Source organism: Nocardioides conyzicola (assembly GCF_039543825.1).
GTDB lineage: Bacteria > Actinomycetota > Actinomycetes > Propionibacteriales > Nocardioidaceae > Nocardioides > Nocardioides conyzicola.
Genome location: NZ_BAABKM010000005.1, coordinates 55,813 through 112,652 on the forward strand (window position 1 = coordinate 55,813; position 56,840 = coordinate 112,652).

At 72.4% G+C, this 56,840-nt stretch carries 47 protein-coding genes (2 of these 47 only partly in view); 21 read left to right on the plus strand and 26 right to left on the minus strand.

Features of this window, described 5'->3' with window-relative positions; translation table 11 throughout:
- The 3 genes in view from ABEA34_RS21970 to ABEA34_RS21980 are tightly spaced (each overlapping or abutting the next) and all read left to right on the plus strand, a layout consistent with a single transcriptional unit that may run on beyond the window.
- Positions 1 to 760, plus strand: the 3' portion of a protein-coding gene (locus tag ABEA34_RS21970; protein WP_345523846.1) for a CoA transferase subunit A. Its footprint begins 122 nt before the window's first position; the window shows 760 of its 882 coding nt (coding positions 123–882); its start codon lies beyond the left edge, outside the window; the stop codon is at positions 758 to 760.
- A complete protein-coding gene (locus ABEA34_RS21975) occupies positions 757 to 1,515 on the plus strand; it encodes a CoA-transferase subunit beta (protein WP_345523847.1) in 759 nt (252 codons plus the stop codon). The genes ABEA34_RS21970 and ABEA34_RS21975 overlap by 4 nt, the downstream gene beginning before the upstream one ends.
- Positions 1,508 to 2,575, plus strand: a complete 1,068-nt coding sequence (locus ABEA34_RS21980; protein WP_345523848.1) for an NAD(P)H-dependent flavin oxidoreductase — start codon at positions 1,508 to 1,510, stop codon at positions 2,573 to 2,575. Before ABEA34_RS21975 ends, ABEA34_RS21980 begins: the two co-directional genes overlap by 8 nt.
- A 9-nt stretch (positions 2,576 to 2,584) precedes the next feature.
- Here the strand turns inward: ABEA34_RS21980 and ABEA34_RS21985 are convergent, their stop codons facing one another.
- Together ABEA34_RS21985 and ABEA34_RS21990 are read right to left on the minus strand one after the other, a co-directional pair.
- Positions 2,585 to 4,504: a phospholipase C gene (locus ABEA34_RS21985; RefSeq protein WP_345523849.1), complete on the minus strand. Its 1,920-nt coding sequence runs from the start codon at positions 4,502 to 4,504 to the stop codon at positions 2,585 to 2,587.
- A 41-nt stretch (positions 4,505 to 4,545) separates the two neighbouring features.
- On the minus strand, positions 4,546 to 11,010 hold the full coding sequence (locus ABEA34_RS21990; protein WP_345523850.1) for a putative Ig domain-containing protein: 6,465 nt from the start codon (positions 11,008 to 11,010) through the stop codon (positions 4,546 to 4,548).
- A gap of 114 nt (positions 11,011 to 11,124) precedes the next feature.
- On the opposite strand from ABEA34_RS21990, the gene ABEA34_RS21995 reads away from it, so the two are divergent.
- On the plus strand, positions 11,125 to 12,021 hold the full coding sequence (locus ABEA34_RS21995) for a phospholipase domain-containing protein (RefSeq protein ID WP_345523851.1): 897 nt from the start codon (positions 11,125 to 11,127) through the stop codon (positions 12,019 to 12,021).
- On the plus strand, positions 12,018 to 12,743 hold the full coding sequence (locus tag ABEA34_RS22000; protein WP_345523852.1) for a M20/M25/M40 family metallo-hydrolase: 726 nt from the start codon (positions 12,018 to 12,020) through the stop codon (positions 12,741 to 12,743). The genes ABEA34_RS21995 and ABEA34_RS22000 overlap by 4 nt, the downstream gene beginning before the upstream one ends.
- A gap of 1 nt (position 12,744) precedes the next feature.
- On the opposite strand, the gene ABEA34_RS22005 is transcribed toward ABEA34_RS22000, so the two are convergent.
- The gene (locus ABEA34_RS22005; RefSeq protein ID WP_345523853.1) at positions 12,745 to 13,707 is read right to left on the minus strand and encodes a GNAT family N-acetyltransferase; all 963 of its coding nucleotides are present in this window, start codon (positions 13,705 to 13,707) and stop codon (positions 12,745 to 12,747) included.
- A gap of 34 nt (positions 13,708 to 13,741) precedes the next feature.
- Between ABEA34_RS22005 and ABEA34_RS22010 the strand changes: the two genes are divergently transcribed.
- Genes ABEA34_RS22010 through ABEA34_RS22020 form a run of 3 tightly spaced genes read left to right on the plus strand, consistent with a single transcriptional unit; the run spans position 13,742 to position 15,417 of the window.
- The gene (locus ABEA34_RS22010; protein WP_345523854.1) at positions 13,742 to 14,206 is read left to right on the plus strand and encodes a hypothetical protein; all 465 of its coding nucleotides are present in this window, start codon (positions 13,742 to 13,744) and stop codon (positions 14,204 to 14,206) included.
- Positions 14,207 to 14,227: 21 nt separating this feature from the next.
- Positions 14,228 to 14,599, plus strand: coding sequence for a hypothetical protein (locus ABEA34_RS22015; RefSeq protein WP_345523855.1), 372 nt, complete (start codon positions 14,228 to 14,230; stop codon positions 14,597 to 14,599).
- A gap of 35 nt (positions 14,600 to 14,634) precedes the next feature.
- Complete coding sequence (locus tag ABEA34_RS22020) at positions 14,635 to 15,417, plus strand: isocitrate lyase/PEP mutase family protein (protein ID WP_345523856.1); 783 nt, start codon at positions 14,635 to 14,637, stop codon at positions 15,415 to 15,417.
- On the opposite strand, the gene ABEA34_RS22025 is transcribed toward ABEA34_RS22020, so the two are convergent.
- The 4 genes from ABEA34_RS22025 to ABEA34_RS22040 form a co-directional block, all read right to left on the minus strand.
- On the minus strand, positions 15,414 to 16,562 hold the full coding sequence (locus tag ABEA34_RS22025; protein ID WP_345523857.1) for an acetyl-CoA C-acetyltransferase: 1,149 nt from the start codon (positions 16,560 to 16,562) through the stop codon (positions 15,414 to 15,416). The two genes, ABEA34_RS22020 and ABEA34_RS22025, sit on opposite strands and share 4 nt — an antisense overlap.
- A gap of 76 nt (positions 16,563 to 16,638) precedes the next feature.
- Entirely contained in the window at positions 16,639 to 17,232 is a 594-nt protein-coding gene (locus tag ABEA34_RS22030) for a TetR/AcrR family transcriptional regulator (protein WP_345523858.1), read from the minus strand.
- Positions 17,225 to 18,028: an SDR family oxidoreductase gene (locus ABEA34_RS22035; RefSeq protein ID WP_345523859.1), complete on the minus strand. Its 804-nt coding sequence runs from the start codon at positions 18,026 to 18,028 to the stop codon at positions 17,225 to 17,227. Before ABEA34_RS22035 ends, ABEA34_RS22030 begins: the two co-directional genes overlap by 8 nt.
- Positions 18,025 to 19,197, minus strand: a complete 1,173-nt coding sequence (locus ABEA34_RS22040; RefSeq protein WP_345523860.1) for an acyl-CoA dehydrogenase family protein — start codon at positions 19,195 to 19,197, stop codon at positions 18,025 to 18,027. The genes ABEA34_RS22035 and ABEA34_RS22040 overlap by 4 nt, the downstream gene beginning before the upstream one ends.
- Before the next feature lie 69 nt (positions 19,198 to 19,266).
- On the opposite strand from ABEA34_RS22040, the gene ABEA34_RS22045 reads away from it, so the two are divergent.
- Genes ABEA34_RS22045 through ABEA34_RS22060 form a run of 4 tightly spaced genes read left to right on the plus strand, consistent with a single transcriptional unit; the run spans position 19,267 to position 23,703 of the window.
- A complete protein-coding gene (locus ABEA34_RS22045; RefSeq protein WP_345523861.1) occupies positions 19,267 to 20,745 on the plus strand; it encodes a FadD3 family acyl-CoA ligase in 1,479 nt (492 codons plus the stop codon).
- Positions 20,745 to 21,884, plus strand: coding sequence for an acyl-CoA dehydrogenase family protein (locus tag ABEA34_RS22050; RefSeq protein WP_345523862.1), 1,140 nt, complete (start codon positions 20,745 to 20,747; stop codon positions 21,882 to 21,884). The genes ABEA34_RS22045 and ABEA34_RS22050 overlap by 1 nt, the downstream gene beginning before the upstream one ends.
- Positions 21,881 to 22,750 carry an acyl-CoA dehydrogenase family protein gene (locus ABEA34_RS22055; protein WP_345523863.1) on the plus strand — a complete coding sequence of 290 codons (870 nt, stop codon included), beginning with the start codon at positions 21,881 to 21,883 and terminating at the stop codon, positions 22,748 to 22,750. The genes ABEA34_RS22050 and ABEA34_RS22055 overlap by 4 nt, the downstream gene beginning before the upstream one ends.
- Entirely contained in the window at positions 22,750 to 23,703 is a 954-nt protein-coding gene (locus tag ABEA34_RS22060; RefSeq protein WP_345523864.1) for an acyl-CoA dehydrogenase family protein, read from the plus strand. The genes ABEA34_RS22055 and ABEA34_RS22060 overlap by 1 nt, the downstream gene beginning before the upstream one ends.
- Positions 23,704 to 24,004: 301 nt before the next feature.
- On the opposite strand, the gene ABEA34_RS22065 is transcribed toward ABEA34_RS22060, so the two are convergent.
- From ABEA34_RS22065 to ABEA34_RS22110, 10 genes are all read right to left on the minus strand, one after another.
- On the minus strand, positions 24,005 to 24,649 hold the full coding sequence (locus ABEA34_RS22065) for a flavin reductase family protein (protein WP_345523865.1): 645 nt from the start codon (positions 24,647 to 24,649) through the stop codon (positions 24,005 to 24,007).
- 27 nt (positions 24,650 to 24,676) lie between these two features.
- Positions 24,677 to 25,576, minus strand: coding sequence for an iron-dependent extradiol dioxygenase HsaC (hsaC, locus tag ABEA34_RS22070; protein WP_345523866.1), 900 nt, complete (start codon positions 25,574 to 25,576; stop codon positions 24,677 to 24,679).
- Positions 25,573 to 26,451, minus strand: coding sequence for a 4,5:9,10-diseco-3-hydroxy-5,9,17-trioxoandrosta-1(10),2-diene-4-oate hydrolase (hsaD, locus tag ABEA34_RS22075; RefSeq protein ID WP_345523867.1), 879 nt, complete (start codon positions 26,449 to 26,451; stop codon positions 25,573 to 25,575). Before hsaD ends, hsaC begins: the two co-directional genes overlap by 4 nt.
- Positions 26,452 to 27,618 carry a 3-hydroxy-9,10-secoandrosta-1,3,5(10)-triene-9,17-dione monooxygenase oxygenase subunit gene (hsaA, locus tag ABEA34_RS22080; protein WP_345523868.1) on the minus strand — a complete coding sequence of 389 codons (1,167 nt, stop codon included), beginning with the start codon at positions 27,616 to 27,618 and terminating at the stop codon, positions 26,452 to 26,454.
- A gap of 104 nt (positions 27,619 to 27,722) precedes the next feature.
- Positions 27,723 to 29,219 (minus strand): FAD-binding oxidoreductase, encoded by a 1,497-nt coding sequence (locus ABEA34_RS22085; protein WP_345523869.1) that lies wholly within the window; start codon positions 29,217 to 29,219, stop codon positions 27,723 to 27,725.
- Positions 29,216 to 31,858, minus strand: coding sequence for an FtsX-like permease family protein (locus ABEA34_RS22090; protein ID WP_345523870.1), 2,643 nt, complete (start codon positions 31,856 to 31,858; stop codon positions 29,216 to 29,218). Before ABEA34_RS22090 ends, ABEA34_RS22085 begins: the two co-directional genes overlap by 4 nt.
- A gap of 47 nt (positions 31,859 to 31,905) precedes the next feature.
- Positions 31,906 to 35,088: an ABC transporter permease family protein gene (locus ABEA34_RS22095; RefSeq protein WP_345523871.1), complete on the minus strand. Its 3,183-nt coding sequence runs from the start codon at positions 35,086 to 35,088 to the stop codon at positions 31,906 to 31,908.
- 12 nt (positions 35,089 to 35,100) lie between these two features.
- Entirely contained in the window at positions 35,101 to 35,790 is a 690-nt protein-coding gene (locus ABEA34_RS22100; RefSeq protein ID WP_345523872.1) for an ABC transporter ATP-binding protein, read from the minus strand.
- On the minus strand, positions 35,787 to 36,689 hold the full coding sequence (locus ABEA34_RS22105) for an ABC transporter ATP-binding protein (RefSeq protein ID WP_345523873.1): 903 nt from the start codon (positions 36,687 to 36,689) through the stop codon (positions 35,787 to 35,789). Before ABEA34_RS22105 ends, ABEA34_RS22100 begins: the two co-directional genes overlap by 4 nt.
- A gap of 24 nt (positions 36,690 to 36,713) precedes the next feature.
- Positions 36,714 to 37,622, minus strand: a complete 909-nt coding sequence (locus ABEA34_RS22110) for a homocysteine S-methyltransferase family protein (RefSeq protein ID WP_345523874.1) — start codon at positions 37,620 to 37,622, stop codon at positions 36,714 to 36,716.
- A gap of 209 nt (positions 37,623 to 37,831) precedes the next feature.
- On the opposite strand from ABEA34_RS22110, the gene ABEA34_RS22115 reads away from it, so the two are divergent.
- A complete protein-coding gene (locus ABEA34_RS22115) occupies positions 37,832 to 39,046 on the plus strand; it encodes a hypothetical protein (protein WP_345523875.1) in 1,215 nt (404 codons plus the stop codon).
- On the opposite strand, the gene dmpG is transcribed toward ABEA34_RS22115, so the two are convergent.
- The 3 genes from dmpG to ABEA34_RS22130 are packed head-to-tail and all read right to left on the minus strand — an operon-like array spanning position 39,043 to position 41,844.
- On the minus strand, positions 39,043 to 40,125 hold the full coding sequence (dmpG, locus tag ABEA34_RS22120; RefSeq protein WP_345523876.1) for a 4-hydroxy-2-oxovalerate aldolase: 1,083 nt from the start codon (positions 40,123 to 40,125) through the stop codon (positions 39,043 to 39,045). The two genes, ABEA34_RS22115 and dmpG, sit on opposite strands and share 4 nt — an antisense overlap.
- Entirely contained in the window at positions 40,122 to 41,027 is a 906-nt protein-coding gene (locus tag ABEA34_RS22125; RefSeq protein ID WP_345523877.1) for an acetaldehyde dehydrogenase (acetylating), read from the minus strand. The genes dmpG and ABEA34_RS22125 overlap by 4 nt, the downstream gene beginning before the upstream one ends.
- Before the next feature lie 4 nt (positions 41,028 to 41,031).
- On the minus strand, positions 41,032 to 41,844 hold the full coding sequence (locus tag ABEA34_RS22130) for a 2-keto-4-pentenoate hydratase (protein ID WP_345523878.1): 813 nt from the start codon (positions 41,842 to 41,844) through the stop codon (positions 41,032 to 41,034).
- Positions 41,845 to 41,878: 34 nt separating this feature from the next.
- On the opposite strand from ABEA34_RS22130, the gene kstD reads away from it, so the two are divergent.
- The 3 genes from kstD to ABEA34_RS22145 all read left to right on the plus strand — a co-directional run bounded on the left by kstD (position 41,879) and on the right by ABEA34_RS22145 (position 45,201).
- Entirely contained in the window at positions 41,879 to 43,543 is a 1,665-nt protein-coding gene (gene kstD / locus ABEA34_RS22135) for a 3-oxosteroid 1-dehydrogenase (RefSeq protein ID WP_345523879.1), read from the plus strand.
- Positions 43,543 to 44,391, plus strand: a complete 849-nt coding sequence (locus ABEA34_RS22140) for a MaoC/PaaZ C-terminal domain-containing protein (protein ID WP_345523880.1) — start codon at positions 43,543 to 43,545, stop codon at positions 44,389 to 44,391. Before kstD ends, ABEA34_RS22140 begins: the two co-directional genes overlap by 1 nt.
- Positions 44,392 to 44,466: 75 nt before the next feature.
- Positions 44,467 to 45,201, plus strand: coding sequence for a hypothetical protein (locus ABEA34_RS22145; protein WP_345523881.1), 735 nt, complete (start codon positions 44,467 to 44,469; stop codon positions 45,199 to 45,201).
- Here the strand turns inward: ABEA34_RS22145 and ABEA34_RS22150 are convergent.
- Positions 45,198 to 46,403, minus strand: a complete 1,206-nt coding sequence (locus ABEA34_RS22150) for a DUF480 domain-containing protein (RefSeq protein WP_345523882.1) — start codon at positions 46,401 to 46,403, stop codon at positions 45,198 to 45,200. The two genes, ABEA34_RS22145 and ABEA34_RS22150, sit on opposite strands and share 4 nt — an antisense overlap.
- A 33-nt stretch (positions 46,404 to 46,436) precedes the next feature.
- Here ABEA34_RS22150 and hrpB point away from each other — a divergent pair, with 33 nt between their 5' ends.
- The gene (gene hrpB, locus ABEA34_RS22155) at positions 46,437 to 48,929 is read left to right on the plus strand and encodes an ATP-dependent helicase HrpB (RefSeq protein ID WP_345523883.1); all 2,493 of its coding nucleotides are present in this window, start codon (positions 46,437 to 46,439) and stop codon (positions 48,927 to 48,929) included.
- Here the strand turns inward: hrpB and ABEA34_RS22160 are convergent.
- Positions 48,926 to 49,519 (minus strand): TetR/AcrR family transcriptional regulator, encoded by a 594-nt coding sequence (locus tag ABEA34_RS22160; protein WP_345523885.1) that lies wholly within the window; start codon positions 49,517 to 49,519, stop codon positions 48,926 to 48,928. The two genes, hrpB and ABEA34_RS22160, sit on opposite strands and share 4 nt — an antisense overlap.
- 68 nt (positions 49,520 to 49,587) lie before the next feature.
- Between ABEA34_RS22160 and ABEA34_RS22165 the strand changes: the two genes are divergently transcribed.
- Positions 49,588 to 51,012, plus strand: a complete 1,425-nt coding sequence (locus ABEA34_RS22165; RefSeq protein ID WP_345523886.1) for an MDR family MFS transporter — start codon at positions 49,588 to 49,590, stop codon at positions 51,010 to 51,012.
- Positions 51,013 to 51,014: 2 nt separating this feature from the next.
- Here the strand turns inward: ABEA34_RS22165 and ABEA34_RS22170 are convergent, their stop codons facing one another.
- From ABEA34_RS22170 to ABEA34_RS22185, 4 genes are read right to left on the minus strand one after another with little or no spacing between them, the layout of a single operon-like run.
- Positions 51,015 to 52,010: an RNA polymerase subunit sigma-70 gene (locus ABEA34_RS22170; protein WP_345523887.1), complete on the minus strand. Its 996-nt coding sequence runs from the start codon at positions 52,008 to 52,010 to the stop codon at positions 51,015 to 51,017.
- Positions 52,007 to 52,303 (minus strand): hypothetical protein, encoded by a 297-nt coding sequence (locus tag ABEA34_RS22175; RefSeq protein WP_345523888.1) that lies wholly within the window; start codon positions 52,301 to 52,303, stop codon positions 52,007 to 52,009. Before ABEA34_RS22175 ends, ABEA34_RS22170 begins: the two co-directional genes overlap by 4 nt.
- Positions 52,300 to 53,721, minus strand: a complete 1,422-nt coding sequence (locus ABEA34_RS22180) for a DHA2 family efflux MFS transporter permease subunit (protein WP_345523889.1) — start codon at positions 53,719 to 53,721, stop codon at positions 52,300 to 52,302. The genes ABEA34_RS22175 and ABEA34_RS22180 overlap by 4 nt, the downstream gene beginning before the upstream one ends.
- 55 nt (positions 53,722 to 53,776) lie before the next feature.
- Positions 53,777 to 54,283 carry a 2'-5' RNA ligase family protein gene (locus ABEA34_RS22185; RefSeq protein ID WP_345523890.1) on the minus strand — a complete coding sequence of 169 codons (507 nt, stop codon included), beginning with the start codon at positions 54,281 to 54,283 and terminating at the stop codon, positions 53,777 to 53,779.
- Positions 54,284 to 54,341: 58 nt separating this feature from the next.
- On the opposite strand from ABEA34_RS22185, the gene ABEA34_RS22190 reads away from it, so the two are divergent.
- The 3 genes from ABEA34_RS22190 to ABEA34_RS22200 all read left to right on the plus strand — a co-directional run.
- Positions 54,342 to 55,070 (plus strand): dienelactone hydrolase family protein, encoded by a 729-nt coding sequence (locus ABEA34_RS22190; protein WP_345523892.1) that lies wholly within the window; start codon positions 54,342 to 54,344, stop codon positions 55,068 to 55,070.
- Positions 55,067 to 55,855: an LLM class flavin-dependent oxidoreductase gene (locus ABEA34_RS22195; protein WP_345523893.1), complete on the plus strand. Its 789-nt coding sequence runs from the start codon at positions 55,067 to 55,069 to the stop codon at positions 55,853 to 55,855. The genes ABEA34_RS22190 and ABEA34_RS22195 overlap by 4 nt, the downstream gene beginning before the upstream one ends.
- Before the next feature lie 170 nt (positions 55,856 to 56,025).
- Positions 56,026 to 56,840: the 5' portion of a DUF559 domain-containing protein gene (locus ABEA34_RS22200; protein ID WP_345523894.1), read on the plus strand. It continues 91 nt past the right edge of the window; the window shows 815 of its 906 coding nt (coding positions 1–815); its start codon is at positions 56,026 to 56,028; its stop codon lies off the right edge, out of view.

Consider the following 56,840-nt stretch of genomic DNA (forward strand, 5'->3'; position numbering starts at 1 on the left):
CGCGATCCTGCGCAGCGACCTGAAGGACCTCACCATCGTCAGCTGGGGCGGGGCCGACGTCGGGCTCCTCGCCCGCGCCGGCAAGATCCGCAAGCTGGTCTACGCGTTCGTCAGCCTCGACTCGGTGCCGCTGGAGCCCAACTTCCAGAAGGCTCGCCAGGAGGGCACCATCCCCGAGCTGGTCGAGCTCGACGAGGGCATGTTCCAGACCGGCCTGCGCGCGGCCGCCCAACGGCTGCCCTTCCTGCCCATGCGCGCGGGCCTCGGCTCGGACGTGCTGGTCAACCAATCGCACATCAGGACCGTCACCAGCCCCTACGACGACGCGGAGGAGCTGGTCGCCGTACCCGCCCTCCACCTCGACGTCGCCCTCGTCCACCTCAACCGCGCCGACAAGCACGGCAACGCGACGTACCTCGGTCCCGACCCGTACTTCGACGACCTCTTCTGCATGGCCGCCGACCGGGCCTACGTATCCGTCGAGCAGGTCGTCGACACGGCCGGCCTCACCGTCGACACCCCCGTCCAGCGGCTGCTGCTCAGCCGGATGATGGTCAGCGGCGTGGTCGAGGCACCCAACGGCGCGCACTTCACCACCTGCACGCCCGACTACGAGCGCGACGAGAAGTTCCAGCGCGCCTACGCCGCCGCCGCGTCCGGCTCCGACGAGGACTGGGCGGCGTTCAGCGCCCGGTTCCTGGAGGGCGACGAGGCGTCGTACCAAGCCGCGGTCGCCGCGTTCCAGGAGGAGACCACGTGACCGACGTGACCCGCGCAGACGTCTGCGCCGCCGCCATCGCCGACGCGTTCAAGGACGACGGCGAGATCTTCGGCAGCCCGATGGGGCTGCTGCCGATGCTCGGCGTGCGCCTGGCCAAGCTGACCACCAACCCCGACCTGGTGATCTCCGACGGGGAGTCGCTCTTCCTCGCGGGCGTGCCGCCGCTCTTCGCCAAGGGCGACGTGGTCGAGGGCTGGATCCCCTTCCGCAAGGTCTTCGACGTGGTCGCGTACGGCAAGCGGCACGTGATGATGGGCGCGACCCAGGTGGACAAGCACGGCAACCAGAACATCTCCGCGATCGGCGACTGGGCCCGGCCCAAGCGGCAGCTGCTCGGCTCGCGCGGTGCTCCCGGCAACACGGTCAACAACCGCACGTCGTACTGGGTCCCCAAGCACTCCACGCGCGTCTTCGTCGAGCGGGTCGACATCGTCTCCGGCGTCGGGCCACAGCTGGCCAAGGAGGCCGGTCCCGCGGCGGCCCGCTACAACGACATCCACCGGATCGTCAGCAACCTCGGGGTGTTCGACGTGAAGGGCGCCGACGACAGCGTCCGGCTCCTCAGCGTCCACCCCGGCGTCACCGTCGACAAGGTCCGCGAGGCCACCGGCTTCGAGCTCGACGTGCCCGCCGACGTACCGACAACGCGGGAGCCCACCACGGAGGAACTGATCCTGATCCGGGAGGTGCTCGACCCGAAGGGCCTGCGCTTCAAGGAGGTGCCGCATGAGTGAGCAGCTGCTGAAGACTCCCTTCACCGAGCTGGTCGGCGTCCGCCACCCGGTCGTGCAGACCGGCATGGGCTGGGTCTCCGGGCCGCGCCTGGTCAGCGGCACCGCCAACGCCGGCGGCCTCGGCATCCTGGCCAGCGCGACCATGACCTTCGAGGAGCTCGAGAAGGCGATCGTCGAGGTCAAGAGCCGCACCGACAAGCCGTTCGGGGTCAACCTGCGCGCCGACGCCGCCGACGCCCCCGCGCGCTGCCAGCTCCTCATCGAGCACGGCGTGAAGGTCGCGTCGTTCGCCCTGGCGCCGAAGCCCGAGCTGATCGCCACGCTCAAGGAGCACGGCATCGTCGTGATGCCGTCGATCGGAGCCGCGAAGCACGCGGTCAAGGTCGCGGCGTGGGGCGCCGACGCGGTGATGGTGCAGGGCGGCGAGGGCGGTGGCCACACCGGCCCGGTGCCGACCACGCTGCTGCTGCCGACCGTCCTCGACGCCGTCGACATCCCGGTCGTCGCGGCCGGTGGCTTCTTCGACGGCCGCGGCCTCGCCGCCGCGCTGTCGTACGGCGCCGCCGGGATCGGCATGGGCACGCGCTTCCTGCTCACCCAGGACTCCGCCGTGCCCGACGCGGTCAAGCAGCTCTACCTCGAGCGCGGCCTGACCGACACGGTCGTGACCACGAAGGTCGACGGCATGCCGCACCGGATGCTGCGCACCGCTCTCGTCGAGGAGCTCGAGGAGACCAGCGCCGTCAAGCGGATGGGGCCGACGCTGCGCCGCACGCTGGAGTTCAAGAGGGACTCGGGGATGTCCTGGACGGCGCTCCTCAAGGACGGCCGAGAGATGAAGAAGGCCCAGGGCCGCACCCTCGCCCAGATGGCCCTGGCCGCCAACACCCCGACGATGCTGAAGGCCGGCCTCGTCGACGGCGACACCGACGCCGGCGTCCTCGCGAGCGGACAGGTCGTCGGCGTCATCAACGACCTGCCCACCTGTCAGGAGCTGATCGACCGCATCGTCACGGAGGCCGCCGCCGAGCTGCGCCGCGCCTCGTCGTACGTCGTCTGAGCGCTCCCGTCAGCGCGTGACCTCGAAGGCGACGTTGCGGGTGTGGTGGTGCCCGGATCCGTCGACGTACATCACCGTGTAGCGGTGCCGGTGCCCCGCCTTCAGGTGCTTGGTCGGGACGCGCAGCACGGCGGTGCCCTCGGCGGTGACGATGGCGTGGCCCACGGCGGCGCCGTGGGCGTGGCGTACGACGACCCGGCTCGACGGCCTGGCGCCCACGACCCGCACCGCTGCCTTGCGCCCTGACCGCACCGACTTCGTCGCGGTGACGGAGCTCTTGACCGGCGCGGTGCCGGCAGCGGTCTCCGGAGCGGCCGGCGGGGCTTCGGGGGTGGACGTGCCGGTGCCCGTCGGCTGGCCCACCGGGAGCTGGTGCGGCATGGTCTGCGCGGCGCCCGGTCGCGCGGGCATCGGCAGCGCCGACGCGGAGAGCTGCGCCGAGTAGTTCGCCTGGCGCGCGGCCGGGTCGAACTCGGCGTCGGTCGGCGCCGACTGCGGCACGGCCTGGAACGCTCCGGAGAGGTCGTCGAAGGTGTCCCGGCGCCACGGCGTGATCGCGTCGAAGGTGACCGGGCCCTTGCCGGACAGCCCACCGGCCTCGGCGATCGCCTCGATCAGCTGGAGCGGCGAGGTGTGGTCGGCGACCTGCGAGTAGACGTGTCCCCCGACGGACCACGGCGAGATGATCAGGCACGGCACGCGGAAGCCGGCGCCGGCGGGCAGTCCCCCACCCGGCGTCCCACGGGGCGACGGCATGTGGACGTACTCCTCGGGGTGGAGCTCGGGGTCCGGCACCGGCGGGGGCACGTGGTCGAAGAAGCCGTCGTTCTCGTCGTAGTTGATGATGAAGACGGTCGAGCTCCACAGGTCCGGGTTGGCCGCCAGTGCCTCGAGCTTGGACGCCAGGAAGTAGGCGCCCGCGGCCGGTGTGTTCGGCGGGTGCTCGTCGGAGGCGTACGGACCGTCGGGGAAGAGCCACGTCACGTCGGCGAGGGTGCCGTTGGCGCAGTCCTCCTCGAAGCCGAGGTAGCCGACCGCCGCCTTCGTCGGGTTGAGCGGGTCCCCGGCGCCCCCGGGAGTGCCGTTGCCGAAGAGCGTGCCGACGCCGGTGGCCCAGTTGAAGAGCGCGGTGTCGACCTGGCCCGCCGTCTTGAAGCTCTTCCACCACTTGAAGTAGTTGTACGAGCCCGAGCTGGAGTAGGTCTTGATGCTGTAGCCGGCGTCGTAGAGGACCTCGGCCGCCGACTTCCAGGTGAGCGTGTTGGGAGCGACGGTCTCGAGGATCGGCCCGCCCTGCTTGCCCTGGGGGTCGTTGGTGCCCGACATCCAGATCGCGCGGTTCGGGTACGTCGGGCCCATGACCGAGCAGTGGTAGTTGTCGAGCAGCGTGAAGTTCTCCGCGAGCGCCCAGTGGAACGGGATGTCGTCCTGCTCCATGTAGCCCATCGTGTAGCTGCCCTTGGCGGCACCGTCCGCGGCGACGTGGGTGCTGAGCCAGCCGTCCATCGCCCCCTTGTTCCAGGACGCGTGCTGGTCGCGCCAGTCGTGGGACAGCGACGGGACGGCGGCGGCTCCGGTGGCCTTCGTGTCCATGTGGAAGGGCAGCAGGTAGCCGTCGGGGTTCGCCGGGTCGGGCTGCATGAAGACGGAGTTGCCGTTGGGCAGCGTCATCGCGAGCGGGTCGTCGAAGCCGCGGACCCCGGGGAACGTCCCGAAGTAGTGGTCGAAGGAGCGGTTCTCCTGCATCACGTAGACCACGTGCTTGATCTTGGACAGGTCGAACTCCTCCGGTTCGGCCGCGGCGGCCGCACCGAGCTGGCTCGGGAGGAGCCCGGACATGCCGGCCGCACCCGCGACCGCGGCCGCGCCCATGACCACCGAGCGGCGGGAGGCGGGCAGGTTGAGGGGGTTGCTGCTCTGCTCAGTCATGAGGTTCTTTCTCGTCGTCGTGCTCGGGAGCGGGGCGGTGGTCACGGGGCCTTGACGGCCCGCGTCGACTTCGAGGTGGCGCTGGCGGTGCGGTAGCCGGCGTACGAGCCCGTGACCTTCACCGAGATCCGCTGGTGCTGGAGCCGGCGCGGGATGCGGTAGCTCGTCCGGGTGGCGCCGGCGATCTTCTTGCCGCCGGCGTACCACTGGTACTTCAGGTGGGCGCCGGCCAGCCTGACCGTGCCGGCCCGCCAGGTGCCCGCCGCCACCGTCAGCTTGCGGCCGACCTTGGCGGTGCCGTGGACCTTCGGCTTGCCGTGGGTCAGGGTGCCGGCGGCCACGACGTGCGACGTCGAGAGGGCCGAGGCCGTGGTGTACGCCGGGTAGGTGCCGGTCACCCGCACGGAGAGGCGCGTGCGGTAGTCGGCCGCGGTCGTCGTGTAGGTCGCCGACGTCGCTCCCTTGATGGCGACCCCGTTGCGCAGCCACTGGTAGTCGAACGACGTCACCGAGGCGTCGCCGGCCTTCCACGGGCCCGGCTTGGCCGTCATCCTGTCGCCGACGGCGAACCCGCCGGAGACCACCGGGACGGCCGTGGTCAGCGTCGTGTCGGGCACGGTCGGCACCGGGATGCCCACCGCGGCCGAGGTCGCGCTGGTCGAGGCGAAGCCGTCCTTGGCCGCGGTCACCGCGACCGCGACGACGTGGCCGCCGTCAGCGGTCGTCGTCGTGTAGGTCGCACCGGTCGCACCGGCGATCGCCACGCCGTCGCGCAGCCACTGGTAGGCGAACGAGTCGGGCGTCGGCGTCCAGGTCCCGGTGTCCGCCGTCAGCAGCGAGCCCACGGCGAGCGTGCCCGAGACGGTGGGAGCACTCACCGAGACGACCGGGCCGTTGGCGAGGATCGCGCAGGCCGTCGCCGCCGTTCCGGAGCCGGTGACGGGGATCTGGTCGGTCGGCTCGACGGGGCCGCTGGCCTCGCCGGCAAAGGCCGCGTGCGCCACCTGGGCGACCGCGTTGTTCCTGGTGTCGGCGATGTAGACGGTGTTGGTGCTGCGGTCGACCGCCACCGCGTGCGGCGTGTTGAGGTGGGTCCGCCACGGGAAGGAGCCGCCGCCCACGGGGCTGAGGTTCTCCGTCCCGGACAGCGCCGAGGTGTTGACCAGGGTCGAGATCGTGCCGTCGGGCGTCACCTGGCGGATGGCGTGGTTGAAGGTGTCGGCGATGAAGAGGTTGCCGGCACCGTCCAGCGCGACGCCCTGCGGGTCGTTGAGCCGTGCCGAGGTCGCCGGGCCACCGTCGCCGGAGAACCCGCCGAGGCAGCCGCTTGCCGCGAGGCCGGCGGCGTAGTCGCCCGCCACTGTGGTGATCACGCCGGTCGTGCCGTCGACGCGACGGACCACGTTGTTGGCCGCGTCGGCGATGAAGACGTTGTCCTTCGCGTCCACGGCGAGGCCCGCCGGCTGGGAGAGGCGTGCCTTCGTTCCGGCCGCCCCGTCCCCGGTGTAGCCGCCCTTGCCGGTGCCGGCCACGACCGAGATAGCGCCGGCGGCGGTGACCTCGAGGACGCGGTTGTCGTAGGTGTCGCCGATGAAGACGTTGCCCGCGCTGTCGACCGCCAGGCCGTTCGGGTGCCAGAGGTTGACGGTGAGCGGCGTGCTCGTCGCCGTGACGGCGGACCCGGCGCCTCCCGCGACGCCGGTGCCGGCGAAGCGGTGGATGACACCGTCGGTGGTCACCTTGCGGATGACGTTGTCACCGCTGTCGGCGATGTAGAGGTTGCCCGCGGCGTCGACGGCGGTGCCGCCGGGTTGGTAGAGCTGCGCATCCTCGGCAGGGCCCTCGTCGCCGAGGTCGCCGTACCCGGTGAGCGAGCCGGCCACGTTGTCGGTGACGCCGTTGATGATCGAGGCGAGCACGTTGTCGCCGGTGTTGGAGACGTAGAGCGTGCCGTTGGCGGCGGAGACGCCGGCCGGGCGGTAGAGGCCGCCGGCAGGGGGCAGCGGGAGCCCGGTGGTCGGGTCGATGACCGGGTCGTCGCCGGTGCTGTTGTCGTACGGCACCGCCGTGAGGAGCGGTCCGGTCGTGTCGACGATGCCCGCGCCGTCGGTGTAGGCGTACCCACGGGGGGCGAGCAGGGTCACCCAGTCCTTGCCGGTGAGGGTCAGCCCGGTGGCGCTCGACGGGACCGTGAGGTCCGCGCCGGCGGCCACGGTCGATCCCGGCGCCAGGGTGTAGTCGGTGCCGGCACGGTCCTCGAGCACGTAGCCGGACAGGTCGGCCGCGGAGGTCGACGTGTTGGTGAGCGTCACCGCCGAGCTGGTCGCCTCCGTGATCTTCACGGCACGGGTGAAGCCGAGCTGCTCGAGGTCGACGGTGCTGGGGCTGCTGAGCGCCTTCTTCAGCGGGTGCCCGACCGAGTCGCCTCCGGCGTACAGCGAGTTGTACCAGACCGCCGCGTCCGCGCTGGAGCGGTCGGACGGGAGCTTGTAGTGCTCGGCGTAGTTGCCGTTGGTGGCCGTGCAGACGGCCGCGCCGTTGAGGGTGTTGGCGGCGCACGGGGTGTCGACGTACGCCCGGGAGATCGGCGTGCCGCCCTGGGCGACCGACAGGTAGTAGCTGTGGTCCCCGCCGGAGTTGGCCATCGAGGAGAAGCCGTAGACCAGCACGACCGGGGTGGAGGCGGGGATCGCGTAGTTCGCGCGGAACTGAGCGGTGGTCTTGACCCCGAAGTACTGGTTCTCGACCCACCAGAAGACCTGGGTGCCGTGAGCGGGGATGACCGGGTCGATCGTGGGCGAGGACGCCGTGGTGTCCGCCGGGTCGTGCAGGGTCATCGTCGTGCCGCTCTTGGTGAGCGTGAGCCCGTACGCCGAGAAGTCGATCGGGTGGTCGGTGGTGTTCGTGACCTCGCTGTACTCGTAGTAGTCGGTCGAGTTGTTGTCGTAGTTGACCTCGGTGACCAGCAGGTCGTTCGGCTCGATCTCGGGCGGGCCGGAGTTGGCGGCGCCCTTGGTCGACCAGGCCGAGACGCCGAAGTCGCCGGTGCCGTCGGGGTAGCGCGCCCAGGAGGTGGGCGCCGAGGACGTCCACGTCGTCTGGTCGAGCAGGGTGCCGTCCGTCTCGGTGAGGTAGAGGGTGTCGTCGGCGGCCAGGTCGAAGCCGGCGGCGCCGAGATCGGCGCCGTCGACGACCACGAAGCCGTGCGCGGCGATGTCTCGTGCGGGCAGCCGGTAGGTGTCGCCCGCGCTGTTCTCCAGGGCGACCGAGGCACCGGAGAGGTCGCCGCCGGTGTTGTAGAGCTCGACCCAGTCTCCTGCCGCGGTGCCGGCGGTCCTGACCTCGTTGACGGCCAGACCCGCCAGCGGGTCACCGGGGGCCGGGCCACCGGACGGCGGCAGCACGACCAGGGTGAAGTCCTCGGAGACCGACCCGTGGTCGGCGCCCGTGCCGCTGTCGCTGGCGCTCACGTGGACGGTGTAGTGACCGAGGTCGTCGGTCGGCGTGCCGCTGATGGTGCCGGTGCCCGGGTCGATCGTCACGCCGGCCGGGAGGCCGGTGGCGGAGTAGGTGTAGCCGGGGAAGCCGCCGTGCGCCTTCGCGTGGATGTCGGTGAGGGCCACCCCCCGGTGCACGGAGACGTCGGCGATCGGGTCGAGGCGCAGGACCTTGCTGAGCGTCAGCTTGAACGACGTGGTCGCGGTGTCGATCGGCGTGCCGTCCGAGACGGTCACCGTCACGTCGTACACGCCGACCTCGTCGGTCGCGACGGGCGTCCCGCTGATCACGCCGGTGGCCGGGTCGATCGAGATGCCCGCGGGCAGGCCGGTGGCGGAGTAGGTGAGGTCGCTCCAGACCTTGGTCGCCTGGACCTGGATCGGGGTCATCGGGCCGTTGAGCGAGATCTCGGTGTCGGCGACGGGCGCGACCACCACGTGCTCGCTCGACTGCGAGATCGGGTCCCGCTGGCTCACGACGAAGTCGGCCGCGTTGTCGTTGGTGTCCTGCGGGAGCCCGTGCTTGACGATGCGGGTGTCCCAGTGCGCCGCGTCCTGGACCGGAGCGGAGTGGACGCAGCTGGCGGCGTTGCTGCCGTCGGCGGCGCAGACCGCCGTGCCGGTCCAGCCCTCGGCGCCGTGCACGTTGTTGGTGCCGTCGTTCTTCGAGAAGCCCATGGCGTCCACCACCGGCGAGGGGTTGATGCTGGGGTCGGCGAGGTCGAAGTCGCTGGCGCTGGGGCTCCAGGTGACGTGTCCCGGGGTCCCGAAGGCGGCGTCGTTGGCGGCCGTGTCGTTGGCGGCGAGCGGGTAGACGCCGGTGAGGTCGACAGCCGCGTCGAGCAGGAGCATCTGTCCGCCGGTCGCGTACCCGCCGATGTTCTTCGCTCCCTGCTGCGAGGGGTTGACGGTCGCGCTGGTGGAGCTGAAGTCGATGTCCGGCGTGACGCCTGCCGGCATCGAGGGCAGCGTGGCGCTCGCGGCGTCGTAGATCGAGACGAGGAAGTGGTGGTGCGGCTGGACCGTGCCGTAGAGCTTGTACGGCGCCGTGCAGGTCTGGGCGGCCGTGGCCGCGTAGCACAGGTAGTAGTTCGGCTGGACCGTCGCGGGCGTGGTCGCCGTGTCGAGCGTGCCCAGCACGATCGGGTCGTCGGTCGGGTTGTAGAGCTCGAACCAGTTGTTGTCGTAGACGCCCGACTGGTCGCCGTTGACCTGGCTGATCACGAGGCGGTCCGAGGTCAGGGACGCCGGGTGGGCGTTGGTCGCTCCCTTGGTCGCGTGCTGCGAGACCGCGAAGTCGCCGGTGCCGTCGGGGTAGCGGGCCCACGAGGTCGACGGGGAGGAGGTCCAGGACGTCTCGTCCAGCACGGTGTCGTCGGTCTCGGTGAGGTCCAGGGTGTCGGCCGCGCTGAGATGGATCCCAGCGCCGGCGAGGTCGGTGCCGTCGATGACGACGTGGTCGTCCGCGGCGATGTCCTGCGTCGGCACGCGGTAGGAGTCGCCGGCCTCGTCGGTGAGGTTCACCACGGCCCCGGTCACCGCGGCACCGGTGTTGACGAGCTCGACCCAGTCGTCGGCCGCGGTGCCGGTGGCCCTGACCTCGTTGATCCTGAGCCCGGCCAGGGGGTCGGTCCCGCTGGGCGGGGTGGTCGGAGGTCGCTCGACGATGGTGAAGTCCAGCGCGACCGACTGGGCGGCGGAGCCCGCGCCGCTGTCGCTGACGGTGACGTGCACGCCGTAGCGGCCGACGGCGCCGGTCGGGGTGCCGGTGATCACGCCGGAGGCCGGGTCGATGTCGAGCCCGGCCGGCAGGCCGGTGACGGCGTAGTGGTAGTCGGGGGTGCCGCCGTGCGGGGTCACCTGGACGGGTGCGATGGCCGCGCCCTTGTGGACGGTGACGTCCGCCTGGGGGTCCACGCGCAGCAGGCTGCTGACCGTCATGGTGAACGTCGTGGTGGCCGTCTCGGGCCCGCTCGGCGTCTGGTCGGAGACGGTGACCGTCACCGGGTAGGGCCCGAGGTCGTCGGTCGCGGCCGGGGTGCCGCTGATGACACCCGTCGCCGGGTCGATCGTCACTCCCTGGGGCAGCCCGTCCGCGGCGTACGTCAGGGCGCCGACGCCCTTGCTGCCCTTGACCTCGAGGGGTGCCATCGCCTCACCGCGGCTGACCTCGGTGTCGCTCACCTTGGCCACGGCCACGTGGTCGTTGACCTGGGAGTGGATGGTGAAGGTCGCGGGCGAGGCGGTCGAGAAGTCGGTGCGGTTGGTGTCCGTGTCGACCGGTACGCCGTCGGTGAAGGTGCGCGTGATGACGCAGGCGTTCGTCGTCCCCGCGTTGACACCCGTGATCGGCGTCGCGCCGTTGCTCTCAGCGGCGTTCGGCTGGGTGGTCCCGGCGTTCGTCCAGCCGACGCCGTCGACCAGCCCGGCCGCCCGGGCGGCGGAGGAGGAGAGGTCGCCGGTGAAGGTCGCGGCGCTGCCGGCGTTGGCGGCGCTGGGGTCGAGCAGGAGGACCTGGCCGCCGGTGTTGCAGCCGCCCATGTTGCTGCCCTGCTGCTGCCCGTTCGCCGCGGTCTTGACCGCGACGTCCAGGTCCGGGGTGAAGCCGGACGGGTAGGTGCCGTCGTCGGCCGGCGTGTGCGCGTTGGCGTACCAGACGAAGAAGTAGTGGTGCGCCTTCACCGTGCCCGACAGCTTGACGGTCGAGCTGCACTTCTGCGGCGAGGTCGTGACGCCCCGGTAGCACAGGCTGTAGCTGCTCGACGTGACGGCGCCACCGGCGACCGTGCCGAGGGCGATGTCGGAGTCCGTCGGGTTGTAGAGCTCGATCCAGTCGTTCGTCCACTGGGCAGTGTCGGAGTTGGCGCCCCAGACTGCCGCGATCACCAGGTGGTCGGGGGCGGCGGCCGCCTCGGCCGGACCGGCCAGGACCGCTCCCGCCATCGTCGCGGTCAGGGCGGTGGTCACGACGGCGCTGATGACGCCGCGCCAGCTCTTCAGGAAGGTCACGAGTCGTGAGGATTTCGCTAGCGTCGTAACAGACGGGGATCGTCCGGTGAACGCCCGGGAGTGCCCAGATGATCGTTGGGCGATCGCCCAGATCCCGTGCCAGGGTGACCCACCATGGCCGACCTGAAGGACATCGAGCACCTGCTCATCGTCATCGCCGAGGACGTGCCGGTGGCGTCCGTGACCGCCCTGCCGGAGCTGGTCACGACCTGCCGCAACTACCACCTCACGCCCGACGGCGAGGAGCGTGCGGAGCGTGTCTGGCCGAGCTTCGCCGTCCTCCTGCGCGACGCCGGCGTCACCGTGCACCTCCGCGCCTCGATGCCGGACACGCTGGGCGACGTCACCGTGATCGAGGGGTCCGCTGCGACCGTCGAGGCCGTCCTGGCGGGGCTCGGCGACCTCCCGCCCGCCACCCTCGTCGCCGTCGCCCTCGGTGGCGGCGACGCGCTGCCGGTCGCCGAGTCCTGGGGTCCTGCCCTGGGGGCACCCGGGACCCTGCTCCTGCACACCCCGTGGACCTCCCGAGCCTGGGTGAGCGACGAGGTCTGCGACCACACGTCGCTGATCCAGCTCTGCGAGCGCTGGACCGCCAGCCACGGCCACGAGGCCCGGATCTGGCTCACCGAGTGGCGGCGCCGCGTGTGCGGTGACCTGGTCGGAGCGGTCGACCTCGGTGAGCCGGTCGAGAGCACCGACACCGACGGGGTGCCGGCCCGGCCGCTCCCGTACGCCCCCTCCGCGGAGATCGGCACGCGGGCCGGCGCCGCGGTGCTGGAGCTCACCAACGCCGGCGCATCGCTCGGGATCCATCTCAGGGTCGAGGACGGCGGCAGGACGACCGGGGTGACGGTCCCTGCGTCGCCGGCGGCGCGTCCGCGCACGATCACGGTGCCGGTCACCACCCGCGACGGCCGGTACGACGTCACCGTGACCGGCCCCGGCGGGTTCGCCCGCCACCTGACAGGCGAGCTCACCACGAGCCGCGCGCTCGAAGGAAGGCTCGGATGAGCGACTTCACGATGCCCCTGGTCCTCGACCTCGACGTCGTCTCCCTGACGATGTCGTTGGTCAACATCGCGTCACCGACCGGTGAGGAGGGCGGGCTGGCGGACTCGATCCAGGACGCCCTGGCGCCGCTCGCCCACCTCAGCGTCGAACGGGTCGGCACCACGGTCGTCGCGCGTACGGCGGAACCCGACGACGCGGCGGACCGCGTGCTGGTCGCGGGACACCTCGACACCGTCGCCGGCGCGCCCGACGCCTTCGCCTACGTCGAGATGGGCAGGCTCGTGGGCCCCGGCGCCTGTGACGCGAAGGGCGGGATCGCGGTCATGCTCAAGGCCGCCGCGTCACCACACCCGCGCAACGCGACCTTCGTCTTCTACGACGGCGCCGAGACCGGGCGCGACGGGCTCACGCAGCTGGCCGAGTCCCGCCCCGACCTCGTCACCGTCGACGCGGCGGTCGTGCTCGAGCCGACAGCCGGGCGCGTCTCGACGACGGAGCCGACGCATCCCGTGCTCGCCCGCCTCGTCGAGCTGGCCGACGCACCGGGGCCGCCCGCCGTGCCCCTGAGCTGCTCGGGCGCTCAGGCCCTCGCCGCCCGCGGCATCCCGACCGCGGTCTTCGGGCCCGGCGACCCGCGCCTGGCCCACTCCCCCGACGAGCTCGTCCCCACCGCGGAGCTCACCCAGTGCGAGCACGTGCTGCGCACCTGGCTGCAGGGTTGACCTAGACGGACCGCTGGAAGTCGAGCACCCGACCCATCACCCGGTAGCCCAACAGCTCGTTGACGCCGATCATGTGGTCGTTGGACTCGGCGTTCCAGGTGTCGAGCTCGCGGACCTGCGGCTCCTCCTCGCCGAGCCACCGCAGCATCTCCAGCTTGAGCACCAGCCCGAGCCGGTGACCGCGGTGCGCGGCCACGACCGACGTGTCGTGCTGCTCCGCGAGCTCGGGCCGCTCGCCGTCGACGGCCACGACCGTCTGCCCCGCCAGCTGGCCGGTCCCCCGGTGCCGGGCCACCAGGCGGTAGAGCCGGTGTCCACGCTCCGCCCACGCGTGCTCGTACGCCGCGATCCGCTGGGGCGGGTACACCTCGTCCTCGACGTCCAGCTCGTCGGTGGGGGCGTCGTTGATGGCAGCGGTGAGGTCGGCGAGCGCGGCGAGGTCGCCGTCGGGAGTCACCCTCGGCCAGCGGACCAGCTCGTAGCCGGGCGTCTCCGGCAGCGGCAACGACGGGAGCTCCTCGACGTACTGCCGGCGGTGCACCTCCACCGACCTCTGCTCGAACCCGTGGACGGCGGCGAAGGCCTCGGGCCCCGGCCCCTCCCAGCCGGCGATGCCGACCGTGGTCCGTCCCTCCGACCTCGCCCGCTCCACCTGGTGCGCCAGCAGGGCACTGCCGTGACCCCGCCGTCGCTGCTCCGGCACGATCTCGACCTCCACCGACGCCAGGTGGGCGTTGTCGTACGACGAGACCTCGTAGCGCGCCGCGCCCACGTCGAGCCCACCGGCCGTGGCCAGGAAGGCCCGGGCCGGATCACCGTCCCAGCCGTGGCGGAGCTCGCCGACGCACTCGTGCTCCGTCAGGGGGTGCAGCCACGGCGAGTCGACGCGCCGCGCTGCGTTGGTCACGGCCACCAGACGGCGTACGGCGTCCGCATCCGTCCAGTCCACCTGCTCGATCTGCATCCCTCGAGCATGCCGGATCCCCTACGGTTCCGCTGTGACGAAACTGGGCCGCACGACGCTGCTGTGGATGATCCCGCTCAACCTGCTGCTCGTGGCCTGGGTCTGGATCGGCCGGATCGTGTTCGGGGTCGGCGGCTGGTTCTTCCTGATCTTCCTGGTGTCGATCGTCCCGGTCGTGCTGATCGCGCTGATCCTGACGACGGTGCTCGCGTTCACCCAGGAGGGCCGGCCGCGCTCGCTGACCCGGTTGCAGGCCTGGGCCCAGCTGCTCACCTGGCTCGGGCTCCTCGGCTTCGGCGCGTTCTGCCCCGACTTCGGCGACACCGATGACAGCAGCATCTCGTTGCTCACCCAGCTCTTCGGGCACACCGACGCCATGCTCGACCTGAGCTACACCGTGACCATCGGGTTCGCCGTCGTCGCGGTCGTGGCGTACGTCGTGCTGCTGGTGTCGCTCGTGTTCGCCCGGCGCCACGACCCCACCCCGGCCCTCGGCTGAGCGGTGACCGACAATGGTGCGGTGAGCGACACGCCGACCCCCTCGACCCCGCCGAAGAAGCGGCCTCGGCACCTGATGGACCCCGCCAACCCGCACCGCGAGGTCAAGTCCGCGGCCACCGGCTCGATGCACCTGGAGCCCGTGCAGAAGTGGGTGCTGTCGATCCTCGCGGCCGTGACGATCGCCCACCTCGCCGCCGGGCTGGTGATCGCCGCGATGTACGTCGACGACGGTCGCACCGACGCCCAGATCGGGCTCAACGTGCTCGCCGGCGCGTTCGGCGTCATCGCCGTCGCGGTCTTCCGGACCATCCACCAGCTCAAGCCGGTCTCGGCGTGGCTGCTGCTCGGTCTGGTCCCGACGGTCGTCGGTCTCTGGCTGACCTTCCGCTGACCCACCGGTCACCGCCCGCGGCCTAGGGTGGCGTCATGGCTGACGACAAGACTCGTGACAAGGCATCCACGTTCCTCCGCCTCCACCAGGCGCCCGAGCTCCTCACCGTCGTGAACGTGTGGGACGTGATCAGCGCCAAGGTGGTCGCCGACGTCGAGGGCACGTCCGCGCTCGCGACGGCCAGCCACTCGATCGCGGCGTCGTACGGCTACCCGGACGGCGAGCAGATCCCGGTCGACCTCATGCTCGAGGCCGCCGGACGGATCGCCGCCTCCACCGACCTGCCCGTGACCGCGGACCTCGAGGGCGGGTACGGCGACCCAGCCGAGACCGTGCGGCGGGCGATCGGTCTCGGGATCGTCGGCGCCAACATCGAGGACCAGATGCGTCCCCTCGCCGAGGCCGCGGCCAACGTCGAGAAGATCATGAAGGCCGCGGAGGCCGAGGGCGTCGAGTTCGTGCTCAACGCCCGTACCGACGCCTTCGTGAAGGGCCGCGACCGCGACCAGGCCGAGGTCCTCGCCGACGCCGTCGAGCGTGGCAAGGCCTTCCTCGACGCCGGTGCCCCGGTCGTCTTCGTGCCCGCCAAGCTCGACGAGGCCCAGGTGACGACCCTCGTCGAGGCCTACGGACCGCAGCGGCTGACCATGATCGGCATCCCCGGCGTCCCGTCGCTCGCCCGACTGCAGGAGCTCGGCGTCGCCCGGGTCTCCTACGGCCCGATGCCGCAGAACGTCGCCCTCACCGCGCTCCAGGAGCTGGTCGAGGACGTGCACCGCGGCGGTGGCGTGCCGTCGACCATGCGGATGCTCAACTAGAGCCGCTCGATGATCGTCACGTTGGCCTGACCGCCGCCCTCGCACATGGTCTGCAGGCCGTAGCGGCCGCCGGTGCGCTCGAGCTCGGCGAGCAGGGTGGTCATCAGGCGTACGCCGGTGGCGCCGATCGGGTGGCCGAGGGCGATGCCGCCGCCGTTGACGTTGACCTTGTCGTGCGGTGCGCCAGTCTCCTTCATCCACGCGAGCACGACGGACGCGAACGCCTCGTTGCACTCGAAGAGATCGATGTCGTCGATCGAGAGGCCCGTCTTCTCCAGCGCGTGCTGCGTCGCGCGGATCGGCCCCGTCAGCATCCACACGGGGTCGTCGCCGCGCACCGACAGGTGGTGGATCCGCGCCCGCGGCGTCAGCCCGTGGTCGGCCACGGCCTGCTCGGACGCGATCAGCATCGCGGCCGAGGCGTCACAGATCTGCGAGGAGACCGCGGCGGTGATCCGGCCGCCGGGGGCCAGCGGCTGCAGGCCGGCCATCTTCTCCAGCGAGGTCTCGCGCGGGCACTGGTCGGTGTCGAAGTCGCCCACGGCCTCGATCTGGTCTGCGAACCTGCCCTCGGCGATCGCGGTGCGCGCCCGCTCGTGCGAGGCCAGCGCGAAGGCCTCCATGTCCTCGCGGGAGATGTCCCACTTCTCGGCGATCATCTCGGCCGAGTTGAACTGGCTCACCTCCTGGTCGCCGTACCTCGCCTGCCAGCCCGGCGACTCGGCGAAGGGCGTGGAGAAGCCGTACTGCTGACCGACCAGCATCGCGGCCGAGATCGGGATGGCGCTCATGTTCTGCACGCCGCCGGCGACCACGAGGTCCTGGGTCCCGGACATGACGCCCTGGGCCGCGAAGTGCACCGCCTGCTGCGACGAGCCGCACTGCCGGTCGATCGTCACGCCGGGCACGTGGTCCGGCAGCCCGGCCACCAGCCACGCCGTACGCGCGATGTCGCCGGCCTGCGAGCCGATCGTGTCGCAGCAGCCGAGGATGACGTCGTCGACGGCGCCCGGGTCGACGCCGGTACGGCGGACCAGCGCGCTCAGCGTGTGCGCGGCGAGGTCGGCCGAGTGGACCGCGGCCAGCGCTCCCCCGCGCTTGCCCACAGGCGTCCGAACGGCGTCGACGATGAAGGCCTCACTCATGGACGTACTCGCTTCGCTCCGTGCGCCCATGAGGCACATGTCAGGCTGTATTGGATTTTTCGCTCACTTCGTTCGCTCATCGGTGGATCCCTTCGAGAAGGATGGAGAGGTACTGGCGCGCGATCTCGGTGTGGGTGCGTCGTCCGCCCGGTCTGTACCACGAGACGGCGACCCAGACGGTGTCGCGGATGAAGCGGTAGGTGAGCTCGAGGTCCAGGTCGTCGCGCAGGACCCCGGCGTCGATGCCGTTCTGCAGCAGGGTCAGCCAGACCTCGCGGGACTGCTGGTTGCGGTCCGCGAGGTAGGCGAACCGGTCGAAGGTGAGCAGGTAGGCGGCCTCGTTCTGGAAGATCGCCACCTCGTCACGGTGCTTGTCGATGGCCTCGAAGGAGGCCACGACGGCGCGCTCCAGCTGGGCCAGCGGGTCCAGGTCGCTCGCGAGGATCTCGTCGTACTGGCCGAACAGCTCCTCCTGGAAGGTCCGCAGGATCTCGTCGACCATCGACTCCTTGGAGTCGAAGTGGTGGTAGAGGCTGCCCGAGAGGATGCCGGCGGCGTCGGCGATGTCGCGGACGGTGGTGTTCTTGAAGCCCTTCTCGGCGAAGAGCCCGGCCGCGATCGCGAGCAGCTCGTCCCTCCTCGTCGCAGAGGACTGCGTCTCCTCACGCATGCTGGCTGCTCACCGAGACCACCTCGCCGGTGAGGTACGACGAGTACTCGCTGGCCAGGAAGACCATCACGTTGGCGACCTCCCACGGCTCCGCCGCGCGGCCGAAGGCCTCACGCTGCTTGAGCTCGTGCAGCAGCTCGTCGGAGGTGACCTTGGCGAGGAAGGGGTGCATCGCCAGGCTCGGCGAGACCGCGTTGACCCGGATGCCGTGCGGGGCGAGGTCGAGGGCGGCGCAGCGCGTCAGCGCCATCACGCCGGCCTTGGCCGCGGCGTAGTGGGCCTGCCCCTCCTGCGCCCGCCAGCCGATGACCGAGGCGTTGTTGACGATCACGCCCTTCGTGCCCGACGCGACGAAGCGCTGGCCCGCGGCGCGCACGCACCGGAAGGTGCCGTTGAGCGTGATGTCGAGGACCTTGAGCCACTGCTCGTCGGTCATCTCGAGGATGCTCGCGGTGCCGCCGAGGCCGGCGTTGTTGATCATGATGTCGACGCCGCCGAAGTCCTCCGCGGCGTCGAGCAGTGCGGTCACCTGGACCTCGTCGGTGACGTCGCAGACCAGCTGCCGGACCCGGTCGGCCCCGAACTCCCCGGCCAGCGCCTCCTCGGCCTCCGCGAGTCGGCGGGCATGGGTGTCGCTGAAGACGACGGCCTTCGCGCCCTCCTCCAGCACCCGTCGTACGACGGCCGCACCGATGCCCGCGCCCGCCGCAGCGGTCACGACGACGACCTTCCCGGCCAGCAGGTCGTGGCCGGGGACGTAGTCGGGGGTGGGCTGCTCGGGCCTGACGGTGGTCATCCACGTGCCTCTCGGGGTAGGCCGAGCACGCGCTCGGCGAGGATGTTGCGCTGCACCTCGTCGCTGCCGCCGTAGATCGTGTCGGCGCGCGCGAAGAGGAAGAGTCGTTGCCAGCGATCCAGGTCGTAGCCGTCCGCGGTGGCCGTGGTGAGGCCGCCGGCGCCGAGGACGTCCATGGCGACCTCGCCGAGGCGCTTGTGCCAATTGGCCCAGACGAGCTTGAAGACCGAGGGCCCTGCGGCGTCGTCCGAGGAGAGGCCACGCATCGCCTGCCGGCGCATCACCTCGAGCTCGACCTTCAGGCCGGCGAGGCGGTCCCGGAGGACCGGGTCGTCGATCGCACCGTTGTCCTTCGCGAGGTCGACCACGCCGTCGAGCTCGCGGGCGAAGCCCACCACCTGCGCGAGCACGGAGACGCCGCGCTCGAATCCGAGCAGCGCCATCGCGACCTTCCAGCCGTCGCCGGGCTCGCCGACCACCAGGTCGGCACCGGTGCGGGCGCCGGTGAAGAACACCTCGTTGAACTCGGAGCCGCCGGTCAGCTGCTCGATCGGGCGTACGTCGACCCCGTCCTGGTCGAGCGGGACCAGGAGGAAGGACAGCCCGCGGTGGCGCTCAGAGCCCGGCTCCGTGCGGCAGATGACGAACGCCCATTGGCTGAAGTGCGCGTTGGACGTCCACACCTTCTGGCCGTCGACGACCCAGTCGTCGCCGTCGATCCGCGCCTTGGTCTGGACGTTGGCCAGGTCGGAACCGGCGTTCGGCTCCGAGTAGCCCTGTGCCCACAGCTCCTCGACCGCCACGATCTTCGGCAGGAACCGGTCCTTCTGCTCCTGCGTGCCGAACGCCATCAGCGTCGGCCCCAGCAGCTCCTCGCCGAGGTGGTTGACCCGCACGGGCGCGTCGGCCTTGGCGTACTCCTCGTGGAAGATCACCTGCTGGGTCAGGCTCAACCCACGGCCGCCGTGCTCCTGCGGCCAGCCGACGCAGGTCCAGCCGTGCTCGGCGAGCAGCCGGTTCCAGGCGAGCCGCTCGTCGTGCGCCTCGTGGTCGCGGCCGGCACCGCCGAGGCCGCGCAGCGCGGCCCACTCGCCGGTCAGGTGCTCCTCGAGCCAGGCCCGCACCTCGGCACGGAACGCCTGGTCCTCCTCGGAGTAGGTCAGGTCCACAGGTGATAGCCTACCAAGCAATTGCTTGGTTGGGTGCGCAGCATCGAGTCAGCGACGGAGAGGCACGGCATGACCCACACGATCCCGGCGGCGCTCGGCGACGCGGCGGACCGCTTCGGCGACCACCCGGCGTACGTCCAGGACGGCGAGGTGGTCTCCTTCCTGGAGCTGCTGCGCCGCGTCCGGCGAGCCGCACGCGCGTACGTCGCGCTCGGGCTGCAGCCCGGCGACCGCGTCTGCGTCTGGGCGCCCAACAGCATCGGCTGGGTGGTGGCCGCGCTCGCCACGTCGTACGCCGGCGGCACGCTCGTCCCGGTCAACTCCCGCTACACCGGGCACGAGGTCGCCGACGTCGTCGACCGCACCGGTGCCCGGATCGTCGTGGTCGCGGACGGCTTCCTCGGCCGCACCCAGGTCGACGACCTGCGCGCGGCGAGCGACCTCTCGTCGGTCCTGGCCGTCATCGACCTCGTGGACCTGCCCGACCTCGACCTCGGGTCGGTGACCACCGCGGACGTCGACCGGCTCGCGGAGTCCGTCTCCCCCGACGACCCGGCCGACATCCTCTTCACCTCGGGCACGACCGGCCGGAGCAAGGGCGCGGTCTCGGCCCACCGCCAGACCGTCGGCGTGGCCCGGGCCTGGGGTGAGCTCGGCGGCGTGACCGGCCAGGACCGCTACCTGGTGATCAACCCGTTCTTCCACTCCTTCGGCTACAAGGTCGGCATCGTGACCGGCCTGCTGACGGGCGCGACCCTCTACCCGGTCGCGACCTTCGACCTCGACGAGACCATGCAGCTCATCGAGACCGAGCGGATCTCCGTGCTGCCGGGCGCCCCCACGATCTTCACCTCGCTGCTCAACGCCCCGGGCCGTGCCGACCGCGACCTGTCGTCGCTGCGACTCGCCGTCACCGGCGCCGCCGTCGTCCCGGTCGTGCTGATCGAGCGGATGCGCGACGAGCTCGCGATCGACCAGGTCGTGACCGCCTTCGGCATGACGGAGGCGGTCGTCGTCACGATGTGCCGCGAGGGCGACTCGGCCGAGACCGTGGCCACCACCTGCGGCCGGGCGGTCCCCGGGATGGAGACCCGCATCGGCCCGGACGGAGAGCTCCTCGTTCGCGGCGACTACGTGATGCTCGGCTACTTCGACGACCCGGAGGCGACCGCCGAGGCGATCGACGCCGACGGGTGGCTGCACACCGGCGACGTCGGCGTGCTCGACGACGACGGCAACCTGTCGATCACCGACCGGCTCAAGGACATGTACATCTCCGGCGGCTTCAACGTCTATCCCGCCGAGGTCGAGCAGACGCTCGCGCGGATGGAAGGCGTCGCGGACGTGGCCGTCGTCGGCGTGCCCGACGAGCGGATGGGCGAGGTCGGCAAGGCCTACGTCGTGGGCACGGCCCGGCCCGACGACGTGATCGCCTACGCCAAGGAGCGCCTGGCCAACTTCAAGGTGCCACGCCACGTCGAGGTCGTCGACGCGCTCCCGCGCAACCTGTCCGGCAAGGTGCTCAAGACCCAGCTGAGGGGCGACTGATGGACCTGACCCTGTCCGAGTCCGAACTGGCCTTCCAGGCCGAGGCCCGCGCCTGGCTCGAGGCCAACGTGCCGGCGGAGCCGCTGCCGTCGATGGACACCGCCGACGGCTTCGTCGCCCACCAGGAGTGGGAGAAGCGGCTCTCCGACGCGAGGTGGTCGGTCGTGTCCTGGCCGACGGCGTACTCCGGTCGCGAGGCCTCGCTGGTCGAGTGGGTCGTCTTCGAGGAGGAGTACTACCGCGCCGGCGCTCCCGGCCGGGTCTCCCAGAACGGCATCTTCCTGCTCGCGCCGATCGTCTTCGACCACGGCACCCAGGAGCAGCAGGACCGCTTCCTGCCGACGATGGCGACGGGCGAGAAGATCTGGGCGCAGTGCTGGTCGGAGCCGGAGGCCGGGTCCGACCTGGCCTCGCTGCGCTCGACCGCGCAGCGCGACGACGAGCGCGGCGGGTGGGTGCTCAACGGCCAGAAGACCTGGTCGTCGCGCGCGTCCTTCGCCCACTGGGGCTTCGGACTGTTCCGCTCCGATCCGCAGGCGGCGCGCCACCACGGCCTCACCTACTTCCTCTTCCCCCTCGACGCCGACGGCATCACGGTCCGCCCGATCGCCCAGCTCGACGGCGAGGCGGGCTTCGCCGAGGTGTTCTTCGAGGACGTGTTCGTGCCCGACTCCGACGTCCTCGGCGCTCCCGGCGACGGGTGGCGGGTGGCGATGTCGACCGCCGGCAACGAGCGCGGGCTGTCGCTGCGCTCCCCCGGACGGTTCTGCGCCGCCGCCGACCGGCTCATCGACCTCTACCGGTCCACGCCCGATCCCGCGTACGCCGATGGCGTGGTCGACGCCTGGACGAAGGCGCAGGCCTACCGGCTCTACACGTGGGGGACGGTGACCCGGCTCGCCGACGGTGGCGAGATGGGGGCCGCCGGATCGGTCAACAAGGTCTTCTGGTCCGAGCTCGACATCGCGCTGCACGAGACCGCCCTCGACCTGCTCGGCCCCGAGGCCGAGGTCGAGTCGCGGTGGCTGGACGGCTACACGTTCTCGCTCTCCGGCCCGATCTACGCCGGCACCAACGAGATCCAGCGCAACATCGTCGCCGAGCGGATCCTCGGTCTGCCGCGGGAGGTCCGGAAGTGAAGTTCGTGCTCGACGCCGACCAGCGCGACTTCGCCGCCTCGCTCGACGCGCTGCTGTCCTCCTCCGAGACGGTCGCCGTCGCCCGCTCCTGGGCCGACGGCGACAGCGCACCCGGACTCAGGCTCTGGGCCCGGCTCGCCGAGCAGGGCGTCCTCTCGCTGGCCACCGACGCGACGCCGGTCGAGCTCGCTGTCGCCTTCGAGGCGCTCGGCAGGTACGCCGTGCCCGGGCCCTGGGTCGAGTCCGCGGCGTACCTCCCGGTCGCGCTCGGCCACGAAGTCGAGGGCGTCGCCACGGTCGCGCTCCCCCCGCACGTGCCGTACGCGCTCGACGCCGACGTCGCCGACCAGGTGTACGTCGGTGACAGCCTCGCGACCGAGGTCGGTGACCTCGTCGGCTCGGTCGACCGGACCCGGCGGCTGTTCTCGGTGGCCGGCGAGGGCCGCAGCGACGACGCCGCCTTCGACCTCGCGGTGCTGGCCACGTCCGCCCAGCTGCTCGGCGCGGGCGAGCGAATCCTGGCCGACTCGGTGACCTACGTGAAGCAGCGCAAGCAGTTCGGCCGCGAGATCGGGTCCTACCAGGCGATCAAGCACGCCCTGGCCGACGTCCGCATCGCCCTCGACTTCGCCCGGCCGCTGGTCCTCGGCGCCGCGCTCGGCGAGGTGCCCGCGTCGGCCGCCAAGGTCGCGGCCGGCGACGCGGCGTACCTCGCCTCCCGCACCGGCCTCCAGGTGCACGGCGCGATCGGCTACACCCAGGAGTTCGACCTCAGCCTCTGGATCACCAAGGTCCGCGCGCTCGTCACCGCCTGGGGCACCCCGGCGTACCACCGTGCGCGCCTGCTCGACGAGCTGGTCGGCTGATGGAGTTCGCGCTCTCCGACGAGCAGCAGGAGCTGGCCGCCACCGTCCGGTCGCTGCTCGACAAGCGGGCCGACGCCCGGGTCGCGACGTACGACGAGGCGCTCTGGGGCACGCTCTGCGAGCAGATCGGCGTGGCCGCCCTCGGCATCCCGGAGGAGTACGGCGGGGCCGGGTTCTCGCTCTTCGAGTCGCTGGTCGCGCTGGAGGAGATCGGCCGCTCGCTGGTGCCCTCTCCCCTGCTCGGCTCGCTCGTGACCTCCGAGGCGCTGCTCGCCGGTGCCGACGAGGACGCCCAGGCGCGGCTGCTCCCGAGGCTCGCGTCCGGTGAGGTCGGCGCCTTCGTCGACGGCGACGCGCCCGTGCTCGACGGCGACCTCGCCGCGATCGTGATCGCCGCGGAGGACGACGGCCTCTACGAGGTCGAGGGCGCCGAGGTCACCTGGACGCCGACGATGGACCAGACGATCCGCCTCGCCTCCGTCGACGGCGGCACCCGGACCCGGATCGGCGACGGCCCGGCCGCGCGCGACCGCGCCCGCCTGGTCGGTGCCGTCGGCTGCGCCGCCCTCGCCTCCGGGCTCGCCGCCCGGGCGCTCGACATGACCGTGTCCTACAGCAAGGAGCGGGTGCAGTTCGGCCGCCCGATCGGCTCCTTCCAGGCGCTGAAGCACCGGATGGCCGACATGCTCGTCCTCACCGAGATGACCCGCTCGGCGTCCTGGGCGGCGTCGTACGCCGTCGCGACCCACGCCGACGACGCCGACCAGCTCACCCACGTCGCGAAGGCCTACTGCTCCGACGCCGTCGCTCGCCTCGCCGGCGAGACGGTGCAGCTGCACGGCGGCATCGCGATCACCTGGGAGCACGACGCCCACCTGGTCTTCAAGCGGGCGCACGCGCTGGGCCAGCTCTTCGGCTCCGCGCTCGAGCACCGGGCGGCCGTGACGCTCTGACGCCGCGCTGACGGGGCACACGTGACGCATGTGACTGGAGACCACTCGTGGGACTCGGCGTTGTCGAGCCGTAGGTGACGTGTGGATGACCTGTTGCCCGGACGTAGGCGTCGACTCCATAGCGTCCTGCTCATGACGAAGCCCACCGCAGCGCAGTCCACCACCGCCGCCGCCGGCCGCCCCTTCGAGGGCTCGGTCGCCAACCCGCGTCGTACCCAGATCTGACCGTCGAGAGACGCGAAACGGCCCCTGGGCCGAGGTCCTGAGGGCCGATTCACGTCACTCGACGCACGGGCCCGGCTCAGCGCGGGTCGGTGGTGCGGTACTTCCCCTGGAAGAACAGCAACGGATCCCCGTCGACCTCGTCGGTGTTGAGGTCCACCACCCGCCCGATCACGACGTAGTGGTCGCCCGCCTCGTGCACGGTCTCGATGGTGCAGTCGACGTGGGCCAGCGAGCCCTCCAGGATCGGGGACCCGGTCTCCGTCGAGGGCGTCCACTTCACGTCGCCGAACTTGTCGACGCCGCGGCTGGCCATCGTGTTCGAGAGCTCGGCCTGGTCGGCGGCGAGGAAGTTGACGCAGAACTTGCCGGACCGCTGGATCAGCGGCCAGGAGCGGGAGCTCTTGGCGGGGATGAAGAGGACGAGCGGCGGGTCGAGCGAGACGCTCGAGAACGACTGACAGGTCATGCCCACCGGCTCGCCGCCGCTGGTCGTCGTGACCACCGTGACGCCGGAGGCGAAGCGGCCGAGCACGTCGCGGAAGAGCCGCGCCTTCGCGACCGCGTCGGGGTCGTCGTGGACGGCGACGTCCTCGCCGGGCCGGAACTCGAAGTCGACGTCCTGGTCGCCCAGCCACGAGTTGATGAGCTCCGGGCTCGGCCAGGTCTCCCTGGCGTCGGGGCTCATGCCCTCGGGGACGTCGTGACCGATCTCCGGGCTCATGCTGGTGAGTCTTTCACTGCCGCGCGATCAGGACGCACCGGCGCCGAAGTCGTGCCCCCAGTAGGACACCGCCGTCGACTCGCGGGCCACCCACCGGGAGTCGTCCACGGTGAGGCCCTCGGTGCCGAACTCGATGTCGAACCCACCGGGCGACCTCACGTAGAAGGAGATCATCTCGTCGTTCATGTGCCGCCCGAGCGTCGCCGAGAGCGGGGCCTTGTGCTTGCGCACCCGCTCCAGCGCGCGACCGACGTGGTCGAGCTCGTCGACCTCGAGCATGATGTGCACGCACTTCGACGGGTTGGGCATCGGCAGGAACGCCAGCGAGTGGTGCCGCGGGTTGACGCCGAGGAACCGCAGCCAGACCTTCGAGCCGGGCGCCTTGCCGACGAACTCGCCGGGCATGCTCATCGAGTCCCGCAGCCGGAAGCCGAGCACGTCGGTGTAGAACCGCAGCGCCTCGACGTCGTCGAGGACGGGCAGCACGATGTGGCCCATCCCCTGGTCGCCGGTCACGAACCTCGCGGCGTACGGCGTGACCACGGGTCGCGACTCGTAGGTGATGCCGTGGAAGAGCTCGAAGACGTTGTCGAACGGGTCGGAGAAGCGCACCAGCTCCTGCACGCGGCGCTCCGCGAGCTCCTCCTCGGTGCCCTCCTCGAACTCCACCCCGGCCTTCTGCAGGTGCTCGCGAGCCTCCTGCAGGGCGCGGTGGTCGGCGAGCTCCCAGCCGACGCAGCCGAGCTGGTCGACGTCGGAGGGGTAGACGACGAGCCGGGCCGAGACCTCGTCGATGCGCCAGTACTGGTGGTCCGGGTGGGGGCCGCGACCCGTGGCCAGGCCGAGCACCTTGCCGGCGAACGTCGTCCACTGCTCGAGGTCGGTGCTGGCCACGCGGACGTAGCCCATGGACTTGATGTCGATCATGTCCGTGTCCTCTCGACGTGACGACCGAGGAAGGCGGTCGAGATCTCGGCGAACTCCTCGGCGGCCTCGATCTGTGCCCAGTGCCCACAGTTGGGGAAGACATGCAGCTGCGCCTTGGGGATCAGCTTGAGCGCCACCAGGGCTCCGTCGAGCGGGTTGACCCGGTCCTCACGGCCCCAGGTCAGCAGCGTGTGCTTGCGGAGCTGGTGGGCCTCGCGCCAGAGCATGCCGTCCTCGGCGGTGTCGGGGTTCCAGAAGGACATCCCCATCGACCGCATCGCGTCCTGCGCGCCCGGTGCCGTGGCGTCCGCGAACCGCTCTGCCACCAGCTCGTCCGTCACCAGGGACTGGTTGACCACCATCGTCGAGATGAACGCCCGCAGCCGCTCCGGCGTCGGGTCGGCCCCGAAGTCCATCAGCCGCTGCACGCCCTCGGTCGGGTCGGCGTGGAAGAGGTTGAGCGACAGGCCGCCCGGGCCCATCAGGATCAGCCGGCCGACGCGGTCGGGATAGCTGAGCGCCAGGCGCATCGCCGTACCGCCGCCGAGGCTGTTGCCCAGCAGGTGGACCCGGTCGATGCCGAGCTCGTCGAGGAGCTTGACGACGTAGTCGGCCGAGTGCCGGTAGTAGTTGCCCACCACCGGCGGCTTGTCGGACCCGCCGAAGCCGGGCTGGTCGACGAGCAGGGTGCGGTACGACGCCGCGAAGTGCGGCAGCGCGCGCCCGAAGTTGGACCACGCCGAGGCGCCCGGACCGCCGCCGTGCAGCATCACCAGGGGCAGCCTGTCCGCGCTCCCCTCACCCGCCTCGTAGTAGTTGAGGGTGATGTCTCCGGCCTTGGCGGAGTGCCGGACCGACTCCTTGGTGATGCTCACTCAGTACATCCCCGGGTCGACCTTGTGCCCGAACTCGTGGGCGCCGTACATCTGCAGCGCCCGCTCGGGGTCGTTGGCGGCGTGAACGCGACCCGCGTGGGCGTCGCGCCAGGCGCGCTGGAGGTAGGTGCCCTTCGCCAGTGCCCGGCCACCGGAGGCCTCGAACAGCGAGTCGATGGCGTCGATCGCCCGCTGCGAGCCGAGCACCTGGTCACGACGGACCTTCAACCGCGTCTTGAGCGGGATCTTCTCGCCCTTGGCGACGTAGGCCTGCTCCTCACGGATGTTGTTGACCAGGAGCGCCCACGCGGCGTCGATCTCCGAGGAGGCCTTGGCGATCCGGACCGCGGCGAAGGGGTCGAGCGACGCCTTCTCGCCGAGGTACGCCGCCCGCGTGCGCTTCTGCTGCATCCCCACGTGCTCCTCGTAGGCCCCCATCGCCATGCCGATGATCGGCGTGGTGATGGTGCCGGTGAAGATCGAGTGGAACGGCAGCTTGTAGAGGTCGGAGGTGTTCTGCTCCTGACCCGGGCCGAAGCAGCGGCCGGTGTCGCCCATCGACAGCGTGAACGCGTCGGGCACGAAGACGTCCTCGACCACGATGTCGTTGGAGCCGGTGCCGGCCAGGCCGACCATGTGCCAGACGTCGTTGATCGTGTAGTCGGCGCGCGGCACCATGAACGTCTTGAAGTCGACGACGTTGCCGTCGTCGTTGAAGACCAGGCCGCCGAGCAGCACCCAGCTGCAGTGGTCGCAGCCGGACGAGAAGCTCCACTTGCCGGACAGGCGGTAGCCGCCCTCCGCGAGCTGGGCCTTGCCGGTTGGGGCGTACGACGAGCTGAGCCGCGTCGTCGTGTCGGACCCCCACACCGCCTGCTGCGCCTCCTCGGAGAAGAGCGCCACCTGCCACGGGTGCACGCCGACGACGCTGGAGACCCAGCCCGTCGAGCCGCACGCGCCCGCGATGTCGCGGACCGCGGTGTAGAAGTCGATCGGGTCGGACTCGTAGCCGTCGAAGCGCTTGGGCTGCAGGAGACGGAAGAACCCGACCTCCTCCAGCTCCTTGATCGAGGCCTCGGGCACCACCCGGAGTCGCTCCGCCTCGTCGGCCCGCTCCCGGATACCGGGCAGCAGGTCACGGACGCCGTCGAGAACAGCCTGGGACATGGACTTCTCCTGTCGTGGTGGGACAGGATCGATACTAGAACACGTTCTCGTTTTGGTCGAGATGGAACCGCCCCGACCCCGTGAACGTTGTGTTTCGCGCCGGGTCAGAAGTCCTGCGGCTGGGAGAAGAAGCCGTCCGGGTCGTACGCCGTCCGCGCCTGCGCGAGCCGGTCCGCGTTGGACCCGAAGTACGCCGCACGGTAGTCGGTGATCGTGGGGTCGGCGTAGTTGACGTAGGCGTGGTGGCCCCAGTGCGGGAGCATCGCCGCGCGGAAGCCGTGCACGTAGGCGTCGGCGGTCGTGGCCCGGCCCGGCGGGAAGGTCGCGGTGTACTGCACGGTCGCGAGCGCCTGCCGGTGCACGAAGGCGGTGTCGTCGGGCGCCAGCTCGCGGACCTTCCCGCCGAGGGCGTCCATCGAGACACCGGCCTCCTTGATGCCGGACGCCTGGGCGCCCTGCACCTGGTCGAGCAGGTCGGCGATGCCGCGGTGGTCGAGCGCGTCGTACGCCACGTGCGAGGTCGCCGCGAAGGCCTCCCGCGCGCCGGAGCCGGCGAACGCCGCCATCTGGTCGCGGTAGCTGCGGGTGTGGGTCGACCGGACACTGGGCGCCGGGACGTGGTCGAGCAGCCCCGCGAGCTGGGCGTCGAAGGAGCCGGTCGGTCCGACCCAGGTCCCCGAGAGCAGCAGCGTCGGCTCTCCCGGGTGGGCCTCGCCGCCGAGCGCCTTGAGCGTGGACCACAGCCGGGCGTCGGCGGTCGGCGCCCAGTCCTGCCAGGCGTCGATCACCTTTGCCGCGGCCGCGAACGGCCACTCGAGGTAGACGGTGCTGACGGTCGGGGCGGCCACGGTGTCGAACTCGAACGACGTCACCACGCCGAGGTGTCCGCCGCCCCCACCCCGCAGCGCCCAGTAGAGGTCCGGCTCCTCGTCGGCGCTGGCGGTGCGCACCCTGCCGTCCGCCGTCACGACCTCCATCGACCGGACGGCGTCGCAGGTCAGCCCCATCGCCCGGGTCAGCACGCCGACGCCTCCCCCCAGCGTCAGACCACCCACACCGACGGTCGCGCACGACCCGCCCGCGATGGCCCGGCCGGCGCCGCCGATCCTGTCGTAGACCGGCGCGAGCGTCGCCCCGGCGCCGATCGTGGCGGTCGCGCCGTCGACGCGTACGTCGGACAGCGAGCGGCAGTCGAGGACCAGGGCCCTCGGCGACCCACCGCCCGACCATCCCGGATAGCTGTGCCCTCCCGACCGGATCGCCAGCGGAAGGCCGTGCTCCTGCGCGAAGGCCAGGCCGGTCGCGACGTCCTGCGCCGAGGCGACCGTGAGGACGGCGAGCGGCCGCTGTCCGTCGTACCGCGGGTTCTGGAGCAGGCGGACCTGGTCGTACGTCGGGCCGCCGGGTCGTGCCAGCGAGCCCTGGACGTGCCGGCGCAGCTGCGACCACGGCACCGGCCCGCCACCGGACGGGGACGGCGCGGGCGGGCTCGTCGACACCGAAGGCGTGGGTCGGGCCGGTCCCGGCGGGTCGGACGAGCAGGCCGCCAGCCCGCCCAGGGCGGCGGCGCCCAGGACGCCGCGCCGCGTCCAGGTGCTCACTGCCCACCACGCAGCAGCTGGCCGAGCGCGACCCGCCGGAGCCGGGTCCACTCGACGGAGGTGAGGACCACGACGGCGCCGACCAGGCAGGCCGGCCCGACGAGCACCCACACCGGGACGCTGACGGACGGTGCGCTCGCCTGCCCGGTGACGCTCTCCAACGACAGCTGTCCGAACATCACGACGGCAGCACCGAGACCCAGGGCGAGACCGGCGAGCGCCCCGACCAGGACCGGTGCCGCCAGCTCACCGCCGAGGACGCTCCGCAGCTGGCGGTCGCGCAGCCCGAGAGCACGCAGGCGTCCCAGGGACGACGCGCGCGGGCCCGCCTCGCTCGCCGCCATCATCACGACGCCGAGGAGCGCGAAGAGCAGCAGGAGCGCCGAGGCACCGAGGGCCAGCCCGACCAGGACCTTGACCAACGGGGCGGCGCGGCGGGCGGCCAGCTCGTCCGCGTAGACCACGACCGCGTCCCCCGGCCCGGCCTGTGCCCGCAGCGCGGATGCCGCGCCCGGCCCGACTGCCCACACGGTGTCGGGCTCGGCCACCCCACCCGCTCGGGCGTAGGTCGCCGCGTCCACGACGACGACGGGTTCGACGGTGTCCCGGACGCGCGGCGCCGTGCCGACCACCGTCAGCTTCACCGCGGGACCGCCGGAGCTGCGGACCGAGAACCCGTCCCGCAGGCCGGCCGGCCCACCGAGCACCAGGGCTGGCACCCCGGCACCGTCCCCCCGGACCAGCCTCCCGAGCTGGGGCGCGTCGGGGAGGGCGCTGGCGGCCAGGAGACGTTCGTAGGCCGCCGCATCGACCACCGTGAGCAGCACCGTGTCGGCGCTCGTCCGCGACGTGGCGGGCACCAGGTCGTCGATGCGGGCGGCGACGGCGGCCCGGACTCCGGGGGCCGCCTCGAGTGCGGGCACCAGCTGGGCGTTCGGGCGTCCTGGGGACAGCGTCGCGCGGGCGTCGCCGCCCACGCTCAGCAGCGCACCTGCCGCCTGCCCGCGCTGCTCCGTGCTGGTCAGCGCGATCGCGAAGGTGAGCTGCGCGACCGTCACCGTGATCACGAGCAACGGCAACGCACGAGCGCCCGTCTCCCGCACCCGGGCCGCCACGAAGAAGGCGACGGCGCCCGAGCTCCGGCGGGTCGCGTCGAGGAGCAGCCCGGCCAGCGCGGGCACGCCGGCGACGACCAGCAGCGCACCCGCGACCGCCCACCAGACGGGAGCGCCGGCCGCCGTCAGGTCGCCGCCCTCGCCCACGACGCCCCGCTGACGCAGGGCGAGGAAGGAGAGCGCGGCGGCCGCGACCACCGCAGCGACGGCCACGGCGCGGCGCAGCTGCCGGCCACGCGCCAGGACCCGCCGGGCGTTGCGGTTGGCCGGCGTACGGCGCGGGTCCGTGGCGCGCGAGGAAAGCGCCGCTCCCCTGGCTCCTGCGGCGGCAGCGGCGAGGAACGGCACCATGAACCACCAGGACCATCCCGCGTCGCCGGTCACGAGCCACGCGCCGAGCACGCCGACGAGGACCCCGGCCAGCACCCAGCCGGCGGCCTCGATGAAGAGCTCGGCGGCGATCTCGGCCAGCGTCCCACCGCGTTCCCGGGTCAGCAGGACGGACGGCGCCCGGCGACGTACGAGGAGCTCCGCGGCCAGCCAGAGCACGAGCAGGGCACACACGAGCAGGGACAGGAGCAGCACGTCGGCCTGTCCGCGCGCGACGGCGACCTGCGACCGGCCGTCCTCCAGGACCCGGTCGAGCTCGCTGTCCCAGACCGCTCCGCCCGGCACCTGCGGGGCCGCCTTGAGGGACCCGATGGCCCGCAGCAGCTCGTCCGAGTCCGACCACCGGACCGCGTCCGGGCGCGGGGTCGCGTAGATGCGCTCGGTCAGACCGTCGGCGGGCAGGGCGAGCTGCAGGTCGGGCAGCGCTGCGGCCGAGACGAGCGCCCCGGCCGACGCGGTGCGCACGCCCGCGGAGACGCCCTGGACCGGGTGCAGCAGCTCCGGCACCGGGAGCCAGGTCCGTTCGCCGGGGTCGCGCGCCACGAAGACCCCGCTCACCAGGGCCGAGACCGGGCGCGCCTGCTGGTCCTTCATCGGGAGCCGGTCGCCGGGTCGGAGCCCGAGCGCCTTCGCCGCAGCCCTCGACAGGGAGACCTGGACGGTCCAGACGGCATCGGCGGGCAGCTCGGTGCCCGCACGGCCTGCACCGACCGTGGGTCGCGGCGGACCCCCCGAGACGTAGCGCACGCCCGGAGGGCCGGCCGGGCCGTCGAGGTACGCCAGCGTGAGGTAGCGCCCGGGACCGGCGTCGAGCAGCTGCAGGGGTGTGCTCGTGGCGCTGGTGGTCCCCGGTTGCACCACGCGGGCGACGCGCTGCGGGAGCAGGCGCTGGGCCCCGGACACGGCCGCCCGGAGCTTCGCGGCCGCCCGGGGATCACGCGCGCGCGTGTCGTAGAAGACGTCGCCGCGATCGAACGTCCCGACCACGGCGCCCTGCGCCCCGGCCCGGCGTACGGCGTCGGCCAGCGCCCGGTCCGAGGCGCGCTCGGTCAGCGGACCCGCTGCCGCCAGCAGCGAGGTCGTGAGCGCGACGACCACCGCGATCAGCACCAGCGGACCAGGGTCGGTGCGCATCCGTCCGACGATGCTGGGCGCGTGCAGCCTGGGTCGAGGGAGCATCGTCACTCACTCTCCCGGAGCAGCGTGAGGTTGGAGGCACGGACCTGCACGACCGCAGCCGCGACGGCGATCGCCACGGAGGCGGCGACGAGGCCTCCCGCGAGCAGGGCCTCGGTCCCCCAGGGCCACACCAGGACGGCTTCCGGGACCGGGGCCGTCCCGTCCTCGGCCCGGACCAGGTCGCGACAGAGAGCGATCGCTGCTCCCGCGCCGAGCACCACGCCGGTGACGACGAGGGCGACCAGGAGCAGGCCGTGCTGGACGAAGACGAGTCTCCGGGCTGCGGGCCGGGGCAGCCCCAAGGCGCGCAACCGCGCGACCTCGGCCGTCCGCCTGCGCTGGTCGGCGCTCACGACCAGCACGGCGCCTGCGAGGAAGAGCAGCACGCCGGAGCCGGCGACGGTCGCGTAGGCGACGGGGAGGACGACCTGCATCGGGCCACGGGCCAGGTCGGACGTCACCTGTCCCCGCGTCGTCACGGCGCCCAGCTCCAGCCCGCGCAACGCGCCGACCGCTCCGCCGGCGGGATCGGACACCCAGAAGGCGTCCACCGCGGGCTCGAGCTGTCCGCGGCCGATGAGCGCGCGGGACACATCGTCCACGTCGGCCAGCACGGCGACGCGCCCCGGGGCCGAGGGGACCGTCGGCACGATGCGCACGACACGCAGCGTGAGGTCGCTGCGGCTGACCGTGGCGGACAGCTCGCCGCCCACCTTGGTGCCGAGGGTGTCGGCCAGCGCCTGGGAGACGACGACCGGGAGCGACGGCGGCGGGTCGAAGGACGTGGCGAGCACCTCGCCGGCCTCGTACAGGAGGTAGGAGACCTGCACCTGCGCGTCGGTCGTCAGGACGGTCGCGCTCGCGGTCCGGCGCACGGAGACCGACGAGCTGGCGACGACGCCGTCGGAGCCGTCGGCGCCCATGATCTGCTCGTGCCAGTCGGGACCAGGGTCGCCACCCCGTCCGGGGATCCGCAGGGACACGGAGACCGGCGAGGCCGAGTAGTCCTCCGTCGCGGCGGTTCCGCCGTCCTGGAGGCTCAGCCGGACCGCGACGACCTCCCCGCCCGCCCCGGGTTCCGATGACCACCTGAGGGGGTGGGACCTGCCGTCGAGCGGCACCGGCTCGGCCTCGAAGGGGCTGCGGAGCCCCGTGGCGTCCTGCACGACGACGGTCGGCGTCACGGAGACCAGCACTCCCCGGGGAGCGTGGCCGACCACGCTCACCCCGGTGCCGCCGGCCGGCAGCGCGACGCCTCGGACCGGGTCGTCCGGCAGCAGGTGGGCGCCGATGCCGGACCACGTCGCTCCTCCGTCGAGACCTCCTCGCAGGAAGGCGCCCGCGTGCCGCGAGTCGATGGCGACGAGCTCGGGAGGGTTCCCCGGACGGCCGAGGTAGGTGCCCAGGGTCAGCGGACGTGCGGTGACGGGTGACACGAGCGTTCCGCCGGCCGCCGGGCCGGCGCCGAGGGCCGCTCGGACGATGCTGGTGGCGTCGTCGGCCGCGGGCGGGGCGTCGAGCGCGAGGGTGAGGTCCGCCCCGACGCGCAGGTCGGCCTGGTCGCGCTGCGAGCGTTCCCACGTGGCATGCGTCGCGACGCCGAAGGCCGCGGCTGCGGACGCCAGCGAGAGCAGCACCAGCGCCGTCCCGGCACCGAGACGCAGTGCCGGCGGGTTGAGGGCGACCGGCAGGAGCGACCGGGACCGACGGGCGGCCGCGGCGACCGTGGCGAAGAGGGGCGGCAGTGCACGCACCGCGACGACGGTGACCGCGGTCAGGCACACCGCGGGAGCCAGCAGCAGCACGCTGTCCGCGGAGGCGGACGTCGACGACCGCGAGTCGAGCTGCCACCAGGCGGCGACCGCCGCCAGGAGGAGCAGCACGTCGAGCCCGGAGCGGGCCCACACGCGTCGTCGCCCCGGTGCACGGTCCGCAGCGGGGCTCAGCAGCGGCGACACGACCAGGACCAGGCTGAGGACGAGGGCGCCCGCTGCCACCACGCCGACGAGGGCCCAGGTCACGGTCGGCGCCTCGGTCAGCCCGGCGTCCCGCACGCTCGGGAGCCGGGTCGCCGCGGCGTACGCGACCGCCGCCAGCGGCACGGCCAGGACCGTTGAGGCCGCGGCGAGCAGGCCCGACTCGACCAGGGCGGAGCCGAGCTGCTGGCCGCGGGAGAGGCCGAGGGCGGTCATCAGCTCCCGCTCGCTCGTCCGGCTGTCGGCGAGGAGCCGACCGGCCAGCACGAGGGCGGCGATCCCCAGCATCGTGTCCAGCAGCAGGGCGACGAGCACCGCCGAGCGCGTGGTGGCCTGCTGGGCACTCAGCCGATCGAGCGTGGCCGGCAGGCCCGACCCGACCCGAGTGATCTCGGCGGAGTCGCCCACCCGCTCCGCGAGCAGGGTGGAGGCACCGCCCAGGGACCCCACCGTCGCGCGCAACGCGGCTTCGTCGGAGGTCGTCAGGTCGGGTTGGCCGTCCACCCGAAGCGCGTCCACGTCGAGTCCGGTGCCGGGGAACGCCGCGTCGTCGACCAGGAACGGTCCGTACGCCGCCGTGGTCACGCCGCCGGTGGTGAAGGCCGGGTCCGAACCCGCGCCCGCCAGCGGGTCGCTCCCGGCGGCCGGGTCCGGCAGCGCCCGGAACGTCCCCACGATGACGACCCTCGCCCGGTGCTCGCTCGCACCCAGCCCCGCGCCGGGCCCCAGGGTCAGCCGATCGCCGACCTGGAGGTGCAGGGCCCGGGCCGCGGCGTCCGGGGCGACCGCCTCGACCGGCGACCCAGCGCCTTCACGGGGCCAGGTGCCCGACGTCAACGTGCCGCGCCCGGCGGCCGCGTCGGTCGTCGCGAGGTAGCCGAACCGCCCGGTGTCCCCGATCTGCCGCATCTCGGAGGTCGCGGTGCTGACCAAGGTGGGATGACCGGAGGTCAGGACGCCTCGGACGACGTCGCCGGCCTCCTGGCGGGTGACGTCCAGGTCGCTTCCCGCCACGCCCACCACGTAGGCGGTCACGCCGACCTCGTCGGGCTGCGAGCGCTGCACCTGCTCGGAGAACGACCGCGGACCGCTCACCCCGAGCAGCAGCGCGTAGAAGCCCATGAACGTCGTGGCCAGGGCGACCAGGACCACGATCGCCGACAGCAGCCGACGTTGGACCCAGGCTCGCCGGAGGACGAGCCTCAGCACGGCAGGGTCATCTCAGGTCCCGACCCGGCCGTCGGCGATGGTGAGCACGCGGTCCGCCAGCGCGACCAGCACCGGGTCGTGGGTCGCCACGATCGCGGTGACCCCCTCGGACTCGACGATGCCGCGCAGGAGGGCCATCACGGCCAGGCCGGTCTCGGCATCGAGCTGGCCGGTCGGCTCGTCTGCGACGAGCAGCCGCGGGGACCCGGCCAGCGCTCGGGCGATCGCGACCCGCTGCTGCTGCCCGCCCGACAGCTCACCGGGTCGCTGCGCGGCGTGGTCGCTCAGCCCGACCAGGTCGAGGAGCAGCGCCGCCCGGTGCTCGCGCTCGGCGACCGGCGTACGGCGCAGGCGCAGCGGGACGCCCACGTTCTCGGCAGCGGTGAGCGCCGGGAGCAGCCCGAAGGACTGGAAGACGTACGAGACCGACTCGCGACGCAGCTCGCTCAGACCCGCGTCGTCGAGTGCGGTCACCTCGATCCCGTCGACGTGGACCGTGCCGGTGTCCGGGCGGTCCAGGCCTCCCAGCAGGTTGAGCAGGGTCGTCTTGCCCGAACCGGACCGGCCCACCACGGCGACCATCTCGCCGGGTGCGACGTCGAGGGAGACGTCCCGCAGCGCGTGCACGAGGGTCGGCTCGGAGCCGTAGGTGCGGGACAGGCCACGTGCCGAGACCATCGGCGGTGCCGAGGGTGACGTCATCGTGCCTCACCACGATCGGAGCGGATCTCGATGCTGTCCTCGGTGAGCGCCAGGCGGACCCGATGGGTCAGCTCCAGGGCCTCGCGGAACTCGCGCGGCACCTGGACGCGTCCGGCCCGGTCCATGACCGCGAACTCCTCGGCGATCCCGGTGCCGCCCTCGAGCTCGTGGCTGCGCAGGACCTCGCTGCTGGTGCGGCCGTCGCGGATGGCGACCGTGCGGGCCACCTGGCCGCTCACGCCGGCGTCGTGGGTGACGATGACGACCGTGGTGCCCCACTCCTTGTTGGCCGTCCGCAGGGCCCCGAAGACCTCCTGCGCCGTGGCGCTGTCGAGCTCCCCGGTCGGCTCGTCGGTCAGCAGGACCGAGGGACGGTTGGCGAGCGCGACGCAGATCGCGACCCGCTGCTGCTCGCCTCCGGACATCTGGTGCGGCTTCAGGTGGGCGCAGTGCTGCACGCCGAGGGTCTCGAACAGCTCCTCGGTCCGCAGCCTCCGCTCGCGGCGCGGTACGCCGGCGAAGCTCTGCGGGAGGTCCACGACCTGGGTGGCCGTCAGGTACGGCACCAGGTTGCGGGTGCTCTGCTGGCGCACGAACCCGACCACGTGCCGGCGGTAGTGCACCCGCTCGCGGCGCGTCATGCCGAGCAGGTCGTGCCCGGCGACCCGTGCCCGGCCGGCGGTCGCTGCGTCGACGCCGGCGAGCACCTGGAGCAGCGTCGACTTGCCGGACCCCGAGGCACCGACGATCGCGATCATCTCGCCGTCGTGCACCAGCAGGTCGAGGCCCTGCAGCGCCTGCACCTCGACGGTCTCGGTCTGGTAGATGCGGAGCAGGTTGTCGCACACGATCACCGCGTCGTGACCGAACTCGCGCGGGCGTTCGGTGGTGCCTGCCATCTCCCGATCCCTCTGTTCCACGGATCAGGCCGGCGCGAAGGTCGCCCGCATCGCGGCGATGTGGGCTGGAGTCGAGCCGCAGCAGGCACCGACCAGGTCGATCCCGAGCTCCGCGAGCCTGCCGGCGTGCGCCGCCAGGACGTCGGGCGTGGCGTCGTACTCGAAGTGGTCGCCGACGACCTGCGGAAGCCCGGCGTTCGACTGGGCGACCAGGAGCAGACCGCTGGGGCGGGCCTCGACCATCTGGGCTGCGATCAGCTCCATCTCCACGGGACCGCGGCCGCAGTTGGCCCCCACGGCGTCGGCGCCCGCCGCGGCGAGGTGGACCACGGCGTCGGCGGGGCGGACGCCCATCATCGTGCGGACGTTGGTGTCGAAGCTCATCGTCACCACGACCGGCAGGTCGGGGGCGACCTCGCGCGCGGCAGCGAGCGCGGCGTCAGCCTCGCCGAGGTCGCTGAGCGTCTCGACCAGCACCAGGTCGATCCCGCCCGCGACCAGCGCGGTGAGCTGCTCCGCGAAGAGCGCCTGCGCCTCCTCGCCGGTCAGGGTCCCCAGCGGCGCCAGCAGCTCGCCGGTCGGGCCGAGGTCGCCGGCCACGAGCAGCCCGTGCTCGTCGGCCACTGACCGGGCGAGCTCAGCCGCCCTTCGGTTGACCTCGGCGAGGCGGTCGCCGAGCCCGTGCATGTCCAGTCGCGGCCGGGTCCCGCCGAACGTGTTGGTCGTCAGGACCCGCGCCCCCGCCTCGGCGTACGCCGTGTGCGCGGCGCGGATCGCGTCCGGGTTCTCCAGGTTCCAGAGCTCGCCGGGCGCGCCGTCCTCGAGGCCGCTGTCCTGCAGCAGGGTGCCCATGCCGCCGTCGAGCAGCACCGGGCGGTCCGCGCGGAGGAGGGCCGCGAGCCTGTTGGTCGGCTCGGTCGCCGGCCCGGTCATCGGCCCAGCCCGTGGAGGTAGCCGGTGCCCCCCGGGCGCCTGAAGTCCGTCATGGTCGGAGCCTAAGGTGCGCACCGGGCCGATGAGGCCGATCTCAGCAGGAGCACCAGGGCGAAGCGCCACGCGCATGGCCCGAACGGGTCATGGTCGGGCACGGGGCCCGGGAGGACCGTCGGAAGATCATGTGATCATCCGAAAGGGGGCCTGCCATGTCCCGGCCGAGGACGCCTGCCGCCGAGATGGCCGCCGTGACCGAGGTTCGCGGAGCACTGTCGCGGACCGGACGCGAGAGCCAAGCCAGCCACCGACTCCTCCTGGCCATGCCGGAGGAGCCCGGCTTCGACGAGCTGATCACCGCACACCAGGAAGCGCCGGACCAGTACGCCCAGATCCACAAGAACTTCCAGCACTACCGCGGGACGTTGCAGGAGCTCTACTTCGCGAAACGGATCCACGCCGGCGCGGGAGTGCTTCGTCCCAAAGGGCTGGCGGGTCGGTTGGTCCAGAAGCGATCACTGTGCGTGCGGTACGACGGGTCGGCCACGGCCAGTGTCCAGCCCGAGTTCGAGACCGCCATCTGGAGGGCTCGTCGGATGGAGCGCAAGTCGTTGCTTCTCCTCGGCGGACGGTCGCGCCGGGTGCTGCTCGAGATGATCTACTCGATCATCGTCTACCTGCTGAGCGTGCTCGACGCCACCGAGCCCACGAACGGGAAGAAGCTCGACGCCGCCGCCCGCGAGGAGCGGAACCTGCGGGTGGACTCCGCCATCCAGTCAGCCCGTGCCGAGCTCACCCGGCTCGACCGGTTCGTCGACGAGGCGGCCAAGAGGGCCTCCCTGCGCGACTACCTCCTGGGCATTCCCATCGGGATGTTCGCGTGCGGCCTACTCATCTACTACGCCGACGGATGGACCCACCCCCTGGCCGGGAAGGGCCTGGAGGACCTGGCCGACCAGGCCCGGGTCTGCTTCGTGTGCGGCGCGGTCGGTGGCGTCGTCAGCGTGATGGCCCGGATCACGCGGCGCTCGGCGCTCAACATCGACAGCGCACAGGGCCACGGTGTGACCGGCCTCGCCGGCGCCATCCGTCCGCTGATCGGGGCGGTCTTCGGGTTGGCGCTCTTCGTGTTCGTCACCGGTGGGCTGGTGCCGATCGAGGTTCCCGCCGACCAGTGGAAGGCCAACCTGTTCTTCGCCTCGGTGGCCTTCCTCGCCGGGTTCAGCGAACGGTGGGCCCAGGACACCATCGTCCACAGCGCACCGTCGGTGACGTTCACCCGGGCCTCGGCGGGATCCACCCCTGCCTCGGGCTCCGTCGCACCGAACGACACGGATGCCGAGGGCGACCTCGTCGACGACGACCCCGACGCCTCGACGGGGCAGAACGGCGCCGGGCACGGGGCCGCCCGGGCGACCGCCGGCTAGGAGTTGGCGGCCAGCTTGTCCTGCTCGGCCTTGAGCATCAGCGCGATGTCGATGAGCTGGTCCTCCTGGCCGCCGATCAGCTTGCGCCGGCCGGCCTCGAGCAGGATCTTCGCGCCGGAGACGCCGTAGCGGTCGGCCGCGTTGCCGGCGTGCTTGAGGAACGAGGAGTAGACCCCGGCGTACCCCATCATCAGCGTCATCCGGTCGAGCTGGCACTCCTCCGGCATCGCCGGCTTGATGACGTCCTCGGACGCGTCGACGATCGTGAGGAAGTCGATGCCGGTCTTCCAGCCGAGCTTGTCGCACACGCCGACGAACGCCTCGAGCGGCGTGTTGCCGGCGCCGGCGCCGAAGCGTCGGACCGAGCCGTCGATCTGGGTGGCGCCCGCGCGGGCGGCGATGACGGTGTTGGAGACGCCGAGGCCGAGGTTCTCGTGGCCGTGGAAGCCGACGGTGGCCTCGTGGCCGATCTCGGCGACGACGGCGGCGACGCGGTCGGCGGTCTGCTCCATGACGAGCGCGCCGGCGGAGTCCACGACGTACACGCACTGGTTGCCGGCGTCGACCATGATCCGCGCCTGCTTGGCGAGCACCTCGGGCGGCTGGGTGTGGCTCATCATCAGGAAGCCGACGGTCTCCAGCCCGAGCTCGCGGGCCAGACCGAAGTGCTGGATCGAGGTGTCGGCCTCCGTGCAGTGGGTCGCGATCCGGCAGATCTGGCCCCCGTTGTCCTGCGCGGCGCGGATGTCGTCCTTGGTGCCCACGCCGGGGAGCATGAGGAACGCGATCTTGGCGCGCTTCGCGGTCTCGGCCGCGATCCTGATCAGCTCCTGCTCGGGCGTCCTGGAGAAGCCGTAGTTGAACGACGAGCCGCCGAGGCCGTCGCCGTGGGTGACCTCGATGACCGGGACGCCGGAGTTGTCCAGCGCCTCGACGATGTCGTGCACCTCCTGCCCGGTGAACTGGTGCCGCTTGTGGTGCGACCCGTCGCGCAGGCAGGTGTCGGTGAGCCGCAGGTCCAGGCCGCTGCCCGGGTCGGTGTCGGTCCAGGTGCGGGTCAGGGTGTTGAGGTCGCTCATGCGTTGCTCCCCAGGATCGAACGGGCGATGTTCTGGCCGACCTGCGTGGCCGCGGCGGTCATGATGTCGAGGTTGCCGGCGTACGGCGGCAGGAAGTCCCCCGCGCCCTCGACCTCGACGAAGACGCTCACCTTCGTCTGGCCCTGGGTCGCGCCGGACGGTTCGTCGATCTGCGGCTCCTGGAGCAGCCGGTAGCCCGGCACGTACTCCTGCACCGCCTTCTCCATCGCGAAGATGCTGGCGATGATCGCGTCGCGGTCGGCGTCGGGTGCGACCGCGCAGTAGATGGTGTCGCGCATGATCATCGGCGGCTCGGCCGGGTTGAGGATGATGATCGCCTTGCCGCGGGCGGCCCCGCCGATGCTCTCGACCCCGGCCGCCGTCGTGCGCGTGAACTCGTCGATGTTGGCGCGGGTGCCGGGACCAGCCGACATGGACGAGACCGAGGCGACGATCTCGGCGTACGACACCGCGGCCGCGCGCGAGACCGCGGCGACCATCGGGATCGTGGCCTGGCCGCCACAGGTGATCATGTTGACGTTCATCGCGCCGACGTGCTCCTGGCCGTTGACCGGCGGGATGACCGCCGGCCCGACCGCGGCGGGAGTCAGGTCGATCGCCCGGATGCCCGCCTCCTCGTAGCGTGGGGCGTACTCCCGGTGGACGTACGCCGAGGTCGCCTCGAAGATCAGGTCCGGCAGCACGTCCTGCTTGAGCAGCCAGTCGACGCCCTCGTGGGTCGACTCGAGACCCTTGCCGGCCGCGAGCTTCAGCCCCTCGGAGGACGGGTCGACGCCGATCATCCAGCGCGGCTCGATCACGTCGCTGCGCAGCAGCTTGTACATGAGGTCGGTCCCGATGTTGCCGGGTCCGACGATGGCGGCGGTCAGCTTCTCGGTCATGTGCTCACTCCTTGAAAGTGACACTCAGCGGCGCGAAGCCGCTGATGGTCGCCACGACCCGGTCCCCCGGGGCGAACGGCACGAACGGGCCCAGGGCCCCGGACAGGATCAGGTGGCCGGCGCGCAGCGGGTCGCCGAACCGGTATGCCTGGACGGCGAGCCAGCGCAGCGCCTCCAGGGGGTCGCCGAGGCAGGCGGCGCCGTTGCCGGACGAGCGCTCCTCGCCGTTGATCGTCAGCGACATGGTCACGTCGACCGGCTCCAGGTCGTCCAGGCTCCGGCCCTCCTGGCCGACGACGAAGAGCCCGCTCGACGCGTTGTCGGCGACGGTGTCGGTGAAGCCGATCGCCCAGTCGGCGATCCGCGAGTCGACGATCTCCAGCGCCGGGAGCGCGACCTCGACGGCGTCCCGGACCAGGGCGATCGTGATGTCGGCCTCGTCGGCGGGGTCGATGTCCTTCGCGAGCACGAAGGCGACCTCGCCCTCGACCCGCGGCTGGAGCAGCGGGCGCATCGAGATCGGCTCGCCTCCCTCGGCGGCGCCGGCGCTGACGTCCATCTCGTCGAGCAGGTAGCCGAAGTCGGGCTGGTCGACCCCGAGCTGCCGCTGCACGGCCTCGGAGGTGGCCCCGATCTTGCGGCCGACGACCGTCGCCCCGGCGGCGAGCCGCGCCTCGACCAGGCCCTGCTGGACGGCGTACGCCGCGGGCAGGTCGTCGGTGCCGATCAGGTCACGGACCGGCGCGCACGGGACCCCGGTCGCCAGCGCCTGTGAGAGTCGCGCCACGGCAGCGCCGATGGAGTCCTGGGAGGTCACGACACGATAGTAGAACCTGTTACAGTTTCTCGCCATGGAGACCCCCCTGCCCACCGAGGTGGACGTCGTGGTCGTGGGCGCTGGTGGCGCCGGCATGACCGCTGCGCTGGCAGCCAAGTCGCGCGGTCTCGACACCGTGCTGATCGAGAAGAGCGCCTACTTCGGCGGCTCGACCGCACGCAGCGGTGGTGGGGTGTGGATCCCCAACAACTACGCGCTCAAGGCGGCCGGTCAGGGCGACGACCTGGACCTGTCGAAGCAGTACCTCGACTCGATCGTCGGCGACGTCGTCCCGAAGGTCCGCCGCGACACCTACCTGGACCGCGGCCCCGAGGTCATGGACTTCATCAAGGAGAAGACCCCGGTCCGCTTCACCTGGGTCCCGCAGTACGCCGACTACCACCCGGAGGCGCCGGGCGGCCGGCTGGCAGGCCGCTCGTCGGAGCCGATCCCGCTCGACGCGCGCTTCCTCGGCTCGGAGCTCGAGCGACTGCACCCGGCGTACACGAAGGCGCCGGCCAACCTGATCGTGACGCAGGCCGACTACCGCAAGATCAGCCTCGGCCTGCGCACCGTCCGCGGGCCGCTGACCATGGCCAAGGTGCTGCTCAAGCGGATCGTCAGCCTGATGCGCGGCCAGAAGATGTACGCGATGGGCAACGCGATCGCGATCGGCCTGCGCAAGGGCCTGATGGACGCTGGCGTGCCCGTGGCCTACGAGACCGAGCTCACGGACCTCGTCATCGAGGACGGCCGCGTCGTCGGCGTCCGCGTCCTGCGCGACGGCGCCGAGTCCGTGGTCCGCGCCCGTCGCGGCGTGATCCTCGGCAGTGGTGGCTTCGAGAAGAACCTCGAGATGCGCGAGAAGTACCAGCCCCAGCCGACCTCGGTCGACTGGACGACGGGCTCGCAGTTCAACACCGGCGGCGGCGTCCTCGCCGGCATCGCGGCCGGCGCCGAGATCGACCTGATGGACGACTCCTGGTGGGGTCCGACCATCCCGTTGCCGTCCGGTCCGTGGTTCTGCCTGGCCGAGCGCAACCTCCCGGGCTCGATCATCGTCAACCAGGCCGGCCAGCGGTTCATGAACGAGGCGCTGCCGTACGTCGAGGCCGTCCACGAGATCTACAAGGGCGAGGCCACCGGCGTCGGGCACGTCCCGGCCTGGATGATCATCGACCAGCGCTACCGCAACCGCTACCTCTTCGCCGGCCTCTCGCCGCGCCAGCCCTTCCCGGGTCGCTGGTACAAGAACGGCACCGTCAAGAAGGCCGACTCGCTGGCCGCGCTGGCCGCCGAGATCGACGTGCCCGCCGAGGCGCTCGCCGCGACCGTCGACCGCTTCAACGGCTTCGCGACCACCGGCACCGACGAGGACTTCCACCGCGGCGAGAGCGGCTACGACAAGTACTACTCCGACCCGACGGTGAAGCCGAACCCGTCCCTGCACGTCATCGACCAGGGCCCGTTCTACGCCGTGAAGATCGTCCCCGGCGACCTCGGCACCAAGGGCGGCCTCGTCACGGACGAGAAGGCGCGGGTGCTGCGCCCCGACGGCACGGCCATCCCCGGCCTGTACGCCGCCGGCAACGTCTCGTCCGCCGTGATGGGCCGCACGTACGCCGGCCCCGGGGCCACCATCGGACCCGCGCTCACGTTCGGCTACCTGGCCGCCGAGACGATCTCGCAGGAGTCCTGATGCCCATCGATCCCGACGTCGCGATCGGCGCCGAGCTCGGCTCGCTCGACTTCTCGTGGTCCGAGAGCGACGTGCTGCTTTACCACCTCGGCATCGGCGCGACCGACCTCTCCTACACGCTGGAGACCGCGGGGCTGCAGGTGCTGCCGTCGTTCGGCGTCGTCGCGCCGACCTTCCACGCCTCCGACCCGCCGCCGCTCGACCTCCCCGGGTGCGACATCAACCTCGCCCAGGTGGTGCACGGCTCCCAGACGATCGAGGTCGCCGGGCCGCTGCCCACCTCGGGCTCGGCCACCGTGACGACCCGGATCAGCGAGATCTGGGACAAGGGCAAGGCCGCGGTCATCTGGCAGGAGGGCACCGCCACCTCACCGTCGGGCGAGCACCTGTGGACCACCCGCTCCTCGATCTTCGTCAAGGGCGAGGGCGGCTGGGGCGGCGACCGCGGGTCGTCGACACCCGTCGAGATCCCCGACCGTGCGCCCGACGCGGACGCGACGTACGACGTGACGCCGCAGCAGGCCCTGCTCTACCGGCTCTGCGGCGACCGCAACCCGCTGCACGCCGACCCGGAGTTCGCGAAGGCCGCCGGCTTCCCGGCGCCCATCCTGCACGGCCTCTGCTCCTACGGGATCGTGCTGCGCACCCTCACCGAGGAGCTGCTCGACGGCGACGCGACCCGGGTGGCGGGCTTCGGCGTGAAGTTCGCGGGCGTGATCTTCCCCGGCGAGACGATGCGGGTCCGCGGCTGGCGCGAGGAGGGGCGGATCATCGGCTCCGCGACCGTCTCCGGCGGCGAGCGCGACGGCGCTCCGGTCCTCGGCGACGTGGTCCTGACGACGACCTAGGACCTGGTCGATTCCGCCCCTCGACGGGCGCGCGCTGTGCGAAGGTGAGGGCGTCGCGCCGGGGTGGAGGATCAGATGACCAGAGGTCGTACGCGCACCAAGAAGCCCAACAGCTCGTCCACGTCCTCGTCGACGTCCACCGACGAGGCGAAGAGCGGCGGTTCGGGTCCGGCCCGACCGGTGCCGCTCGCGATCGGCGGCCACCGGGCCAAGGGTCCCTCCTCGGACGAGGAGAAGAGCGGCGGAGGGGCCTCGATCGCGCAGATGCAGTCGTGGGCGCGCGCCAGGCCCTCCGGCGCTCCCCACGGCCGGGCCGTGATCGGCGGCAGCCGCGCCGGCGGTACGCGGGACGACGCCAAGGACGGCGGCCACGCCGAGCACGAGGAGTTCGAGTCCGAGGGCGAGGACGAGAAGGCCCACGACACCTCGAGCTCCACCTCTACCTCCACCTCCACGTCGACCTCCAGCTCCAGCTCCAGCAGTGCCCAGAAGTCGTGGCGCGAGGACGCCAAGGACGGCGGCCACGCCGAGCACGAGGAGTTCGAGTCCGAGGGCGAGGACGAGAAGGCCCACGACACCTCGAGCTCCACCTCCACCTCCACGTCGACCTCCAGCTCCAGCTCCAGCAGCGCCCAGCAGTCGTGGCGCGAGGACGCCAAGGACGGCGGCCACGCCGAGCACGAGGAGCTCGAGTCCGAGGGCGAGGACCGCAAGGAGGACGAGGCGGAGTCCGCCTTCGAGTCCGAGGGCGCCGAGGCGGAGTCCGAGGGTGACGACGAGGTCAAGGACGGCAGGCGCCGCCGCGACTAGCCAGGCTTGCGGGCCACCACGTAGAGCCGCTGCGACGTCTCACCGCGGTGGGTGAGCGGTCCGCGGAGGTACCACTCCACGTCGACCAGACCCGCCGCCTCGACGAGCGCGACCAGGTCCGTGGGCTCGTGGTAGACGAAGTCGAGGTCGACCGGCACGTCGAACCACTCGTCGTGGTGTCGTACGGCGCTGCCGGCATGCAGCGCGAGCACCAGCCAGCCACCGGGCGCGAGCGGGCGCACCAGGGCGCCCACGGCGTCGGGCAGCTCCGAGGCCGCGAGGTGGATCAGGGAGTACCACGCCAGCACCGACGACCAGCCGGTCGCGGTGGTCGGCCGCATCAGCTGGCGCAGGTCGCCGACCTCGTAGGTCCCCTCGGGGAACCGGCGCCGGGCCTGCTCGACCATCTCCCGCGACAGGTCGATGCCCATGGCGTCTGTACCCGCGTCGGCGAGGTACGCCGTGATGTGGCCCGGCCCGCAGCCCACCTCCACCACCGGTCCCCCGTCGGCGTGCGCGGCCACCCGGTCGAGCAGCCAGCGCTCGAAGGGCAGGCCGCTCACCTCGTTGACGAGCTCGTCGGCGTAGGCCGCGGCGACCGCGTCGTACGACGTCCGCACCCGCGCGTCGCGGGCCGCGCCGCCCTCCGCCAGCACGCTCTCGCGGTCGACGGCGGGTGCCGCCACGACCGCGGCGGCCTCGGGTTGGTCACCGAGCAGGTGCCTCCACCGGCTGTCCCGGTCGCCGCCGCGACGCGGCAGCTCGACCACCAGCCCACGCTCCGCCATGCGGCGCAGCGTCTCCTCGACCGCGCCGCGGTCGGAGAAGCCGTGCAGCCGCTCGGTCCGACTCCTCAGCTCACCGGGAGCCTGCGGCCCGCGCAGCAGCAGCACCGTGACCAGCGCGTGCTCGTCCTCGGCCAGCTGCAGCTGCTCGTCGAGCGTCTGGTGGTACTTCAGCGTCCGTCGCCCGGTCGCGGCCCACACGATCCGCACCAGGCCCCGGTCCTTGAGCCGCCGGGCCGTCTGCTCGACGGTCTGCTCGTCGTACGACGTGACCGGGTCGCGGCTGCTGGACTGGTTGCAGGCGGTGTGGAGGGCGTTGAGCGACAGCGGGTACGACGCCGGCACGGTCACCTGCTTCTCCAGCAGGCTGCCGAGGACGCGCTGTTCTTCGGTGTCGAGCACTGGCAGTTCGGCCACGCCTCGACCCTACTGACCCGCCACACTGTCCTGGTGCCCGCCGACCCGATCCAGCGACTCCTCGCGGATCCCCCGGACCTCCCGGTCCGCGCCGGGCTCGACGAGATCGCGGCGGCGCTCCGGACCGCGGGGACCGCGGTCGTCCAGGCACCTCCCGGCACCGGCAAGACCACCCTCGTCCCCCCGGCGGTCGCCGCCCTGGTGGACGGCAAGGTCATCGTCACCCAGCCGCGCCGGATCGCGGCGCGCGCCGCGGCCCGGCGCCTGGCACAGCTGCTGGGCGAGCCGGTCGGCGAGACCGTCGGCTACTCGGTGCGCGGCGACCGCTCGGTCGGCGCGCGCACCCGGATCGAGGTCGTGACGACCGGGGTGCTGCTCCGCCGCCTCCAGCGCGACCCCGAGCTGCGCGGCATCGCCGCGGTCGTCCTCGACGAGGTCCACGAGCGCCAGCTCGACGCCGACCTCACGCTCGCGATGCTGGTCGACGTCCGCGCCCACCTCCGCCCCGACCTCCTGCTGGTCGCCATGTCGGCCACCGTGGAGGCCGAGCGCACCGCCGGCCTCCTCGGTCACGCACCGGTGGTGACGGTGCCAGGCGCGCTCCACCCCGTCACCGAGGTCTGGTGCCCCCTGCCGACCGGGGTACGCCGCAGCGACGACCGCGGCCTCACGCCCCGGTTCCTCGACCACGTCGCCGCCTGCGTACGACGAGCGCTGGTCGAGCAGGCCGGCGACGTCCTGGTGTTCCTGCCCGGCGTGGGCGAGGTGTCGGCGGTCGTGGGCCGGCTGGCCGGCGCGGAGGCCGACGTGCGTCCGCTGCACGGGCGGTTGCCACCCCGCGAGCAGGACCTCGCCCTCACCGCGGGCGACCGGCGGCGGGTGGTCGTCTCCACCGCCGTCGCCGAGTCGTCGCTGACCGTCCCCGGCGTCCGCACGGTCGTCGACGCCGGGCTGTCGCGCCAACCACGCACCGACCACCGCCGCGGCCTGGCCGGCCTCGTCACGGTCAGCGTCAGCAGGGCGGCCGCCGAGCAACGAGCGGGCCGGGCGGGCCGCGAGGGGCCGGGCGCCGTCTACCGCTGCTGGTCCCAGGCCGAGCACGCCCACCTGCCGCCCCACCCGGAGCCGGAGATCGCGACGGCCGACCTCACGTCGTTCGCGCTGGAGATCGCCACCTGGGGTCACCCCGATCCGTCCGGTCTGGCGCTGATGGACCAACCGCCCGCTTCGGCGATGGCCGCCGCCCGCGCCACGCTCGCCGGCCTGGGCGCGGTCGAGGAGGACGGCTCGGTGACGGACCGGGGTCGTGACATCGCGCAGGTGGCCGCCGACCCGCGGCTGGCCCGGGCGCTCCTCGACGGCGCCGAGGCCGTCGGGGCGCGGCGGGCCGCCGAGGTCGTGGCCCTGCTGTCGGAGGACGTGCGCGCCCCCGGGGCCGACCTGGTCGCGGCCCTCCGGTCGGTCCGCCGGGGCGGGCCCGGGGCGCCTGCATGGGCGGCGGCGGTCACGCAGCTGCAGGCCTCGCTGCCCGCCTCGCAGCGCGGGTCCGGCGAGCGAATGACCGACGACGTCGCCGTCGGGTTGGTCGTCGCACTCGCGCACCCCGACCGCATCGCCAGGCTGCGGCCGGGCGGTACGGCGTACCTGATGACCTCGGGGACCGGTGCCGTGCTCGCGCCGGGATCGGCGCTCGCCGGGCAGCCGTGGCTGGCGATCGCGGACGCGGACCGAAGGCCGGGCGTCCGCGACGCGACGATCCGGTCGGCGGCACCCCTCGCCGAGGACCTCGCCCTGGAGGCGGCCACCGCGATGTGGCACGAGTCCGACGAGGTGGGGTGGACGGACGGTCGGGTGGTCGCCCGCCGGGTCGTCGCGCTCGGCGCCATCGAGCTCTCCTCGGTCCCGATCAACGACCCCCCACCCGAGCTGGTGGCCGCCGCCGTCCGTGACGGCCTGCGCCAGGAGGGGCTGACCGTCCTGCCGTGGACCGAGGCGGCGACGGCGCTCCGGCACCGGATGGCCTTCCTGCACCGGACCCTGGGCGCCCCCTGGCCGGACGTGTCCGACGAGGCGCTGACCTCGAGCATCGAGACCTGGTTGGGTCCCGAGCTGGCCCGGATCCGCGGCACCCGCGACCTGCGCCGGATCGACGTGACCTCCGCCCTGCGCCGGCTGCTGCCGTGGCCCGAGGCCGGCCGCCTCGACGAGCTCGCGCCCGAGCGGGTGACGGTGCCGAGCGGATCAGCCGTGCGGGTGGCGTACGACGGCGACCAGCCGGTCCTCGCGGTCCGCATCCAGGAGGTTTTCGGCTGGACCGCCGCACCGGCCCTGGCCGACGGTCGGGTCCCGCTCCTGCTGCACCTGCTCTCCCCCGCTCGACGACCGGCTGCCGTCACGGCCGACCTGGCGTCGTTCTGGCGCTCCGGCTACCCGCAGGTCCGCTCGGAGCTGCGCGGCCGCTACCCCAAGCACGCGTGGCCCGAGGACCCGACGGACGAGCCACCGCGGCGCGGCGTACGGCGCTAGCTCGTCACCAGCGGCAGGAAGACCTCGTCGACGATCGCGACCATGACGTCGTCCGGCACCGGACCCAGGCGCATCAGCGCCTCGTGGCGGAAGAGGTCGAACGCGACCGTCACCACCCGCGGCGTCAGCCGCTCGGGATCGACCTCGCCTCGCTCGACCGCGCGCTCGATGATCTCGTCGAGCACGGTCGGTCCGTCCTCCAGGACCAGGCGGCGCAGGTCGTACGGCGCCGTGCCCGTCTCGAGGAAGTAGCCGCCGAGGAACGCGATCATCAGCGCCATCAGCCCGATCCGCTTGTCGTTGGTGTGGCGCATCACGGTCAGCATGTCGTCGCGCAGGCTGCCGGTGTCGGGCGCCGTCGCCCTGTCCCGGCGCCCGACGAAGGTGATCGCAGCCTCGGTGAGCTCGCGCTTGGTGGCCCAGCGCCGGTAGACCACCGTGCGGCTGGTCTCCGCGCGCTGCGCGACGGCATCGACCGTGAGCGCGCCATAGCCGACCTCGGCGAGCTCGTCCCACGTCGCCTGGAGGAGTGCCTCCTCCAGCTCGGCGCCGCGCCGACGCCGTACGACGGACTGCTCTTGAAGATCCATTTGCGTATCTTATCGCGTCGACCTAGTCTGACGCCAAGAGACAGTCGCGTATCTAATTCGGAGCCCTCATGTCCCAGCAGACCGCCGCGCAGGCACCCGCCGCCGGCCTCGACCCGCAGCTCAAGCGGATCGCCGCCGCACTGATCACCGGCGCCATCGCCGTCATCCTCGACACCACCATCGTGAGCGTCGCGATCCACGAGCTCGGCACCGACCTCGACGCGTCGGTGAGCACGATCCAGTGGGTCAGCACGGCGTACCTGCTGGCCATGTTCGTCGCCATCCCGGTCACCGGCTGGGCGCAGAGCCGGGTCGGTGGCAAGCGGCTGTGGCTCGCCGCCCTGACGCTCTTCCTGCTCGGCTCGGTCCTGTGCGCCTGTGCCTGGAACGTCGAGAGCCTGATCGCGTTCCGGGTCGTCCAGGGCCTCGGCGGCGGCCTGATGATGCCCCTGATGACGACGCTGCTGATCCAGGCTGCACACGGGCAGAACCTCGGCCGGCTGATGGCCGCGGTCAGCCTGCCGGCCGCGCTCGGTCCGATCCTCGGCCCGGTGATCGGCGGCCTGATCCTCAACTACCTGTCGTGGCCGTGGCTCTTCCTCGTCAACGTCCCGCTCTGCGTCGTCGGCCTCGTCCTCGCCGTCCGGCTGCTGCCCTCCGACAGCGCATCGGCGAGCCGGGTGCCGCTGGACCTGGTCGGGCTCACCTTGGTCTCCCCCGGCGTCGTCGGCGTCATCTACGGCCTCTCCAACGTCGGCGGCGAGGGCGGCTTCGGCCGCACCGACGTGCTCGCGCCGCTCCTGGTCGGGCTCGCCCTGCTCGCTGCCTTCGCGGCCTGGTCGATGCGCGCGGGTGACCGGGCGCTGGTCGACGTACGCCTCTTCCGGCACCGGGCGCTGACGTCGTCGTCGGCGCTGCTCTTCCTCGCGGGCCTCGGACTGTACGGATCGATGCTGCTGCTGCCGCTCTACTGGCAGCAGGTCCGCGGCGAGGACGCCCTCGGCGCGGGTCTGCTGCTGATCCCCCAGGGCGTCGGCGCGCTGCTGTCGCGCTCCCTCGCCGGCCGGCTCACGGACAGCATCGGCGGCCGCTGGGTCGCCGTCGGCGGCTTCGCCGTGCTCGCGGTCGCGACCGTGCCGTTCGCCTTCGTCACCGCCACGACCAGCGACTGGCTGCTGATGGGCGCGCTCCTCGTGCGCGGCCTCGGCTTCGGCGCCGTCACGATCCCGCTGATGACGGGTGCGTACGTCGGCCTCGAGCGCGAGGAGGTGCCGCACGCGAGCATCATCACCCGGGTCGCGATGCAGCTGGGCGGCTCCTTCGGCGTCGCCGTGCTCGCGGTCATCCTGGCCAGCAACGCCGCGGGCGCGACGTCGGCCGACGACGTGGCGGCGGCGTTCGACGTGGCCTTCTGGTGGGCGATCGGCTTCACGGTGCTCGCGGTCGGCCTCTCCTTCCTGCTGCCCAAGCGCCCGGCCCGGGCCGCCGCCTGACGTCAGGACATCAGCGCCGGGTCCAGGAAGGCGTCGAACCCGAGGATGCGGCCGTCCGCGGCGAAGGACAGCACCGACACGCTGTGCGCGAGGAACGCGCCGACCTCCTCGTCCCAGACGTACTTCTCGACCGCCGGCTGGCCGTTGGCCGTGGTGACCCGGCACGACCAGCGCCGGCCGGGACGCAGGGGGTACGCCGCGATGAAGTCCGCGACCGCGGCTCGTCCGGCGTACCACTCACCGAAGGGCGGCATCGCCATCACCACGTCGTCGGCGAGCAGCGCGACGACCGCGCCGACGTCCGCTCGCTCCCACGCCGCGACGAACGCCGCCACGGAGGCGCGGACGTGCTCGTCGCCGAGGTCGCGGAGCACGCGCTGCTGGCTGCGGTCGGGCAGCCGTTCGCGCATCGTGACCCGCGCCCGCTGGAGGGCGCTGTTGGCCGCCGCCACGGAGGTGTCCAGCGCGACGGCGACCTCCGCAGCCGGCATGGCGAGGACGTCGCGCATCACCAGCACGGCTCGCTGCAAGGCGGGCAGGTGCTGGAGGGCGGCGACGAAGGCGAGCTCGACCGACTCCTTCTGCTCGTAGACCGCGTCCACGGGCGACGACTCCCAGACCAGGCCGGCGCCGGGCAGCGGGCCGAGCCAGACCGTCTCGGTGAGCGGCGGGCCCACGCCGAGCGCCGGGTCGCCCGCCGGCGACAGGTCGACCGGCCGCAGGCGGCGCCCGCGGCGCTCGATCTCGCGCAGGCAGACGTTGGTCGCGACCGTGAAGAGCCAGGTCCGCAGGGCGCTGCGGCCCTCGAACCGGTCGAGGCTCTTCCACGCGCGGATCAACGTCTCCTGCACGGCGTCCTCGGCGTCGTGGGAGGAGGCGAGCATCCGGTAGCAGTGCAGCAGCAGCCCGGGGCGCAACGGCGCGACCAGCGCATCGAACGCCCCCGAGTCGCCCCCGCGGGCGGCACCGAGCAGGTCAGTCTCGCCGGTCGCCGTCATGACGTCCTCCCCTCGAACCTGCCGACTACACGTGCGGTCGTCTGCTCAGGGGGATCATCGCACCGCTCGCCGACGGTCCACGCGAACCGCTGGAAGGCCGGCAGCTCCCCGAGCCCGGCGGTGTCGCCGTCGACGACGTGCAGGAACGTGACCCCGTCGGCGAGGACCATCGACTGGTAGGTGAACCCGCCCGGACGTACGGCGTCGAGCTCCTCGAACACCTCGCGCACCAGCTGCTCGTTCAGCTCGGCGCACTCGGGGCGGACCCGGTAGCGCACCACCATCCTGCTCATGCCGCCACCGCCACGGCCGGTACGTCGGCGCGACGCCGCGCCGGGAGCGCGAGCCCGGCGAGGGCACCCGCGAAGGAGAGCCCAGCCGCCGTGACGATCGCGGGCGTGAACCCGTCGACGAACTCGGCGGGCGACCCGTAGCCGCCGTACGCGCCGAAGACGGCAACGGTCAGCGAGACCCCGAAGACCCCGCCCAGCTCGCGCATGGTGCTGTTGATCCCGGACGCGGTCCCCACGTCGCGGTCCTCGACCGCGGCGATCACCGCGCTCTGTCCGCAGGGCACTGCCATCGACACACCGATGCCACCGATCACGAAGGGCCCCAGGGCGTCCAGGTAGTCGCCCCCGGCCGTCACCGTGCCGGCGAACCACAGCATGGCGGCAGCCTGGATCGTCAGGCCCGCGACGAGCAGGGGACGCTCGCCGATCCGGTCGGCGAGCGTCCCGGCGATCGGCGCCACCACGATGAACGTGCCGGTCCAGGCCATCAGCCGGAGCCCGGCCTCCAGTGCGCTGTCGCCGAACGCGAACTGCAGCAGCTGCCCGTAGAAGAACACCGCCGAGAAGAGCGAGGCGAGCGTCAGGAACGCCGCGACGTTGCCGGCGATGAAGCCGCGGCGGGCGAGCAGGGCTCCGGGCACCAGGGGGCGCAGGGCGCGTCGCTCCCAGGCCACGAAGGCGCCCAGCAGCGCGACCCCGAGGACGGAGGTGGCGACGACCTCGGTGGAGCTCCAGCCCTCGGTGGTGCTGCGGACCATCGCCCACACCAGAGCGAGGCAGCCGCCGCCGAGGAGCGCGACCCCAGGTACGTCGAGGGTGCTGTCGGGCACCCGCACCTCGGGCACGTAGCGGAGCACGAGGGGTACGGCGAGCAGCCCGATCGGCACGTTGACCCAGAAGATCCAGTGCCAGTCCAGGCCACCGACGACCAGGCCGCCGAGCAGGGGTCCGCAGGCGACGGCGATGCCGGTGACGGCGCTGTAGAGGCCGACCGCCTGGCCGCGACGCTCGGCGGGGAAGGCACCGGTGAGCAACGCCAGGCCGAGCGTGAGGACCAGCGCACCCCCGGCGCCCTGGGCCGCCCGCATCGCGATCAGCACGCCGGCACCTCCGGCGAGGGCACAGCCCAGCGATGCGACCGCGAAGAGGCCGATGCCGATCGCGTAGCAGCGGGCCCGGCCGAAGCGGTCGCCGAGCACCGCGGCCGGCACCAGCAGCACCGCGAGAGTGAGGTTGTAGGCGTTGACCGTCCACTCGAGCTGCGGCAGCGAGGCGCCGAGGTCGCCGCGGATGGTCGGGATCGCCGTGGAGACCACCAGCGTGTCGATGGCGGCCATGAAGGAGCCGATCGAGGTGAGCACGATGACCCACCGACGGTGTCGGGCGTCGAGCATGAGGTCCTCCAGGGGTGGCAGCACGGGTTGCCGCCTTCTCTCCCTGTGATCCGGCTCGGACGCCGAACTCATCGACCGGTCAGTGGCCCGCCAGCCAGGTGACCGCGCCGAGGTCCGGGTCCCACCGGCGCAGCTCGGTCAGGGTCAACACCTCGTCGCGGTGCCCGAGGACGTCGAGAGCCAGCTGGACGCTGCTGCGATCCACCCGGCGCGCCAGCGTGACGTGCGGGAGCCACCCGACGTGCTGCCGGTCCGGCACCTGCACGCGCACGGCGAGCGCCCGTCGTACGACGTCGTCGTCGAGATCGAGGGCCCGCGCGATCGTGACCCTGTCGCCGCCCAGGAGCAGCACCCCGGATGCTCGGGCCCGCACCGGCAGCAGCGAGCCGAGGCGGGTCCGCGCCACGTCGACGGCGGCCTCGGGCAGCTCGGGCGCCGACACGACGGTGACGTGCGGCGCGTTGGTCGGGCTCCGGTGGTCCAGCTGCGAGGGCAGCCCGGCGTCACGCAGCGCCTGCCAGTCGCGGCGCACCAGCTCCTGGCCGGCCTCGTCGGGGACGAGCTCGAGGGCGTGCAGCTTCGGCATCAGGTCGTGGCCTGGACGAGTGCTTCCACCATGCCCCGAACCTAGCCATACTCCGGGCATGCCCCTCCTCGACAGCTGGACGCAGTCCTCCCACACCACCGACGGGGTCACCCACCCGACGTACCGCAAGGGGACGGGACCCGGCGTCATCGTGGTCCACGAGATCCCCGGCCTCACCCCGGAGGTCATCGGGTTCGCGGAGGAGGTCGTCGCGGCCGGCTTCACGGTCGTGCTGCCGCACCTCTTCGGGACGCCCGAGCGGCCGATGTCCCCGGCGTACATCGGCAAGGTGCTGCCCAAGCTCTGCGTCAGCCGGGAGTTCACCACGATGGCCATCGGACGGACGTCGCCGATCGCGGTCTGGCTGCGGTCGCTGGCCCGCGAGCTGCACGAGGAGCTGGGCGGTCCCGGAGTCGGCGCCCTCGGCATGTGCTTCACCGGCGGCTTCGCGCTCGCGATGATGGTCGACACCTCGGTCGCCGCACCGGTGCTCGCGCAGCCGTCGCTGCCCTTCCCCGTCGGACGGAAGCGAGCCGCCGACCTCAACCTCTCCCCCGCCGACCTCGCCGACGTGCGTGCCCGGGCCGCCGGCGGCTGTCAGGTGCTCGGCCTGCGCTACCGCGGCGACGCGGCCGTCGGCACCCGCTTCGACACGCTCACCGACGAGATCGGCGACGCGTTCATCCGCGTCGAGTTCGACGGCAAGGGCCACTCGACGCTCACCGAGCACCGCCAGCAGGAGGGCGTCGACCGCGTGCTCGCGTTCTTCGCGGAGAAGCTCCGATGACCGCTCGTCGCGGGCTCTTCGTCGCACCGTTCGACGCGCTCGCTGACCCCAGAGTGATCGGCGACCTCGCCGCCCGGGCCGAGGCGGCCGGCTGGGAGGGCTTCTTCCTCTGGGACCACCTCCAGTACCGCGATGGCGTCACCGACATCGCCGACGTGTGGACCTGCTGCGCCGTCGTCGCCATGCGCACCTCTCGGCTGCTCCTCGGACCCATGGTGACGCCGCTCGCGCGCCGGCGGCCGCAGGTGCTGGCCCGGCAGGCGGCGTCGCTCGCGCAGCTGTCGTCCGGGCGCTTCGTGCTGGGCCTGGGACTCGGGGACGACTGGGTCCGCGAGTTCAGCGCGTACGGCGACGAGGAGTCGCCGCGCGTGCGCGGCGCGATGCTCGACGACGGGCTGACCGTGCTCACCGCCCTGCTGTCGGGCGAGCCGGTCGACCACGAGGGTCCCCACTTCGCGGCGCGCGGCGTCCAGCACCGCCCGGCGGCCCGGGTGCCGATCTGGCTCGCGGGGCGGTTCCCCAACGCCGTACCGCTGCGCCGGGCGGCCCGGCACGACGGCTTCTTCGTGATCGGCCTCGACGGTCCCGACGACGTGAGCGCGGTGCTCGCCGACCTCGCGGCGCAGTCGCCCCGCGACGGCTTCGAGGTCGTCATCGACCTACGCACCGAGCAGGACCACGCCCCGTGGCTCGACAGCGGCGCGACCTGGGTCCTCACCCGGATCGGGCCGTTCGACCTCGACCTCGCCGAGGTGGAGCGCTTCATCGACGCCGGCCCGAGCTGACGGTTGAATCGGGACCTGTGACCGTTGAATCGGGACCTGTGACGGCCGAGTCGGGACTTCTGTCCAGCCGATCAGCCACGCATCGTGCACAGGGCGTCGTCCGAGCGCGGTATCCACAGCTGAACGGGCGGTGACCAACCTGTCGTCGCCGTGTCCGACACGGTCGATACGTGAATCCTTGGCCCGATGAACCGTTCACCCGATCCGATCTCAGACGCCTGGGCCGCACGGACGCCGACCTCCGTCGTGGTCGACGCTCGGGCGAGGTCCGCCAGGTCGTGCGCGGCGTCTTCGCGTCCACCCTCCGCGAGGACTCGATCGAGCTCCGGGTGGCCGCGATCGCGAAGGTCGTACCCGCCCACCACGTCGTCAGCGACCGCACCGCAGCCTGGCTGCACGGCGTCGACGCCCATACGTACGGCGAGCACGACGACGTACCGCCGATCGAGTGGTGCGCGCTTCGCGGCCACGAGCCCACGACCCTCCCCGGAACCGACGGTCGCACGCGCGACCTCCAGGCATCGGACGTGATGCTGCTCCACGGCGTACGCGCGACGACTCCGCTGCGCACCGCCCTCGACCTCGGCTGCTGCCTGCGCCGCCGCGAGGCGTTCGCGACGCTGTGTGCGCTGGCGCGAGAGCACCACTTCACGCGCTCCGACCTGATCCGGGCCCTGCCGCGCTACCGACGCCGCCGAGGCGTCATCCAGCTCCGCGGGTTGGTCCCGCTGGTCGACGCCCGGTTCGAGTCGCAACGTGAGGCCTGGTGCTTCCTTGCGATCGCCGATGCGGGCATCGCGGTTCCCGAGCCGCAGGTCTGGGTCGAGATCGACGGGGTACGGACGTACCGGCTCGACCTCGCCTACCGACGGAGGCGGGTCTGCGTCGAGTACGACGGACTCGAGGCTCACGCCGGCCAGGAGTCGTACGACGAGGAACGGCGCGACTGGCTCCGCCGTCACGGCTGGACCGTGATCGTCCTCCG

What these genes read in the sequence shown, in the direction of transcription:
- ABEA34_RS22195 (WP_345523893.1), top strand. Translation starts at nt 55,067, where the DNA reads ATGACCGCTCGTCGCGGGCTCTTCGTCGCACCGTTCGACGCGCTCGCT.
- ABEA34_RS22190 (WP_345523892.1), top strand. Translation starts at nt 54,342, where the DNA reads ATGCCCCTCCTCGACAGCTGGACGCAGTCCTCCCACACCACCGACGGG.
- hsaA (WP_345523868.1), bottom strand. Translation starts at nt 27,618, where the DNA reads ATGTCCCAGGCTGTTCTCGACGGCGTCCGTGACCTGCTGCCCGGTATC.
- ABEA34_RS22185 (WP_345523890.1), bottom strand. Translation starts at nt 54,283, where the DNA reads ATGCCGAAGCTGCACGCCCTCGAGCTCGTCCCCGACGAGGCCGGCCAG.
- ABEA34_RS22145 (WP_345523881.1), top strand. Translation starts at nt 44,467, where the DNA reads ATGACCAGAGGTCGTACGCGCACCAAGAAGCCCAACAGCTCGTCCACG.
- ABEA34_RS21985 (WP_345523849.1), bottom strand. Translation starts at nt 4,504, where the DNA reads ATGACTGAGCAGAGCAGCAACCCCCTCAACCTGCCCGCCTCCCGCCGC.
- ABEA34_RS22030 (WP_345523858.1), bottom strand. Translation starts at nt 17,232, where the DNA reads ATGCGTGAGGAGACGCAGTCCTCTGCGACGAGGAGGGACGAGCTGCTC.
- ABEA34_RS22160 (WP_345523885.1), bottom strand. Translation starts at nt 49,519, where the DNA reads ATGGATCTTCAAGAGCAGTCCGTCGTACGGCGTCGGCGCGGCGCCGAG.
- ABEA34_RS22140 (WP_345523880.1), top strand. Translation starts at nt 43,543, where the DNA reads ATGCCCATCGATCCCGACGTCGCGATCGGCGCCGAGCTCGGCTCGCTC.
- ABEA34_RS22060 (WP_345523864.1), top strand. Translation starts at nt 22,750, where the DNA reads ATGGAGTTCGCGCTCTCCGACGAGCAGCAGGAGCTGGCCGCCACCGTC.
- ABEA34_RS22165 (WP_345523886.1), top strand. Translation starts at nt 49,588, where the DNA reads ATGTCCCAGCAGACCGCCGCGCAGGCACCCGCCGCCGGCCTCGACCCG.
- ABEA34_RS22050 (WP_345523862.1), top strand. Translation starts at nt 20,745, where the DNA reads ATGGACCTGACCCTGTCCGAGTCCGAACTGGCCTTCCAGGCCGAGGCC.
- ABEA34_RS22170 (WP_345523887.1), bottom strand. Translation starts at nt 52,010, where the DNA reads ATGACGGCGACCGGCGAGACTGACCTGCTCGGTGCCGCCCGCGGGGGC.
- ABEA34_RS22045 (WP_345523861.1), top strand. Translation starts at nt 19,267, where the DNA reads ATGACCCACACGATCCCGGCGGCGCTCGGCGACGCGGCGGACCGCTTC.
- ABEA34_RS22020 (WP_345523856.1), top strand. Translation starts at nt 14,635, where the DNA reads ATGGCTGACGACAAGACTCGTGACAAGGCATCCACGTTCCTCCGCCTC.
- ABEA34_RS22090 (WP_345523870.1), bottom strand. Translation starts at nt 31,858, where the DNA reads ATGCGCACCGACCCTGGTCCGCTGGTGCTGATCGCGGTGGTCGTCGCG.
- ABEA34_RS22115 (WP_345523875.1), top strand. Translation starts at nt 37,832, where the DNA reads ATGTCCCGGCCGAGGACGCCTGCCGCCGAGATGGCCGCCGTGACCGAG.
- ABEA34_RS22035 (WP_345523859.1), bottom strand. Translation starts at nt 18,028, where the DNA reads ATGACCACCGTCAGGCCCGAGCAGCCCACCCCCGACTACGTCCCCGGC.
- dmpG (WP_345523876.1), bottom strand. Translation starts at nt 40,125, where the DNA reads ATGAGCGACCTCAACACCCTGACCCGCACCTGGACCGACACCGACCCG.
- ABEA34_RS22000 (WP_345523852.1), top strand. Translation starts at nt 12,018, where the DNA reads ATGAGCGACTTCACGATGCCCCTGGTCCTCGACCTCGACGTCGTCTCC.
- hsaC (WP_345523866.1), bottom strand. Translation starts at nt 25,576, where the DNA reads ATGATCGACATCAAGTCCATGGGCTACGTCCGCGTGGCCAGCACCGAC.
- ABEA34_RS22105 (WP_345523873.1), bottom strand. Translation starts at nt 36,689, where the DNA reads ATGGCAGGCACCACCGAACGCCCGCGCGAGTTCGGTCACGACGCGGTG.
- ABEA34_RS21980 (WP_345523848.1), top strand. Translation starts at nt 1,508, where the DNA reads ATGAGTGAGCAGCTGCTGAAGACTCCCTTCACCGAGCTGGTCGGCGTC.
- ABEA34_RS22125 (WP_345523877.1), bottom strand. Translation starts at nt 41,027, where the DNA reads ATGACCGAGAAGCTGACCGCCGCCATCGTCGGACCCGGCAACATCGGG.
- ABEA34_RS21995 (WP_345523851.1), top strand. Translation starts at nt 11,125, where the DNA reads ATGGCCGACCTGAAGGACATCGAGCACCTGCTCATCGTCATCGCCGAG.
- ABEA34_RS22110 (WP_345523874.1), bottom strand. Translation starts at nt 37,622, where the DNA reads ATGACCGGGCCGGCGACCGAGCCGACCAACAGGCTCGCGGCCCTCCTC.
- kstD (WP_345523879.1), top strand. Translation starts at nt 41,879, where the DNA reads ATGGAGACCCCCCTGCCCACCGAGGTGGACGTCGTGGTCGTGGGCGCT.
- ABEA34_RS22175 (WP_345523888.1), bottom strand. Translation starts at nt 52,303, where the DNA reads ATGAGCAGGATGGTGGTGCGCTACCGGGTCCGCCCCGAGTGCGCCGAG.
- ABEA34_RS22100 (WP_345523872.1), bottom strand. Translation starts at nt 35,790, where the DNA reads ATGACGTCACCCTCGGCACCGCCGATGGTCTCGGCACGTGGCCTGTCC.
- ABEA34_RS22065 (WP_345523865.1), bottom strand. Translation starts at nt 24,649, where the DNA reads ATGAGCCCGGAGATCGGTCACGACGTCCCCGAGGGCATGAGCCCCGAC.
- ABEA34_RS22005 (WP_345523853.1), bottom strand. Translation starts at nt 13,707, where the DNA reads ATGCAGATCGAGCAGGTGGACTGGACGGATGCGGACGCCGTACGCCGT.
- ABEA34_RS22025 (WP_345523857.1), bottom strand. Translation starts at nt 16,562, where the DNA reads ATGAGTGAGGCCTTCATCGTCGACGCCGTTCGGACGCCTGTGGGCAAG.